The following is a 56,884-nucleotide window of genomic DNA, read 5'->3' on the forward strand; positions in this document are numbered from 1 at the left end:
GCGATGATGCTGTTGCGACGGTGTCTGATACCGGTTTAGTGACCTTTAAAGGGAAGGGGGCGGTGAAAATCACTGCGCGTCATAATGAACAGAGTGTCTCTATGACCCTTAATCCTCAGTTGTTCTTTGTCATGGGTTCGACAAATAAGACGTGGGATGACGCAAAAACGGAGTGCGAAGGTATGGGCGGACGTTTGCCTACGATCAGCGAGCTGAGCGACGGAACAAACATTCGTAACGTTCCGGGTAATGGATTATGGGAAGAGTGGGGGCAAAGTATTCAGGATGTTCGACATACTGGCGTTGTGTTCTGGTCTACATCGTCTAACGGTGCCAACAGTTATTTATACGCTTATCTTTCGGATGGGCACCTCAGCTCAAACAGATCTACTGTTACGGAGGGCTTTGCCTGCATCCTGAACTGAAAACGGTTCTGGCTACCGTCAATATGAAAGAAAATGAAAGAAAAATACGCGGCTATAATAAGAGGCAGGTTGATTTTCACTGTTTAAGAGTAAAGCTATGACACGCCCAAAATCTGAAAACCTTATTGTAGCCGCGCCGGTGAAGCCCGCAGAGTCCATCAGTAAACTGATAAATTCTCTCTCGGGCCTGTCCCGGCCTCTGGCGGCAACCCGTGGACGCGAGGGGATAAAGCTCATTGATGAGCATTCAGAATTCATCGTAATTCTGATTTTAGAAGGCAGCATTGAGATCTGGCGTAATCGTGATGAACTTCTGGTCGCCACCTCTTATGCCCCGGCGATCATCGGGCTGCAAGGCTCTGAATTCCGCTATCAGACACACACCTTCACGCCGCAACCGGAAAGTAAGATTGCCTGGTTATCACACCAGACGGCGCTGGATGCCATCAAAGCGCATGATCTGATGGAAGACATGATCACTTATCAGTCGTATATGAACGACCAGCAGACGTATCGTGACTTTCTGATGATCAACAGCTCCAGTTATGAAATTATCTGCCGGCTATTGACCGAGATTTCTGAACGTCCTGATTTTAGCGAGATTCGTGTTGAACAATACATTCTGACGCGCACGCGGCTGGCGCGAAGCGGTGTGATGAAAATGCTTGCTGACCTGCGTTTCGGCGGATTCATCGAAATGGAAAAAGGAAAACTGTTGCGTATCAATCTCCCATTCCCTAAAAATTACTAAAATCCGCGTTGAGGAAGCGGAATCGCCTGCACGCTCGTTTATGGAGAATGACAATGAACCCGTCCCAACACCGTTTTGCACTCACCACCGTCCCGCCACCGAAAACCTTTCCCCACGTGAGCACGCCCGTTATCAGCGATAAGGTCATGGCGCTGCGTCTGAAGAACATTGTGACGGCTTTGCATCAGCACAAGCTCGATGTTCTGGTGATTTACGCCGATAAAGAGCATGGCGGAAATTTTGAATACCTTGCGGGCTTTATTCCCCGTTTTGAAGAAGCGCTGCTGGTTGTGACCGCTGACGGTGAGCTCAGCTATGTGATGGGCAATGAGAACCTCAAACTGGTGCCCCATGCGCGAAACAAAGGTAAATGCCTGCATGCTCCGGCCTTCTCACTGCCGAATCAACCGATGGATAACGATGCACCGCTGACAGAGGTTTTGGCCGATGCGGGGCTGACGCGCGGAAGCCGGATTGGCGTTGTCGGCTGGAAGTTGTTCACCAGTACGCTTCACGACACGCAGTATCAGTTTGATGTACCGGCTTTCATTCTTGACGCAATTATTGATACGGCAGGCGAGCGGGAAAACGTGGTCAATGCGACCGCGCTGTTCATCTCGCCCGCGCACGGCGTGCGTCGTTTAAATACGGCCAGTGAAATCGCTTTTTATGAGTTCGGTGCCAATCTGGCATCCACCAATATATTGGCCGCGTTGGATAACATTGCACCGGGTAAAACAGAAAGACAGATCGGTCAGTTACTGGCTGCTGACGGGCAACCGGGCAACGTGGTGATGATTGCCGCCACCGGCGATCGTTTCGCTAATGCCTGTTTATATCCCACCGACAAAGTGATCCAACGCGGCGACAAATTCTCGCTGACCGTTGGGTTCAAGGGCGGGCTGACCAGCCGTTCAGCGTATGTTGTGGCGGCAGAAAATGAACTGGCGCCTGGCGTGGCCGACTATCTGCTGGCGCTGGCGATCCCTTATTATCGTGCGGTCACCACCTGGCTGGAAACGCTCCGGCCCGGCCTGACGGGCGGTGAACTTTATCAGACCATTGAAAACGTCATGCCGAAGGCGCAGTGGCACTGGCATCTTAATCCGGGGCATCTGGTGGCCGATGAAGAGTGGCTCTGCTCGCCAGTCTATGCCAACTCGCCGATAGCACTTGAGAGCGGCATGATATTTCAGATCGACATCATTCCTTCGCTGCCCGGCTACGGCGGATGCAGCATTGAAGACACGGTCGCACTGGCGGATGCGGCATTGAGACATGAACTGCAAAGCCTCTTCCCGGAGGTCTGGCAACGCATGGAAACCCGCAAAGCCTATCTGCGGGATGTGCTGAACATCAGCGTGTCAGAGGATGTCATTCTTCTCTCTAACACGGTGGGATATCTGCGTCCGTTCCTGCTGGATAAAGGCAGGGCGTTGGTGCGTCAGCCCTGAACATATCGCCAGCGCCTCGTGTGGCTGGCGAATAATACCGCTGTTATTTTCGTTATCCTCCCCGATATTCCAGAAAACGCCTCTCCCGAATGATTATTACAAAATTGTCATCAATTTGACATTAAGCTGTTAGTCACTGGCAGGTAAACTCCGTGTTATTCAAACAATATGATCCGATGTCCTCACGTCATCTGTTTAAATAAACTCAGACGCCGGGTGTGTTAATAACACAACCTCGCGGATAAATAAGTCATTGTCAGAGATAACCTCAAAATCAAAAAGGATGAACGCATGTATAAAAGTAAATTGTTATTGGCCGGTATTATTCTGAATGCTCTTTATATGACATCAGCCGTTGCAGCGAACCCTCTCAGCGTTCATGTTTTAAACTTACAAAGCGGGCTGCCATCAGCCGGCGTAAGCGTCTCTCTCGACAAGCAGGAAGGGGATAAGTGGGTGCATCTGAGTAATGGTGTGACCAATGAGCAGGGGCGTATTCCTTCTCTTTACCCGGATGAAAAAGTGATCGAAAAAGGGAATTATCGCGTGACGTTCAAAACCGGAGAATGGTTTGAAAAACATCACACGCCGACCTTCTTCCCGGAGATCCCAATTATTTTTAAAGCGGATGGTTCAGTGCCGCATTATCATATTCCTTTACTGATTAGCCCTTATGGTTTCTCAAGCTATCGAGGAAATTAATAACGGTTTTTAAACCATCAGTTATCCCATTAAAAATACAGTTTGTATTTTCTATTCATCAACCGTCCTCTGAGGACGGTTTTTTATTGCGGGGTATTTGACGGGCGCGGAAGCAGAAGCACCGCCTGTCGGGCGACGCGTTTCAGTTCCTCCTGCGTGATCCCGTCTTGCGCGGGAATAGACATCCCTTCCAGAAGCGTATTCAGCGTCAGGGCAATGCTCTCAATGTCGGTATCCGGCGGCAACTGGCCCGCCTCTTTACCTGCCTGCAGGCGCTGCCTGAAATACACCCGGCCTTCTTCTCTCAGGGCTTTGACCGTATCGTAAACATCCTTCGAATCTGGCGAGACATTGATAGCAGCAAGGACCACCAGACAGCCGCAGGGAGCATCCTGAGACGTCAAAATGACGGCAGATTCCTCGAAAAAGTCACGAATAGCGTCATGCACATTCGGTTGCTGAAGCATTCTTTCCCATGGGGCATCCCAGTAGGTCGTTTCGTAATAGTTGACCGCCTCGAGAAACAGCCCAGCTTTACTGCCAAAGGCTGCGTAAAGGCTCGGCGGATTGATCTCCATCACCCGGCAAAGCTCACCGACCGAAGCGGGCTCGTACCCACATCGCCAGAACAAACCCAATGCGCTCACCAGGGCTTTTTCCCGGTCAAAATTACGGGGTCTTCCGCGTCGTGCGGGGGTGCTGTGCGTTGAATCTGTCATATGTCCAGCCTGAGGAATTAAGAAAAACTGATGGCTCACTATACAAGATTTCCGCGCGGCTGTAGCGGGGAAAGGGGGCCGATGGTGCTATTACTTATCGATTGATACATAAATGCGGGCAAGGGCTTGCTTTTTTATTTAGTGATCGTTATAAATATGCGCATGTTTAGCGATCACTACAGAATGGAAAGCACGATGATGAACCCGAAATACGCGCCTTTGTTTGAACCCTTTACCCTGAACAACGGCGTCACGATCAAAAACCGTTTTACCGTTGCGCCAATGACGCATTATGCCTCGCACGAAGATGGCAGCATCAGTGACGAAGAACGCCACTTTTTGACCGATCGCTTTGACGGTTTTGGCCTGTTTATCGCCGCCGCCACGCTGGTTTCCCCGGAAGGTAAAGCCTTTGTCGGCCAGCCTGAAGCCATCGGTGAAAAAGATTTACCCAGCCTGCGTGAAGTGGTCCGCATTGCTAAAAAACAGGGTGCCACAGCGGTTTTACAGATCCACCACGGCGGGCATCTCTCCCTCCCTGATCTGCTCAATGGCCGCGAGATGGTCGCGCCTTCTGCTGATGAGGCATCAGGTGCCCGTGCCCTGACCGGTGAAGAGATACGCGACCTGATTTCTGCCTTCGCCAATGCCGCACATTTAGCCATTCAGGCCGGATTTAACGGCGTCGAAATTCATGGCGCGAATAATTATCTGATTCAGCAGTTTGTCTCCGGTGAAAGCAATCGCCGAACAGATGAGTGGGGCGGCAGCATTGAAAACCGTCTGCGTTTCCCGCTGGCAATCGTTGATGCAGTAGTGGCCGTGAAACAGAAATACGCCTCCGACCAGTTTATCGTGGGCTACCGTTTCTCCCCGGAAGAGCCGGGCGAGCATGGCCTGACCATGCAGGATACCTTTGCCCTGATTGACGCGCTGGTCGAAAAACCCCTGCAGTACCTGCACGTTTCTCTGTGGGATTTCTTTAAAAAAGCGCGCCGTGGCGCCGATACATCCGTTGCCCGTATGCAGCTGATGCACGAACGCATTGACGGCAAACTTCCGCTGATCGGCGTCGGTAACCTGTTCACCGCCGACCAGATCCTCGACGCTTACCAGACTGGCTGGGCGGAGTTCATCGCCACCGGTAAAACCGTAATGATGAATCCGGATCTCATCCGTCTTATTGCGTCAGGTGAAGAAGACAAGATAGTGACAGCCGTCGATCCGCATAAAGAAGACCGTTACCGCATCCCGGATAATCTGTGGAATCAGAATATGCAGCGTCTGTCCTATCTGCCGCCGGTAAAAGATGACGTTAAATGGCAGTCTCCGGACATTTAAAACCCGCCTGAACACATTCTGCGTTTTATCCGTTATGGCCAGTGAATGAGAGGGCTTTCTCACTGGTCATGCCGTCTGCTCCAGCCCTGCGGCATGCAGGGTGTTATCCGTAAGACCAGACAACACAGCAAGTATCAGCCAATCACCGTCAATCATTTCGTTTTTTCAAAATAGCGCCTGGCGTCACCCGAGATGTGCCTGCGGATTACGCTTTGCTCAGATTTGAGTCAAATCAATAAACGCGCAGGTATTGTTGCGAAGGCGGGATCGGAACGATAACTTCCCTGTTAGCGAGGTTTGATGAGATATTTATTATTTTAATGACTTCCAGTTATTCCGTTCATTTTCGGGTCGGCGGTTACCCGGTTTTGTAGGATAATGATGTACGGTTTACGGGAAACAACGCTTTAATAACAGGGTGATGGGATGCTTGAACTGTTTGACGTGAGCTATGAAGAGCTCAGAATGACCAGAGTAGATGAACTTTACCGGCTAAGAAAAACAACTTTCAGTGATCGTCTGGGATGGGAAGTTGTTTGCCAACAGGATATGGAATTTGATGAGTTCGATAATGACTCAACACGCTATATTCTCGGGCTGTATAAGGGGAAACTCATTTGCAGCGTGCGATTTACCCCTCTCGACCAGCCAAACATGATAACTCACACGTTTCGTGCGTGTTTTGATTCGATTCCACTCCCTTCTGCGGGCGTTGAGTCGAGCCGTTTTTTTGTCGACAAATTGCGGGCCCGGGAGCTTCTCGGCGAACGTTATCCTGTGAGTCAGGTACTTTTTCTTGCCATGATAAACTGGGCTCAGGACAACGGACATACCGGTATTTACACCATCGTAAGCCGTGCCATGTTGACGATATTGAAGCGCTCAGGCTGGCAAATACAGACACTTAAAGAGGCATTTCTTAGCGAGCGGGAACGCATCTATCTGATCTATCTTCCTGCCGGAGAGGACGATCAGCGGATCATGGCCAGAGGACTTAACGGCCAAACAGCCTCTGTGTTTACCTGGCCGCTGACGCTGCCGGTATAATCAGTTCCAGTTCAACGCCCAGCCTGATTGCCTGGCGGGCGTTACTGACACCCAGCTTAGTAACGACATTTCCCATATGAAACTTTATCGTACTGACTGAAACGCCGATAATCGTCGCAATCTCTGCATAGGTCTTCCCCATACTGGCCCAGTAAAGCACCTCATTTTCACGGATGGTGAAAATGTTATTTTCCTTTCTTGCCGTAATTTGACGCCCGCGGGCTGATAAACCGCCAACAAGCCGATACATCTGTTCATTTATATCGATGAGAAGCATCTGCAGGTTCCCACGCTCAGAAGTGAGTCGCTCTTCCAACTCTTGCTGGCTGTGGTCGGCAATGATGATAGACAGCAATGCCAGGTTTCCCATCTGGTCATGCAGCACAAAGGTATAGCCATTGAGAATGTTGTACTGCCTTGAAAGGGTGAAGATTTTTGTAAATTTCAGGTCAGACATGAGCGTGATGTTTTCATCCCACGCAAAGGGAGAGGTTCTTTTGAATGCGGTGAGTATTACCGGGTCGGTAAGCTGAAAGTTGTTGGCCCGATAGAGATTGACCCACTCATCAGGATAACTTGAGATGATAAGGACTTCCGCAGGGTTTTTTTTCCTCACGACTGTATAAGCGTAGTCGGGGCTGCCAAGCGGAGACAGTTTCCGCTCGATATAATCTTTCAATGTTTCAGTGATCGTGTGATTTTGTTCAAAAGCACTAAACATACTGACTCCCTGAGGGGCTGCTTATCCCTTAATGCCGACATCTATACTTAAGTACAGGTTTTTTCAGGACTTAAGTATAACTTACGGCCCATTACTATGAATGATACTTTCATCAACGAAAAAGAAACCTCACACACTGCTCCGAACAATGTGTGAGGAGGCCAATGGACGGCCAACACCAGGGAAACACTCGTTGTAAAAAAACATAATAAATTAAATTTTAAGAATATAAAATTTTTTTGATACAAAAGCGCCCATTGGGTGCTTTTTTTTTGCCAAAGTAACCCGACGAAAAGACGAGTAAATTTGTCTCTCTGCGGGCATATCCGTAAGCATATTGGTTCAAGGAAGAAGAGAGGGACGGGTATCAACAGGTGAATATTTGAGCGAGTTTTTTTATACCGTCAACGATTTCCGCAGGTGAGTGCGCCGCAAAACCCAGCAGGATGGCCTGGCTTGTTTGGGGTGTTTGGCAATATCGCGAAAGAGGTTGTGCCCCCAAACCCACTTTACGGCACTGATCAATCACATAAGATTCATCAATTTCCTCCGATAACCAACAGACAACGTGAATGCCTGAATCTGAAGGTTTGGCGGAAATAATTTCGGGTAAATGTAACTGTATGGCTTCAATCATAACCCGTTGGCGTTCGTAGCATGCTTTTCTCACCCGCCTGACGTGACGTGCATAGTGTCCTTCAGAAATGAAGGTGGAAAGTATGATTTGCTCTAAATAAGACGTCCGAGTATCTGCATAATATTTAGCAATCTTGAAAGACTCGACTAAATTCTCCGGCACGACCAGAAATCCTAAATTAAAACCCGGGAACATCATTTTAGAGAATGAACCCGCATATATTACCCTCTGTTGTTTATCCAGTCCCTGGAGAGCTTGTATGGGCTGACCGGTATATCTGAATTCACTGTTATAATCATCTTCAAAAATCCACATTTTATTTTCAGATGCCCAGTCAAGCAGGGCCATTCTTCTGGATAAACTCAGTGTGCCGCCAAGAGGAAATTGGTGGGAGGGCGAAGTGAAAATCATTTTTGCAGATGGCCAGTGTTTTATGCCGTAGGAAATATCCATGCCATCCTGATCACTGACGACAGGGCGAACTGTTGCACCCACGGAGGTAAATGCGCCTAATGCACCATCATATCCTGGTTCATCTAACCAAACTTCGTCACCTTTTTGCAAAAGAACCTGCGCTGCAAGATTGATCGCTTGTTGGGTCCCATTTAAAATTATGATTTGTTTATCAGAACAATTTACGCCACGCGTGGTGCGAACATATTCACAAATCGCCGACCGCAATGGTTTATACCCCAAAGCTTCATTGAGATCCCAATCCTGATGGCGAAACTGACGCCAGATCCTTCCCAATAACCTTCCCCAAAGTTCATACGGAAACAAATCTACACATCCCACGCCGATATTAAATAGCATATTATTTCCGGCGTGTGGGCGGGTCATATCCCATACTCTTTTCATTACGTTCATATGGGGGTTGAGATCATTTCCATTGTTTTCACTATTTGGCTTTTTATGCACTGAGATGGATTTAATTTTAATCACTTCATCAGGAATAGTGTTTGTGACATAAGTCCCTGACCCACTTTTGGTCATGAGATAACCTTCATCAATGAGGCGTTCTACACCAGATAAAACCGAGTTTCTTGAAATTGACATCATCTCAGAAAGTGTTCTGCTGGAGGGGATTTTCCTTCCCGATTTAAGCTGACCATTCAATATCATTTCTTTTAAAGCCAAATAAAACTGCTCTTTAATTTTTCCTTTTTTGAGCAATAAACTCGGGAAGCTGGCAGCATTTTTTTTCGTGACCAAAGTGGACCCATAAACTATCAATAAAGTGTACCTTTTATGATACCACTATGCGGGTTACTCTTTCATCCACAAATTCGTGAGGTTCTGATAAGGCATTAATATGAAAGATGAAAGTTTAAAAATCGTAGTGGCACCCGTGGAAGAAATGGATTACTCCCGGTGGCTGCCATACTGGTTGAGCTATCAGGCGTTTTATGAGGTTCAGTTGTCTGAAGACATTACAAATGAAACATGGAAGCGTTTTTTAAATCCTGATGAAGAGATATATTGCGCAGTGGCAAAGAAAGGGCAGGAAATTCTCGGCTTCGTTCACTATGTTTTTCATGGTTCAACATGGTCTGTAAATGAATTCTGTTATTTGGAAGATCTTTTTGTTGCCGAAAACACCCGGGGCAAAAACATAGGAAAACATCTTATCGAATACGTTAAACAAAAGGCCAGCGAGAAACAATGTGCAAGACTCTACTGGCATACACAGGAAAAAAACGTCACAGCGCAGCGACTTTATGACCGGGTAGCAGAGAAGCCAGGTGTCATAGAGTACAGATTACCTCTCTAAACAAGAAAAGGGGGAGAAGTTCTCAGCGTTCTTTATTTCAAGCTGATGTTATTATTTTTCGCCCATTTCCTTAATCTGCCATTAGCATTGGCATAGGGTGAAGATGTGTTGAATGATATCATTCTCCCCATAGTCCATTTTGTGTACCAGGGTTTACCATATAAATCGTCATCAGTGCGTTCATCAATAAGTTTCACTATGTGATCTTTTACTGACTCGAGCTCAGTCATTAACGCCTTATAATTCAATTCGCGATAATCAGAGTAAAATTTTTGCGCCAGAAGCCCAAGTTGATTCCACTTAAAACCGGTTTCAGGAAAATCAACGGGCAATCCTTTCTCATCGTAAGTGATCCACTTTACAACCAGAGTATTCCAGCCGATCAGGTAGGAAACCAGATCATGAATACTCATTTCAGTGCCCTTGCTGTGTCCTTCCATTAATTTATCGGAGGTGAGTTCAGGGGGAATGACATTGAGATAGCTGATTAATTTATTAAAATTTTTATCAATGGCTAAAAGCAATTCGGATTTTGTCTGCGGCACATTCATACTGAGTTACCCCCGCTTCAGAAGAAAACGATAAAAACGCTATGTGATGTTTCACTATCAATAAATTATGCACTTCCTGCCTGAAATAATCCCCCTTTGTCTTCTTTCCCCATAGCGAAAAATGACTACTGACGTCCAGAGATTTCCCCGCCGTTACTCAACGGTAGAAAGGACGAAGGCGCGGGCCGAAGGTGACAAATGGCGATAGCCGATGACGAGGTCGAATTCAATTCCAGGGCCTGATAAGGGATGATAGCTAATCTGGTCACCCCGAAAGCCGCTCATACTTTGAGGAACGACAGATACGCCTCCTCCAACAGACACCAGTGACAGCACGGCATGCATCCCGTGAGCTTCCTGATTAATGATCGGCACAAAGCCTGCTTCAGCACACAGGCGGATAACCTGCAAATGAAAGCTTCGCCCCTCAGGCATTGGCCACAAAATGAAGGGTTCGCCTGCAAGCGCGGCAAGCGTAAGGTCTGAGCGCTTACTCAAAGGATGATCTTTTGGGATAGCCATACACAGACGATCAGTGTCGAAATTTACCTGTTCGATGTCATCAGCCTTTTCAGCAGGGGGGATCAGTACACCGATGTCTAACGTCCCGTCTCGCAGCGCAGCAATCTGTGCGGCGGTTGTGGCTTCTCGCAACTCAAGCCGTACCTTCGGATGGCTTGCCCTGAATTCACGAATAATATCGGGCAACCGGCCGTAAAGTGCGCTTCCTACATAGCCCACGCGTAAAAAACCCGTTCGACCTTCAGCCACATCCAGCGTAGAAACAATGGCTTTTTCAGCCTGTCGGAGGGTTTTGCGTGCCTCACTGACAAACTTTTCTCCCGCAGGCGTCAGGCCAAGTACGCGGTTACCACGCTCGATAAGAGTGACGCCGAGATCTTCCTCCAGCTTCTGTATGGCACTGGTCAACGGAGGCTGCGACATGTTCAGACGTTCCGCGGCCCGATGAAAATGTAACTCCTCCGCGACAGCAATGAATTGCTCCATTCTGCGTAAAGTGATCTGTGCCCGGCTTACTGCCGCCATCTCCGCCATCCTTCTTGTGATTGAGCCAATCTTCTCACGATACAATTAAAGTATTAAGAAGCCACCTAAAGAGTATTTTATATATCAAAGGTATCACTCTATGTTGTTTTCACAATAACTGAATGGAAACGACGAGGGGTGCATGGTGGATTTTAAAGGTCGGGTAGTGCTTATCACCGGTGCGGGGCGCGGATTGGGATTCGCGTATGCCCGCTGTATTGGTCAGCTTGGTGCAATGGTTTTGATTCAGGATATCGGTGCCAATTCTGACGGGGAGGGGGCCAATCCTGATATTTCAAAAAGGGCGGCAGAGACACTTCGGCTGGAAGGGCTGAATGTACACGCGCTCCCAGGGGATCTGGCCTCACGCGAGAGCTGCCATAAATTGTGCACAGACGCCCTTAACGTCGCAGGCCGGCTGGATGCTGTGATCCACAATGCGGGTTGGGTGGCGTACGAGAATATCGAGTCAATAGAGGAACGTTCTTTTGACCATATGATGGCCATTGCCGCTAAGGCACCTCTCTGGCTTGCACAGGCGGCATGGCCTGCGATGAAAGCTGCGGGTTATGGCCGTATCATCATGACGACATCTTGCCGGGCGCTTTATCCGCAGTATGTTCAGCAGGGTCTTGCCTCCTATGCGGCAGCCAGGATGGCCGTGATAGGACTTACCCATGTCCTTGCCAGTGAAGGCAAAAATGATGGCATTATCGTCAATGCCGTATCACCCGTCGCCAAGACACGGATGTGGGGAATTGAGGGAGAACCTGACGAACTCCACCCTTCGGAAGTAGCACCGGGAGTGGCCTATCTTGCCTCAGCAGAATGCACCGAAGGAGGATGGATCCTGCGTGCCGCGAACGGGCAATTCCATGCAACCAAAATGATGGAGGCCGCCGGTGTGGACTATCCGAGAAATCTTCGCGCTGTTAAAGCATCCACCGCTCAGGAAGTTGCGCAGAACTGGCACTCGATCGCGATACCTCATGTGGAAACGCGACAGTGAATGGCGTATCGGTGGTATTTCCAGGCAAGGCCGTACTGGGCGAGTCACCCCTCTGGAGCCGCTCAAGAGCCCGGCTTTTATGGGTTGATACTCTTCGGGGCTCTCTCAATTTTTTTGATCCCGCAACGGGCCGGAATGTTGCACATGCCATGCCCGTGCCGCTGGGCTTTGTCGTGGAGAAAAATACGGGAGAGTTGATTATTGGCCTGGGTTGCCATGTTGAGCTACTAGACAGAGCAGGGAAGAGGCGAAGGATCGCCACTGCGCCACACGCACAGGAGGGCTTTCGTTTCAACGATGCGAGCCTGGACTCCGCGGGCCGCCTGTGGGTTGGGCTGATAGATGAAGAACTGAAAGACGGTTCAGGGTATTTGTATCGTCTCGATCCAGACGGTAAGTGGCACACCGTCGATTCTGGTTTCACGCTTATCAATGGAATCACCTGGAGCCCCGACGGCAAAACACTCTACGTAACAGATTCCCGGCGTGGCGTCATTTACGGATATGATAACGACCCCGGCTCAGGCGAGGTCAGTAACAGAAGGGAAGTTATCAGCATTCATCCCAAAAAGGGTAAGCCAGACGGACTTATCGTTGATCAGCATGGATTTCTCCTGAGTGTCCTCTTTGACGGGGCTGCCATCGCGCGGATATCTCCGGAAGGAGAAATCGAGCGATGGATTCATCTTCCGGTTCAGCGCCCGACAAGTTGTTCCTTTGCAGATGATGATCGTTATCTGTATGTCACCTCAGCACGACTTGGTCTGTCGGAAACGCTTTTAGAAACGATGCCTTATTCAGGGGCTTTGCTGAGAATCGACTACAGGCGTGCACTGGAACGGTGAGTGTGTTTTGCAGACTGCTTTGTGCCAGTTATGATGAATACAAATAAAACAGAGAGGTATTTATGGCATTGCAGCATATGAGGATAGCCAGACCTGTCAGCACACTAAGCAAAAGTTGTGCAATGTACTGTAACGGGCTTGGATTAGAAAAAATCGGTGAGTTTACAGATCACGATGGATTCAGCGGATACATGTTAGGGATGGATGGTTTACCCTGGCACCTTGAATTCACTCAGTGTCATGCACATCCAGTGTTACCTTCGCCTTCTGATGAAGATCTCCTGGTTCTATATTTTCCTGAGAAAGACAGTTGGCTAACCACCTGCGCAAATATGGATGATGCTGGCTTCGCCAGAGTTAAATCATTTAATCCTTACTGGGACCGCAAGGGGGTGACCTTCCAGGATATGGATGGATATAGGGTTGTTATTCAGAACATGCACTGGGGCAAGGTCTGAGTTCAGTTTGTGGACGGGGGTTATATTTAATTTTTCCCAAACGGACATTCAATGCATCGAAGGAGGGAATGCGAAATTCCACACCTGAAATGATTAAACACGCCAGTTATTTAACATAATATACATTATACGTACTTATTTACGGCGAACTACAGCTTCTTCTTTTTCGATAGTGTCTTTCATTTTATACCGCTACTGCGACCGGCATGATGCATTGCCGGCCGCAGACTACCTTTCAGACTTCCTCCGAACTCTGCCAGTCCGTAATCAGCTCGCCATACATCATTTCCGCTTCCTCCAGACGGCTCAGCAGACAATATTCATCCGTCTGATGCGCCATGCCCGGTTCACCTGGCCCGAGAATAATGCACGGTGGATGCTCGAGCGCCGGTAACAGCAGCGACGCATCGGTGAAGTACGGCATGATTTTCGCCTCCAGCGTGGCGGAGTGCAGCTTCTGACAACGCCGGTAAACGCCGCTTATCCAGCCGTTTTCCTGCGGGCTGAGCACTGCGGGTAAATCCACCAGCGTTGAAATTGTGACGTTGTCACCGAGCGCTGTCGTGAGATTCTGCCGGATGGTCGCATGTTGCAGATTTGGCGCGGTACGGATATCCACATCGAATTCGGTGTGATCAGGCACCGAATTGATATTCAGCCCGCCACGAATGCGCCCGACGTTCAGCGTCGGCTTTTTCATCAGCGGGTGAGCCGCGCCCGGTTCGAAATGCTGGATTTTCCCCAGCGCTTCGGTGGCGAGATAAATGGCGTTGATCCCCAGCTCAGGCATCGCGCCGTGCGCCGTTTTTCCGCGCGTTTCACAGCGCAACCACAGCGCACCTTTATGGCCGATGACCGGATAGTTGGCCGTCGGTTCCCCGACGATCAGCGCGCCGACCGGCGGCAGTTCGCCCGCGTCGATCAGCGCTTTTGCGCCGTCACAGCCGGTTTCTTCTCCGCCGGTAATGATCATCACCACGCCCTTTCCTGCCCGGATGGCGGCCTGATGTGTCACGCAGGCCACAGCAAACGCGGCTACGGCGGCCTTCATATCGCTCGAACCGCGACCGTACAACCGGTCAGACGTCAGGTCAGAACCGAACGGATCGTACTGCCAGGTCTGATTACCTAACGGCACGGTGTCCAGATGCCCGGTAAAAGCCAGCGGTTTGCCCGGTTTGCTGCCGTGAAGACGGGCGATCAGATTGAAACGTTTTTCGCCAAAGCCGCTGAGCGTAACGTCAAAACCCTGCACCTGTAGCCAGTCGGCAAAAAACGCCATGCAGGCCGCCTCATCGCCGGGTGGATTGATGGTGTTGAAACCGAGAAGTTGTTGTGCCAGTGACAAGGTAGCGCCGGTCATCACACTTTCTCCGTCAGCCAGTCCAGACAATTCACCCACAACTGGCGGTAGCCCGGCCAGGCAGCAAATTCAGCCGGCAGCCAGTGCGCGGACATATCACTGGTCCACACCAGTGATCTTCCCTGCTGATACTCCCGTATCGCGACCAGCGGATGCGGCGTCCCGGCCACGGTCGCCAGCAGTTTGCCTTCCGGGTGCATTTCTACTTCGTTGTAGCCCAGCAACCACGGCCAGTCACCGGCGATATCACTGAATACCGCGTGTGGTTCTTTGATCTCAGGATAGATGCCTTCCGGTGTTTCGATTCGGTCATCCCAGGCCAGACAGCGCACCGGTAAAACCTTTTCCACCGCCGTATTGTGATAACGCGCCCCGCCATTGATCCCCTGGAAACTGTAATAGCCGCCGATCATCATCAGGCTGCCACCTGCGGCCACGTAATCGTGGATCAGCGTCAGGCGGTTGGCGGAGCGTTGGCTTTTAAGCCAGGTGTCCGGGTGCAGCAGCAACGTATTGGCACCGATATCCGAAAGAATGATCGCATCCCACTGCTGTAATTCCGCCAGCGTGAGCGGAAAACTGACCGGCGCTTCGTGGGCAGTCATGTGCGTGATGTCGTAGTGGCTGTCCGCCAGCGCGGCGAGAAAATCGGTCGCGCCGTTGTGCCAGGTTGCTGTAGCAAACTGGTCGAAACCTTTGATATGCGTGGATGTGCTGGTCCAGGATTCACCGACCAGCAGGATTTTCTTGTTCATCACTTTCTCCTTATTCTCCGCCAAAGACACGCTGCGGGTTATTAATCATTATGTTTTCAAGCTGCTCACCGCTGACGCCATGCCGGCGCAAACGGGGAACAAAATGCTTCAGGATGTAGCCGTAGCCGTGGCCGCCGTAGCGAGTCAGCATGGTTTTTAAAAACACGTCCTGCGACAGCAGAATTTGTCCGATGAAACCATCATCAATCAGCTCGCGGATCGCCCGCGCGTTCTCTTCATCCGACGGCGACTGCGCAGATTCATCGGCGTAGTAGTAGCTCATGCCGATCATGTCGTACTCGAGGAACGCGCCGCGCTGCGCCAGCTCGCGCTGATAACGTTTGTCGGCAAAGCTCGGGTTCATATGGCACAGCACGGTGTGGCGCAGATCCGCCCCTTCGTGCTCGAGGATATCCAGCACTTTGTGGCCGAGGCGTTCCCAGCCCGGCAGATGCACTTCGATCGGCACGCCGGTAGCCGCGCTCGCCCTGCCTGCGGCGCGCAGCGATTTCTCCTCATCCGGCGTAAAGCGGCTGGAAACCCCGATTTCGCCAATAAGCCCGGCAATGACTTCCGGCTTATTCTCTGCGCCGCCGACGTCATAAATCAGCTTTTCGGTTAGCTGTTCCAGCGAGATGCTTTTCACCCATTCCGGGTGTGACGGCTCAAGATACAGGCCGGTGCCCATCACAATATTGAGGCCGGTGAGGCGCGAAATCCGTTGCAACGCTTTGGGGTCACGCCCGATGCCGATATTGGTGGGATCGACCACCGTTTGCCCGCCCAGCGCGCGGTACTTCATCAGTTCCTCAATCGCCACATCCACATCAAACAGCTGGCAGTTATCGCGGCTCATCAGCGGATTGAGCGACAGTTCACCCAGATTCTCGATAGACACCGGCATTTCGGCGACGTGGCGATCGCTGCAACAGCACGGCGCGACCCACTTGCCCGAGGCATCCAGCAGAATATGTTCGTGCATCAGCGTGACGCCCATTTCGGCTAACGGGAGCGGCCCGAGTACGGTCATCACATGACCGCTGCCAATGCCGACCGGCAAGGGATCCGCGTGGCGAAAAATAGACCCTTTCATTGGCTATCCTTTCGACGGCGTTCGCGCCGGGTTGAGAATGCGGGTGTTCAGCCAGATGGCCAGCAGGATGATCGTCCCGGTGGCGATTTGGGTGTAGAACGGGGAAATGTGCGACAAAATCAGGCCGTTCTGGATAATCGCAATCGACATCGCGCCCAGCAGCGTGCCGATGATGGTGCCGAAACCACCGAACAGACTGGTGCTGCCGAGAACAACGGCGGCGATCACTTGCAATTCAAACCCTTCGCCCTGATTCGACGATCCGCTGCCAAGACGTGCAGTAATAATCATCCCGGCCAGTGCTGCCGCCATGCCGCTGATGATATACACGCGCATCGTGACCGCTTTAGTGTTGATTCCGCTGCGGCGTGCGCCTTCGGCGTTAGCACCAATCGCCGTGACGTAGCGGCCAAAGCGCATGTGATTCAGCACGATATGTCCGATACCCAGAGCAAAAATGGCAATCAGCGCGGGCATCGGAATGCCGACCACCCACGCGCGTCCCATAAAGGCGAACAGGCTGTCTTGCGGGATCGGTATGGAATAACCCTGGGTAATCAGCAGCGCAACACCGCGCACCACCGCCAGCATGGCGAGGGTCACGATAAACGCCGGAATCCCCTCGTAGGCGATGAAAAATCCGTTTATCGCCCCTACCAGCCCGCCGAGCACCAGCCCGCCGATTAACACAACCGGCCACGGCAACCCCCAGTAGTTCAGCGCAATCGCGGAGAGCGCGCCGACCAGCGCCAGCGTCGAGCCAACCGACAGATCGATACCGCCGGTCGTGATCACCAGCGTCATGGCCGTCGCGACGATCAGCAGCGGTGCGCTCTGACGAACGATATTCAGCCAGTTAGCGCTGCTGAGAAAGTTGTTGGTGATAAGCGAAAACACCACGCAGCAGAAGATAAAAAACAGCGCAATGCTCACCACGCCTGAGTGGTTGTGCAGTATGCGGCGCGGCAGCGAATGCCGGATAACACGTGAACCGCTTAAATTGATCATACTCATCCTGTTTACCTCAATGCGCGGCGGCAGATTGCGCGGTGAATTTCTCACCGACAATAAGATTGACGATGTCTCCCAGACTGGTGTCGGCCACCCTGCGGTCCGCGACGTTGGTGCCTTCGTACATCACCATGATGCGGTCGCAGACCAGGAACAGATCCTGCAACCGGTGAGTGATTAAAATCACGCTAACGCCTCTGGCACTGACGCGGCGGATCAACTCCAGCACCGCTTCCACTTCGGCTACCGCAAGCGCAGCGGTCGGTTCATCCATGATCAGCACTTTCGGGTCGAACGCGGCAGCGCGGGCAATCGCAATCGCCTGTCGCTGTCCGCCGGAGAGATTGCGCACCAGCAGATGCGTATCAGGGATCGAAATTCCCAGCCCTTTCAGCATCTCGCGTGCATCAGCGTGCATTTTGGTCTGATCAAGAAAGGGAATGCCGAGCACGTGTTTCAGCGGCTCGCGCCCCATGAATAAATTGCCGGCCACATCCACGGTGTCGCACAGCGACAGATCCTGATACACCATCTCGATATGGCAGCGGCGGGCATCCGCCGGATTGGTGAAGTGCATCACTTCGCCATCCACGCGGATAGCACCACTGGTCGGTACAACCGCACCGGACAACACTTTGGTCAGCGTCGATTTCCCCGCGCCGTTATCCCCCACCAGCCCCAGCACTTCGCCCGGTTCCAGCTTGAGATTCACGCCGCGCAGTGAACGAATTGACCCGTAAGTCTTGGTGATATTGACCATTTCTACCCGCGGTATGCCGGGTTTAGCCTGTTGCATCTGGAACTCCTGTCACCCGATATCGGTTATTAGGGGTTGGATGGCGCGGAGAAAAAGGTTCTGTTATTCACGGCTTACACCCTTGTAAACCGGTTTACCTGAATAACAGAACTGTCTCCAGTGCCCGTGGGACAAAACGCTTCACTACTTGTTAGCCACAGTGAACTAAGCAGCTTCCATGCCAGAGAGGAGGTAAAGGGGAATCGAAGATTTTTAACTGTCTGTAATTGCGATGAATAAATTTTAATCGCGAGGTAAACCGGTTTACCCGATCAGGCTATGCGAACACTTCATGCGCTAAAATCGTGCGCAATTTGCGCTATTTTGGATCGGGTGAGCGTTGCTGGATGGAATCACGCCCTACCCAGCTAACGGGCAGACGGGTTTCAGCGGGGACATTTTCTTCGCCGTTGAGCAGCCGCAACATCAGGCTGACCGCCGTCCGCCCCAGTTCCCGTGCGGGCTGGCGGATGGTGGAGATCCGTGGCTGGGTGAAGTCGGCATAGCTGGCATCATCGAAACCCACCAGCGACAGCGCCTCCGGGGCGCGCAGACCCAAATCGCGCAAACCATCGAGCAGGCCGAGTACCAGAAAATCGCTGGCGGCGAACGCGGCGGTCGGGCGTTTTGTGTGGCTGAACAGCTTGTGCAAGGCGCGCTGACCGAATTCTCGCCGGTAGTCGCCATACATCACCCACTCCGGCGGACAGCTCAGACCGGCCTGCGCCAGCGCGGTGCAGAAGCCCTGATAACGTTCGCGCACGCTCATCAGTGCGTCCGGCCCGCCGATAAAGGCGATGTCGCGGTGCCCGGCGGCAATCAGTTCCTGTGTAGCCAGCATGCCACCCTGCACATTGTCGGCAAAGACCTTCGGCGCAAAACTGCCGGGAATATCTTCATCGAGCAGGACAATGCGCTGATGGCGCTGAATTTCTTTGCATAGCGATCCGTTATCCGGTCGGTTAGTGGCAAACAGCAAACCATCGACCTGGCAGGTATCAAGCCAGCGAATAAACTGACTTTCTTTCTCGGGATTGTTGCGGGTGATACATAAAACCAGGCTGTAGCCGTGTTCGAACGCCGCCTCTTCGGCCGCATCCGCCAGTTCGGCGAAGAAGGGGTTGGTGATGTCCGACAGCACCAGACCGAGGGTTTCGCTTCCGCCCTTGCTCAGGCGACGGGCAAGGCTGTTCCCCCGGTAATCGAGCTGTGCGATTGCGGATTCAATCCGGCTGACCGTGTTCTGAGGCAATACGATGCTGTTGTTCATGTAGCGCGACACGGTGGCCTTGGAAAGACCGGCAAGGTTTGCCACATCGGATAACAGCACGCGTTTTTTCATCATCAGGCCACGTTGGATAAAAGGTATCAGTAACATAATTGAGCGTGATTGTTATAGCATTTTCCGCCCTCAACGCGACGCAAAAAAATAGCACTTGACAAAAAATCCGAGTCAGAGAATTGTAATAGCCAGTTTACCTGCACCACCCGGGAAGCAATTCCCAACCGGTAAAGCGCATTTTATCCACGCACCGAAACGGACCGGTTGCTTAAATGCTTTTTTACCGGCCTCAGCAATCAGCCTGTTTTTTTAACAGGTTTACGACGATCACTTTGCTATTTGTCCTGCCAACACATTCTGTGCTCAGCGATTATTCGCCCGGGCAATGCTGGTTATATCTCAATCCCAATGAGGACAAAAACAATGATATTCAACACCGGAAAATTTCGTGTTTTAGCGCTCGTCACAGCATTATTTTCTTCAGGTACTTACATGTCTGGTGCAATAGCCGCAGAACCCACTTATGCCCTGGTGCAAATTAACCAACAGGCGTTATTCTTTAATCTCATGAATAAAGGCGCGACGGACGCAGCCAAAGCCAGCGGCAAAAATCTGGTAATTTTTAATGCCACGGATAATCCGGTGGCACAGAATGACGCTATCGAAAACTATATTCAGCAAGGTGTGAAAGGCATTCTGGTCGATGCCATCGACGTCAACGGTATTATGCCGGCCATTAAGGAAGCGGCGGCGGCGCACATTCCGCTGATCGCCATTGATGCCGTGCTGCCGGACGGGCCGCAGGCGGCGCAGGTCGGCGTGGATAATATCGAAGGCGGTAAGATCCTCGGTAAATACTTCCTTGAATACGTGAAAAAAAATATGAATGACAAAGCGCACGTCGGCATTGTGGGTGCGCTGAACTCTGCCATTCAAAACGATCGCCAGAAAGGTTTCACAGACACCCTCAAAGCTAACAAGAAGATCACCGTGGCTGATGTGGTGGATGGCCGCAACGTGCAGGACAGTGCGATGACCGCTGCGGAAAACCTCATCACGGCCAACCCTGACCTCACCGCCATCTACGCCACGGGTGAACCGGCATTGCTGGGCGCGATTGCCGCGGTGGAAAACCAGGGGCGTCAGAAAGATATCAAGGTATTTGGCTGGGATTTGACGGCGAAAGCCATCAGTGGCATTGATGGCGGTTACGTCGCGGCAGTGCTGCAACAGGATCCTGAGCAGATGGGCGCTCAGGCACTGAAGGCGCTAAACGACATCACCGCCGGGAAAACCGTACCGAAGAAAATTCTGGTACCGGCCACCGTGGTCACCAAAACCAACGTTGATACCTATCGCTCACTGTTTAAATAACACCGGATACCGGCCCGCATTATGCGGGTCGGTGCTGGCGTTTCAGGGGGCAGGGTTCAGTAATGTGTGCAGTTCGGCACAGCTGGGGAACGCGCTGTAGGTACCCCAACGGCTGACGGTAATGGCGGCGGCCTGACTGGCGTGTGTCAGGGCCAGTTCATCAATGCCGCTGTTGCGCAACAGCGATGAGGCCAGCATCACGGCCAGAAAGGTATCCCCCGCACCCGTGGTATCCACCGCCTGAGTCACCGCGGCCGGACAAAACGTTTGCTGAGTATCCGTGAGCAGTGTGGCACCCTGCGCGCCCTGGGTTATCACCAGATTTGCGACGCCGGTGGGGTGCAATTCCTCCGCCTCCAGCTGGTTGAGCACGGCGATATCTACCCACGGCCAGAGGTGGCAGAAGTCAGGTTTCACCGGGGATGGGTTAAACACAGTGGTCATGCCGCGTGCTCTCGCCAGCCGGAACAAATGGAGGGTTTTCTCAAACGAGAAGTTACCCTGCATCAGCATCATGTCGCCGGGCACGGCATCTGCCAGCGCCAGAGTGATCGTTTCTGCGGTGAGGGAATCCGCTGCAGTGGTGGTAGTAATAATGGCATTGTCGCCATCGGCACAATTAAATATCAGCGACATATCGCTGTTACAGGGAGAAAAAGAGACGGGTAAATGACGCAGGGTTTCGTGACGAATTTTTTCCGCCATCCAGCGGCCATTGACGTCATTTCCCATAGCGGCAATTAATGTGGTGTTTATTCCACAGCGGGAAAGCAGGATGGCCTGATTAGCCCCCTTTCCGCCAATGTCTTGCGAGGCTTTATTTCCATGAATGGATGAGCCTTTTGTGGGAATATCGGCAATCGCCCAGTTTTCATCGACAGTAATATTACCGATAACATAAACACGCATAGTGTTTCCTTGAACAGGATGAATAAGATGGTTTCTATATCAGCAGAAAAAGTTAACGCAATACAAGCTATTTTTTCACGTAAGAAAGCCGTGATTGGTGTTATTCATTGCGACCCTTTCCCTGGTGCGCCAAAATACAGCGGTAAATCAATCAGTGATATTATTGAGCGCGCGCTGCGCGATGCTGATAATTATATTTCCGGCGGTGTGCATGGTCTGATTATTGAAAACCACGGCGACATTCCTTTTTCCAAACCCGAAGATATCGGCCCTGAAACTTCCGCGCTGATGGCGGTAATCACCGACCGCATCCGCACCCGCTTTGATGTGCCGCTGGGCATCAACGTGCTGGCGAATGCCGCGATCCCCGCGCTGGCAACCGCGCTCTCCGGTGGAGCCGATTTTGTGCGCGTCAACCAGTGGGCAAACGCGTATATCGCCAACGAAGGTTTCATCGAAGGCGCAGCGGCAAAAGCGTTACGCTATCGCAGCCTGCTGCGTGCCGAGCATATCCGCGTTTTTGCTGACAGCCACGTCAAACACGGCAGCCACGCGATTGTCGCAGACCGCTCCATCAAAGAGCTGACGCGGGACGTCGATTTCTTCGAAGCGGATGCAGTGATCGCCACCGGCCAGCGCACCGGAGATACCGCCACCCTGAGCGAGATCGACGAAATCCGCAGCGCGACCGAGTTGCCTCTGCTGGTGGGTTCGGGCGTTACGCCGGACAACGTCGGGGAAATTCTCACCCGTACTCAGGGTGTGATCGTCGCCAGCGCATTAAAAGTGGACGGCGTGTGGTGGAATGACGTCGAACTGGCACGGGTGAAACATTTCATGGAAGCCGCACGCGCCGTACTGGAGGATGAGTGATGGAAACCTTCACCGACCGGCTTTTGCACGACCATCACAATGTGTGGCAAAGGATGCAGCAACATCCGTTTGTCTGCGACATTGAGCGCGATACGCTGCCCGCCGCTGTGTTTAACCGTTATCTGGTTTTCGAAGGTCAGTTTGTCGCCACGGCGATCGCTATCTTTGCGCTGGGCATCAGTAAAGCACCGGATATCCGCCCGCAACGCTGGCTGATTGGAGTACTGAACGCGCTGGTGGATACGCAGATCGCCTGGTTTGAGACCGTACTGGCAAAGCGGCAGGTGAACCCGGCAGAGTATCCCGACGATCTTCCCGGCGTGAGAAACTTCAGCGACAACATGCTCAGTGTGGCGCAGCGTGGCAGCTATGAAGAAATCATCACGCTGATGTTTGGCGCGGAATGGATGTACTACGCCTGGTGCAAACGCGTGAGTGAGAAAACGCAGATTGATGAGGATCTCCGCCGCTGGGTGGAACTGCATGCCGAAGAGTCGTTTTATCAGCAGGCATGCTGGCTGAAAACGGAGCTGGACCGCTGTGCCGAAACGCTGAGTACCGCACAGCAGCAAGCGCTTTCCGCGTTATACGGCCAGGTGCTGACGTGGGAGATTGATTTTCACAGTGTGGTGTATTGGGATAAACCCGCTGGTTAAGCTGAAAGGAAAGCTTCTGTCGCAAAAAAGCCGCATGGATGCGGCCACATCATCGCCTTTAAGACTGATACTTCTTTTCAAAGACATCCGCGAACCAGTCGATAAACACCCGGACTTTCGGTGAAAGGTAGCGCCGGCCAGGGAACAAAATGGACACGGGAGTGGTCTTTAAGGATTTTGGCGCTGTATTCTCCGTCTCCGGCACAGTGCTCCAGCCCCTTCGTGAAGTGACTCATCTCCTCGTCTTCTCGCCCATTTTGGACAAAATTCCATCCTGTCTTAAAATAATAAGTGTGCGATCTATTACACCCGTGGACGTTACCGCACGTAAAACATTACGCCTTAGTAATCAAAGAGATTATTCAACATGCTAAAAAACATTAGCCAGGTTTTCTGTTTGTTCTTACTGGTCGTTACCGTCGGGATCCACGCGGGCGAAATCAATTTATACTCTTTCAACACCGGTTCGTTCGTCTACCATCTGACCGGCAACTACGGGCAATACAATGAGTTTTTCGATAATAAATTCATGTCTGTTGAAAGAAAATTCTCAGAAGACTCCAAATACAGCGCCCTGCTGGGCACGATGGATAACAGTTTTGGCGATCGCTGTATCGCGATGGGGCTGAGAAGGGACTGGGCATCCGGGGAGTCGGGGTGGGTGTTCAAAGGCGTTTATGGTTATACCGGCGAATTCTTTTTTAATGCCTTCAAGGATTGCGGTGACCATGGCTCTTACAACGATTTTAAGAAAGTCACCGGCATTGGCTTCTCCCCTTACATCTATCACGCCATTCAATACAACTTCACCGACTATTTCGGGGTGGAAAGCGGGATCATTATTCCGTCTGTTTTTGTCATCAGCGTGCAGTGGAGTTTCAGGTAGGGGCTGGCCGTAAATGACTGAGGCAAATCTTTCGATCTGCCTCAGTGAAGGATTACCTTATTGAGCGGCTATTTGCGCGCAACAGCGTTAACGCATCAGGCATGGCTGACAGGTTTTTGCTCGGTCTTAACGTCGGCATTTTCCAGCATCCGTCGCACAGGAATGATCAGCAGGAACAGCACCGCAGCGCAGATTAGCAATGCGATGGAACAACGCGCGAAGAGATTCGGCAGCATGTCCAGCTGATCGGCTTTGACGTGGCCACCAATCAAACCGGCAGCGAGGTTACCCAGCGCGCTGGCGCAGAACCACAGCCCCATCATCTGACCACGCATTCTTTCCGGCGCCAGCAGCGTCATGGTCGCCAGCCCAATCGGGCTGAGACAGAGTTCACCCAGCGTCAGCATCAGAATACTGCCCACCAGCCACAACGGTGACACCCCTGCTCCGCCGTTGTTCAGCACGTTTTGCGCCGCCAGCATCATGATCCCAAAGCCCGCCGCCGCACACAGAATGCCGATGATGAACTTAGTGATGCTGCTTGGACGCACTTTTTTCCGTGCCAACATCGGCCATGCCCAGCTAAATACCGGTGCCAGCAGAATGATAAACAGCGCATTGATGGACTGGAACCAGACGGCAGGGATCTCAAAATCACCGATCATGCGGTTGGTGTAGTCGTTCGCAAACAGGTTAAACGAAGTCGGTTTCTGCTCAAACGCAGACCAGAAGAAAGCGGCGGAAACCAGCAGAATAAAGCACACCAGCAGGCGCGCCCGTTCTTTGCGGTTAAGACCGGCAAACAGGAAAAGATAAACAAAATAGAGGATGACCGAAGCGGCGATCACGTACACCAGCGTACTGGCGACGGCGACCGGGTTGATCACAATCACGCCCTGCGCGATCAGCGTCACCACGACAACCACACCCGCCGCCAGCGCCAGCAGCCAGCCGCCAACACCTTTTTTCTTCGCCACCGGATTGTTCCAGGTGGAATCCAGCCCGACTTCGCTGTCATAACGTTTCATTGCCGGAACGGCGTAAAAGCGGAAGATAATCAGGGCCACCAGCATACCGATACCGCCGATACCAAAGCCCCAGTGCCAGCCGTGGGTTTTAATCAGCCAGCCGGAAATCAGCGGCGCGATAAAGGAACCCATGTTGATGCCCATGTAGAACAGCGAAAAACCGCCGTCGCGACGCGCATCCCCTTTTTTATACAGCGTGCCGACCATGACCGAGATACAGGTCTTGAACAGACCGGAGCCGAGCACGATAAACATCAGGCCGATAAAGAACAGGTTGTCGCCCAGCACAGCGGATAACGCGATGGACAAGTGCCCGAGCGCGATAAGAATCGAACCGTACCAGACCGCTCTTTGCTGCCCGAGCCAGTTATCCGCCAGCCAGCCACCCGGTAACGCGGCGAGATACATACAGCCTGCAAAAATACCGACGATGGCCGACGCGCTTTCCCGCGCCAGCCCCATGCCGCCGTCGTAAACCGTGGCGGCCATAAACAGAATCAGTAAGGGGCGAATCCCGTAAAACGAGAACCGCTCCCACATCTCAGTGAAAAACAGTGAACCCAGCGGATATGGATGGCCGAAAAAGGTTCGGCTCTCGTTTTTGTTAACAGAGGAATGCATAAATTCTCCAGAGAAAGTCGGTCGGAATGTGTGTGCAAAGCGCCCTGTCCGGCGGCTGTCATGCAGCCGCTCTTGAAGACTCAGCAGGTTAAGATCATTGCTGAATACGGGTATTGTTTGGCGCTGAGGGCAGGACTTTAAGATGAAAAGTCGACGATTGTCCACTTTTAAAGACGTTACGGCGGTTATTTTGCGTACGGAATAGGTATAAATGCGATGAATAGTCTAATTATCACGTATTCATGTGGGTGATTTTCTTTCAGCGACTGACTTTTCCTGAAAAACTGACACGCAAAAAGCAGCCACTCCGGTGGCTGCTCTCAATCTCACCACCCTCCGCTCAGGTTCAGCATCAGCGCAAACACCACCAGCGTGACGAGAATTGCCACGACGCTTTCCCCGAAAAGCTGTGTTCTGCCGTAGCCGCGTAACAGTGTTGTTTTAGAGGGAGCTGCCCGCTGCGGGTCGCCGGGTCTGGCGCTCTTTAACCATTCCCGCGTATGCCGGTAAAGCCGTATCCACAACGTGGCGACAATCAGCAGCAACACCGTGAATACCACTATGCTATTCAGTTGAAACTGCGTTCCCCAATGCCAGTTTGTATTGTTCATGACGGTTGATCCTGTGTATTGACCGGCGCTTCGTCTTTTATGTCGTCAGCAAATCTGCGCATCAGTCGCGCCAGTCCGACAATATCCTCGTTTTCCCAGCGGGAGAAAATACCCTGAGCAATTCTGTTGCGCGCCTCATCGATGCGTGCGGTCATGGCTTTGCCTTGCGCAGTCACAACGGCTTCGCGCACGCGGCGGTCGCTGGCATTGGCCTGCCGGGTGATAAGCCCGAGCGTTTCCATTTTAGCCACCTGCCTGCTGACGGTGGTGTAGTCGCGCCCCACTCTGTCGGCCAGCTCGACAACGCCGATCGGGCCGAGCCGTTCCACCAGCACTAACAGCGGAAACAGCGCACGATCCAGCGCGATACCGGCTTCCCGGATCATCGCTTCGTCACGCTGCGGGCGGTTCATGACGCCGACGATTTCCAGTAACGCCCCGTGCAGTTCACGGAGTGTTTCTTCAATATGTGTATTTTGCACGTTTTTAATTGACAATGGACTTCCCCTCTGACTAATGTGTGCATATTACACATAAGAGGTGAGCGATGGAAAAAATATTAAAGACAGATGTGCTGATTTGCGGCGCGGGCGCGGCAGGTTTAACACTGGCAATCGAACTGGCGCGCCGGGGTATTGCCTTTCATCTGATAGAAAAGAGCCCGGCGCCGTTCGGTGGTTCCAGGGGCAAAGGCATTCAGCCACGTACCCTGGAGATATTCGAGGATCTGGGTATTCTCGAGCAGATCGCGGCCGCGGGAGGCGTTTATCCGCCTATGCGCCATTACGCAGAAGGGGGCGGCTATCGCGATGAGGAGGTGATTGAGCACGCACCGCCGACGCCTGCCGAGCCTTATCCGCACCCGCTGATGGTGCCGCAGTTTATGACCGAACGGATCATGCGCGAACGGTTACTCGGGCTGGGGCATCAGCCTGAATTTGGCTGCGAACTGCTCAGTGTTGAACAAAATGCACAGGGCGTAATTGCAAAAGTCATCAGCGATACGCAGGAAAGAACGCTGTCTGCACGCTGGCTGGTCGCGGCTGACGGTGGCCGCAGCAGGATACGGCAGGCGCTGGACATTCCCTTCCCCGGTAAAACGCTCGGGGTGCGGGCGATCGTCGCCGATGTCACGCTCAGCGGATTAACGCGCGATGCCTGGCACTGTTTTCATCAGGGCGATATGGCGCGACAAATAATGCTCTGCCCGCTCGCCGGCACCGACCTGTTTCAGGTGCAGGGGCCGGTACCTGCTCAGGGCGAGATTGATTTAACCGCCGAAGGGTTAGATGCCCTCGTCGCAGAACGCACCGGGCGCAGTGATATTCGTATCCGTTCAGTTTCCTGGGCATCGGCCTACAACATGAATGCGCGGCTGGCAGAGCAGTATCGCGTTGGCCGTATTTTACTGGTCGGCGATGCGGCTCACGTTCACCCGCCAACCGGCGGACAGGGGCTTAATACCAGCGTGCAGGATGCTTATAATCTTGGCTGGAAACTGGCAGCCGTTGCCGGTGGCGCGCCGGATGCCCTGCTCGAAACCTATGAGGAAGAACGCAGACCTGTCGCGGCGGCGATGCTCGGGCTGGCGACCCACCTTCTGGAAGCGCAGAAACGCGGTGATATGCGTCGCGGTCGCGAAGTGCATCAGCTGGATATCGGTTACGCCGGTTCTTCCCTTGCGCAGGAAGACACGGGGCGTCAGCGTACCCTCCTCGCCGGTGACCGTGCGCCGGATGCGCGGGTTCGCCGTGCAGGCGGCGAAAGCGTACGGCTGTTTGATCTGCTAAAAGGTACCCACTGGACGTTACTCGGCGTGGAAATCCCGGCCGGGCAGATCGCCCCTCTCCCCGGCGTACACCTGCATATACTGGGCGCGGGCGGTGATCTGACGGATGAATGGGGGGAATTTAATCAGGCGTATGATCTTGTTGCGGGTGAAGTTTTGCTGGTGCGCCCTGACGGGTATATTGCCGCCATCGTGACGGCGAAAAATAGCGCGTTTCCCGAAGAGTATTTCGCTAAGTTTTTGACCCATCAGGGAAAGCATTAACAGACGGACGGGCAGACATTTGCAAAATAAAAGTTAAGAAAATCTGATTGATCAAGAATTTTCCATAACAAAAATTTATCTGATATTGTGTCGCTTCTGAGAAGATTCACACTGGAAGATCGAATGCTGTTAACCCTCGTTTATCGCAGTCATGTCAGCGAGCATGTTCAGTCCGCCTCCCTTGCGGGGTTGGTGACACAAGCGAGTTTTAAGAATGAACTGTCAGGTATCACCGGTATCCTGCTTTTTGACGGAACGCATTTCTTCCAGTTGCTGGAAGGCCCCGAAGACGCGGTCGATGCGCTTTACTGCACCATCAGTCAGGACCGCCGGCACCATAACGTCGTCGAACTGATGCGAGATTATGCGCATTCCCGGCGGTTCGGTAATGTCGGTATGGAACTTTTTGATCTGCGATCTCATCATGAAGATGTGGTGCTTCAGGCGGTACTGGATAAGGGAACGTCGAAATATCAGCTGACCTATGATGACCGCGCATTGCAGTTCTTATGCACTTTTGTGCAGGCGCGTGAAAAGGAGAATTATCTCGAAATTCTTCCTGCGGGCACCTGGTCGTTTCTGCCTGAAGAACAGCCGGAAGCTGAAGTAGAATTTATCTTTCCGGAAATGCAGGACTACAGCTTTGCGTTCCAGCCGATTATTGATCCGCTAAGCCGTGAGATCATTTCGTACGAGGCGACCTTGCGCGGGCCGGACGGCGGTTCGCCGATGGGCTATTTCTCTAAGCTTTCGCGCATGACCATTTATGAAGCAGATCTTAAATCTAAAAAGCTGGCCTTCGCGCTGGCCAATCAGATGGGGCTGAACAGTAAAACGCTGACGGTCAAACTCCTGCCCATGACGCTGGTGATGGTGCCCGGTGCCGTTGAGTTTCTGATTCAGGAAATCACGGCAAACGGTCTGGTGCCGGAGCAGATTGTCGTTGCGATCACCGAGAACGGTGTCATTACCCGCGAAGATAAATTCACCGCAGCAATGAAACAGCTGAAAGCCTCGGGAATGCGTCTGGCGATTGATGATTTTGGTGCGGGATCGGCGGGGTTATTGCTGCTGACGCAGTGCCAGCCTGACAGCATCATGATTGACCGTAATATCATCTGCGACGTTCACACCAGCGGGCCGAAGCAAGCGGTTGTGCAGGCGATCATCAGGTTCTGTTCTTCACTCGAAATATCGGTGATTGCGACCGGTGTGGAAAAACCGGAAGAATGGATGTGGCTGGATGCCGCAGGGATATGTAATTTTCAGGGTGAGTTGTTTACCACGCCACGGGTTAATGCCCTGCCGGTGGTCGCCTGGCCTGAAATTTTGCAGGAAGATCAGTTACTCAATCAGAATTTTTAAGGCATGCAGGGTCGTGGAAACACGTCCCTGCATCAGGACTGACAAAATATGTCCGGGAACGCTTATTCAATATCATCGTCCGAGGTGCGGTAAACCACATATTCCAGCGCTTCTAAATAAACATCCTGCTTATCCGCGTCACTTTCCTGTTCAATCTTCTGAATCAGACAAAGAATAATATCTTTGTGGGTGACATGCCCTGTCTGGCTTTTTAACGTGTTGTAGATACGGATGACTGTTTCATTACCCACCAGAAGTTCAGGATCTTCCGTCAGAATATAATCAGCCAATTTCACATGAGTATAAGACACGTCTTGCATTTTAATACTCTCCGTCACTGAGTTTAATTAAAAGCCGGAATCATCAGGGGTGTATCCCACCACTAATTCCAGGGTTTTACGCAGAACATCCAGTTGCACGATATCGGATGTACTTTCGAGCTGATTAATCAGGTGTAAAATGATGGCTTTATTCGTCACCACACCGTTGCTTGCCAGAATAAGGCGAATTGCCGCACCCAGCACTTCGGTTTCGCTGGAATAAAGTTCACCGGCTTTCTCGAAATGCTTATACATCACCGTATGACTGGCTGAATCAATCATCGAATGAGAGTGGTTTGAGGGCATCGTTTCGTTGTAATGAGTCATAACAGAATCAGATGGCTCAATGTTTTTTCTTGTCATCGGACGGCCCTTCAGCGTTGAAAAAGTGTCGAACATTGTCGACGTCACGAACCTCATAACTGATTTGCCCGCGCTTTTGTGCAATGTTATGGCGAATCTCGTTAATAACCTGTTCGCACGCGCTTTTTCGGTTAATGGAATCCGCACTTACAGCCATATACTGTAATTGCGCAATGAGTTTATCGGTCGATATTTGTTTTTTGCTTTTGAGCAAAGAAACAACGGCCTCACCTATCAGTTTGTCCGTCAATTTTTCTTCGTTACTTCTGTACATATTATCAGCCTCTGAATTTACGCCGGCCATAAGGCCTCGGCAGATTAGCTTCAGGTTCAGAGTTATTACCTTGCGCCGTAAGCGGTAAAGGGTTTTAAGGCGATGAATAAATCAGGCCCGCATAATATGTCGAACTGAATAGCTAATATAACCAATCTTTACTTAATAAAATAACTGCCCGGCATTAAGAATCACGTTCAAGTACCAGGTGGATAAGCTTCATATAATGCTTCTCCTCCGCTTCGCTTCCGGCCATTTCAACGCGGCTTAAAAGCTTGGAACATAAGGCTTTGCGATTCAGGTTTTTGCCTGCTTCCAGAATTTCAACAACAACGCGGCCCATCGTTTCTTCCTCAGAAAAAACCTGAGTGTACAGTGAAGAAAATGTGTCAGAAGACGATGGATTGAGTTTATTCTGTCGCATGATTAACCCTTATGTTAATACGTGTGTGAATAATAATTGCTGGTGTGACCATAAAGTTATACAAGATATGCAAAGTTGTACAGGTATTTTAGGAAAAAAAAGCTAGCAATGAAACTATCTGGCAACAGTATTGTCATAACTGGCTGAAATTTATGTGTTTCTCGGATTTTCCTGCAAAGCCGTTTCCGCGTAAAAAAGCGTCACCTGTCTTTGCTACGATCCTTGTATCGATTTAACCGCCTGATTGCCCTTTCGGCAGTGCGGCGAAAAAGTCAGCATGCGCGGGCGCGCGGGTTTGTTGCAGGATTTCCGCCAGCATCTCCAGCGGCGAATCCGACCAGTCGGCGCGCAAATCGACGCTGGCATACTGCCGGTCGCACCAGACTTTCAGCGCAGCGGATTTCAGCCCGCGACGATCACCTCCAGCGGCCGCTCCGGCGTTCATCGCCGCCAGCAGGCGATCGGCGAGAGGCAAGCCGTCACGGTCCTGATAAGTGGCCAGCATCGCCTCCAGCGTTTTCGCCCCCGTCAGTAAATTGCCACCGACCACGCACCCTGCTCCTTCAAGGCTTCCCGCCCAGCCACCGCACTGGGCGCCGCTCCAGCGGGCACACCGGCCCTGACTGTCGACAATCAGCACCTGCCTTTTGGCCGCGTCGGCATCGTTTTCAAGGATCATGTTCAGCGCACTGGCCGCGTCTTCACCTTGCTGCAACAGCGCCAGCCCCTGCCCGCCATAAAGCGGATTGGTCATTGCCTGGGTGGCGATCGCGCCGCACTGCGCCCGCCCGTGAACCACCAGCGCCCCCACTGCCGGACCGGCGGTGGCGGTAGCGACGCCCAGCGCCCCTGAGAGCGGATCGCGCGCGACGATCGAAAAGGTCATAAATACTCCGTGACGGTCTGGTTAAATTTATGCGTATAAATTATTGCAATTCAGTTTATTTATACGCATAAATAATAAACAGGACAACGCCTGATTTCCCAAAAAGGTGTTCATCACAGGCTTTACAACGCGACGAGGTCGATATGCTGCCAGCTTTGCGAACGTTAGTTATCCCGCTCTGTCTTTGTCTTGGCACACTGTCGTGGCAGGCTTCGGTGCAGGCGAAAACCCCGGCGGATGCGCTGTTAATCGGTCAGGTGGCGGAGCCGCAGTCTCTGGATCCGCAGGTCGCCACGGCGGCCAACGATTCCCGCATTCTGGTGAATATCTTCGACGGGCTGGTGCGTAACGGCGAAGGCAAGCTGGATATCGAACCGGCGCTCGCCACCCGCTGGGAAATCAGCCCCGATGGCCTGACGTACCGTTTTCATCTGCGTGAAGGGGTTTCGTTTCAGGATGGCACGCCGTTTAATGCCGCCGCGGTGAAATTCACTTTCGACCGGATGCTGGATGATAAAAATCCGTGGCACAACACCGGCCCGTTCCCGCTGTCGTTCTTCTTCTCGTCGATTAAATCCATCGACACACCCGACGAAAACACGGTGGTGTTCACGCTGAAAGAGCCCTTCTCGCCTTTTCTTTCCAACCTCGCCACGCCGACCGGCCTGATTGTTTCGCCGGAGGCAGTGAAAAAGTACGGTAAAGACGCAGGCCGCCATCCGGTGGGGACCGGTGCATTTCGTTTTGCCGAGTGGAAAGCCAATCAGCGGGTGGTGCTGACGGCCAATGACGCGTACTGGGATGGCAAACCGGCGGTCAAAAACGTGGTGTTCAGGCCGATTACCGACGGCAATACGCGGGTGGCGGAAATGCTTTCCGGCGGCATTGACGCCATGGTGGAAGTGCCGCCCGATACGGTCAAACTGTTTGCGCAAAAAAGCAATCGCTTCCGTCTCTATCAGACCACCGGCCCGCACGTCTGGTACGTGATGCTCAATACGCAGGTACCGCCGTTTAACGATGTGCGCGTGCGTCAGGCGGTGAATTATGCGGTTAACAAACAGTCGCTGGCTGACAACATTTTGCAGGGTTCAGCCGACGTCGCCGACGGGCCGATACCCCGCGCCTTTAACTGGGCCGCCAACAAAGACGTTTCCCCTTATCCCTATGATCCCGCCAAAGCCCGCGCCCTGCTCAAAGCGGCCGGTGCCGAAGGCGCCTCGCTGACGTTTTATGTGACCGAGGGCGGTTCGGGCATGCTGGATCCCATTCCGATGGCGACCGCCATTCAGGCGGATCTCAAAGCGGTCGGGCTGAAGGTGACCATCCAAACCTATGAGTGGAATACCTATCTGTCGAAGGTCAATGCCGGTCTGGATAACCATACCCAGATGGCAGAAATGGCGTGGATGACCAACGATCCGGACACCCTGCCATTTCTGACCTTACGCACCGACGCCTGGCCGAAAAAAGGCGGATTTAACTCCGGGTATTACAGCAATCCGCAGGTCGACATCCTGTTGCAGAAAGCCCGTCTGACCACGGACACCGCCGCCCGCGCCGCCCTTTACCGCGAAGTACAGCAGCGCGTACACGACGATGCCCCCTGGATTTTTGTCGCTAACTGGAAGCAGAACGCCGTGACCTCCACGCGTATTCAGCATTTCGCGCTGCAACCTAATTTCAACCTGTTGCTCAACCGGGTAACCAAACAGTAATCGGAGATGTTTATGGGGAGTTACGTGCTTAAAAGGCTGTTCTCGACCATTCCGGTGTTTATCGGGTTGTCGTTAATTGTTTTTCTGATCATGGCGATGATTCCGGGGAACCCGGCGCAGGCGCTGTTGGGTGCCTGGGCAACCCCGGAAAACGTGGCGCGCATTAACCGCGAGCTGGGGCTGAACAAGCCGCTGTATCAGCAATATCTGATCTGGGCGGGCAATATTCTGCACGGCGATTTTGGCCGCTCCTACGTGCTGAATCGGCCAGTGATTGATGAAGTGATGGAGCGATTCAGTGCAACGCTGCTGCTCGGCGGCTGCGCGCTGTTACTCAGCACCGTACTGGGACTGCTGGCAGGGATTTTCTCGGCGGTCAGGCAGTTCGGCTGGGGCGACCGCATCATCACGCTGCTGGTGCTGCTGGGCATTTCTATGCCGTCGTTCTGGATAGGCTTGCTGATGATCATGCTGTTCGCCGTGCAGCTGCAATGGTTCCCGGCGTCCGGGATGTATGCGGTCTGGGGCGGCGGTGACGTGGCGGATCTGCTGCACCACCTGGCGCTGCCCGCCGTGACGCTGGCGATAGTCGCCACCGGCGTGATCGCCCGTCTTACCCGCACCGCGATGCTGGAAGTGCTGCGTCAGGACTTTATCCGCACCGCCCGCGCCAAAGGGCTGTCTGAACGCAAAGTGATTTACAAGCATGCGTTCCGGATGGCGCTGGTGTCGGTTATCCCGGTGATCGGCATTCAGGCGGGCTTCGTGCTCGGCGGCGCAGTGTATATCGAGACGGTGTTCCAGTGGCCGGGGCTGGGCGCGATGATGGTGAAAGCCGTTGCCACCCGTGATCTGCTGCTGGTTCAGGGCGGCGTGCTGGTCGCCGCCGCAGCCTATGTGTTGATCAACCTGTGCGCAGACATTTTGCAGGCGCTTCTCGACCCGAGGTTAAAATCATGAGCCAGACCATCACTTCCCCTGCGCCGCGCTACCGCCAGTCTTTGTGGGCGCTGCTGCTGGCTAACCGCCTGGCAACGCTCGGCCTGACGCTGCTGGTTCTTGCCGTGGCCGCTGCCCTCGCCGCCCCGCTGTTGCCGATCCCGGATCCGGACGCGACGGATTTACTTAACCGGCTGTTGCCCCCGTTTTCGCCTGGCCACTGGCTGGGAACCGATCCGCTGGGGCGCGATATGCTTTCACGTCTGCTGTGGGGAACGCGGGTGTCGCTGGCGGTCGGGATATGCGCCACGCTGCTGGCCGCGCTGCTGGGGACGCTGATCGGGCTGGTTGCCGGGTACGCCGGTGGCAAAACGGACAGCCTGCTGATGCGGCTGATCGACATGCTGATGGCCTTTCCCTACATCCTGCTGGCGCTGGTGATCGTCGCGGTGCTCGGCCCCGGCCTGCTGAATGCGCTGTACGCTATCGCCGTGGTCAATATTCCCTTCTTCGCCCGTAACATTCGCGGTCTGACCGTCGGCCTGCGGCAGCGTGACTTTATCCAGGCGGCGCGGCTGTCCGGTAAAAATCATCTGCAAATTTTGCTCACCGAAGTGCTGCCCAACGTGATGCCCGTGGTGGTGGTCACCATGTCGACCACCGTCGGCTGGATGATTTTAGAAACCGCCGGGTTGTCATTCCTCGGGCTGGGTACGCAACCGCCAAATGCGGATCTCGGCTCGATGCTCGGTCAGGGTCGCGCGCAAATGTTCAGTGCGCCGCACGTCTCCGTGGTGCCGGGGTTGATGATTTTCCTGCTGGTGATGAGTTTTAACCTGCTCGGCGACGGCATCCGCGATCTGCTGGATCCGCGTCTTAAATCCGGTATTTTGCTGCGCGCCCGCGCGGTGACCACCGTAACGCGTTCCGCCGTGCCGCCCGCCGTAAAGGGAAGCGACGCCCTGCTGGAAGTGGTGGATTTGCAGGTCAGCTTCCGCTCAGGCCGGCAGTCAGTGGCGGCGGTAAAAGGGGTCAGCTTCCACGTGGCAAAAGGCGAATGTCTGGGGCTGATTGGCGAAAGCGGCTCAGGTAAAAGCGTCACCGCGCTGTCGGTGATGGGGCTGGTCTCGTCACCGCCGGGTGAAATCACCGGGGGCGCCATCTATGTCGGCGCAGAAGAGATGCTCGGGTTGTCGCAAGGCCAGCTGCAACAGCGGCGTGGCGCGCGCGTGGCCTACATTTTCCAGGATCCGCTGACCACGCTGCACCCGCAGTTCAGCATTGGTGCGCAGATCATCGAATCCATTCAGGCGCATCAGGCGATGCCAAAACGTGCAGCGAAAGACAAAGCGCTGTCGCTGCTGGTCAGCGTAGGCATTGAGGATGCCGCTGCGCGCTTTGATGCGTTTCCACACCAGTTGTCTGGCGGTCAGCGGCAACGCGTGGGTATCGCGATGGCGCTGGCGAATGACCCGGAAATCATCATTGCCGATGAACCGACCACCGCGCTGGATGTCACCGTGCAGGCCCGTATTCTCGATTTGCTGCAACAGTTACGGCGCGAACGCGGCCTGACGCTGCTGTTCATTACTCACGATTTCGGCGTTATTGCGCAGATTTGTGACCGCGTGGCGGTGATGCGTCACGGCGAAATCGTGGAAAGCGGCGATACCCGTTCGGTGCTGCGCGATCCGCAACATGATTACACCCGCAGACTGATCGCAAGCGTACCCAAACTCGGCCAGGGGCGCGGTTTCCTCAAACAGGTCGGCGAACTGTATGCCACACAAAAACCGCAGCCGGAGGCACTATGAACAATGTCATTGAAGTCAGCGGATTGGTGAAAACTTTCGGCAGCCGTTCAGGCTGGTTCTCCGGTAAAAAACATCAGGTGGAAGCGGTTAAAGGTGTCTCTTTCCATCTTGCCGAAGGCGAGACGCTGGCGGTGGTGGGCGAAAGTGGCTCCGGGAAAAGCACGCTGGCGCGGATGCTGGTCGGGCTGGAGCGGCCAACCTCCGGCTCGGTGACACTGATGGGCGAAGAGATGTCGGCGCACAGTAAACGCGGCGATAAAGCCTTTGGCCGGATGATCCAGTATGTGTTTCAGGATCCGGTGGCCTCACTGAATCCGCGCAAAACCATCGCGGATACGCTGGACGTACCGCTGCGTTATCTGTGCGGCTACCCTGCCGCGCGGCGACAGGCGCGGATGCGCGAGCTTATGGACGCGGTACAGATGCCTGCGGACGCCCTCACCGGTTATCCGCATGAGTTTTCCGGCGGACAGGCGCAGCGGCTGGCTATCGCCCGCGCACTGGCGGCGGAGGCGCGCATACTGGTGCTTGACGAGCCGGTCAGCGCGCTGGATGTCTCGGTGCAGGCGCAGGTGTTATTGCTGCTCGATCAGCTTAAACGTGATTTCGGCCTCTCCTATCTGTTTATCAGCCATGATTTAGCGGTGGTAGAGTCGATAGCCGATCGCGTGGCGGTGATGTATCACGGAGATTTGGTAGAATGCGCGGATAATGACATGCTGTTCAACGCGCCTCAGCACGACTATACCCAACGTCTGCTGGCCAGCGCGCCCAGGGTTTGAGCCAATGAAGGGATGTATGAGCACTGAAACGTCACACCAGCCCGAACCGGTACGCCGCAAGCGCACCGACGAAATCGTCGATGCCATTAAAGAGAGCATCATCAGCGAAAACCTGCTGCCGGGCGACCGTCTGCCGCAGGAAAAAGACCTGATCACCCGCTACGCGGCGGGCAAAGGCACGGTGCGCGAGGCGCTGAAATCCCTTGAAGTTCAGGGGCTGATCCGCACCAAAACCGGCCCCGGTGGCGGTGCGTTTATCGATTCGATGACCGAATCGCGCGCCATGAGTTTGCTGTCCAATTATCTGTTTACGCGCCAGCTTTCCATCAGCAATATCTACGCCCTGCGTAAAGCGCTGGAGCCGCTGGTGGCGGTGAGCGCCATCGGCAACATCGACGCCAAAGGCTTTGAGCAGTTGCATCAGCTGATCGCGGTCTACGATCATGAACCCGCCGACGAAAACGAACGCTGGGAACAGCGTATGGCCGAACTCGATTTCCACGGTGTGGTCGCCAGCTACTCCGATAACGTCCTGCTGGCGTTTATCTGCCACTTCCTGCAACGCCTGCTCAAAGATCTGGCGGTCTGCAAAGACATCTACCAGCGCCCCGAACCGGTAGAGCGCCGTGCCGGTATCGATTATCAGTACCGTCTGATCGACGCCATGCGCCGTCAGGACGCCGAGGCAGTACAACAGATCATGACCGAACACATGCAACACGCCGAAGACGCCATGCTCGGTTTAGAAGCCACGCTGGAGGATCGCTTTTTGAGTGAGCGATGAGGCCGTCATCAGACGATTTCAGCCTGACATTGAGACAAAAAAAAGCCGGCAGCATTTTCATGCTACCGGCTTTTTAATACGCTTTTACCGCAGAACTAAAACTTATTTACCGCAGAACTAAAAATTACGCGTTCAGCAGTTGCTGCGCCGTTTTCTCTACCAGCGCCAGCAGAACTTTGACGTCGTCCAGCGTGACGGTCGGGTTCAGCAGGGTCAGCTTCAGGCAGGTCACGCCGTTATGCTCGGTGACACCCACGTTGGCGCGGCCTGAATCCAGCAACGCATCGCCGATCTTTTGGTTCAGCAGGGCGACAGCGGCATCGCTGCTGTTTGCCAGTTGCTCAGGACGGTAACGGAACAGCACGCTTGCCAGCTGTGGCTGCATCACCAGTTCCAGAGAGGCTTCAGACGTCACATACTGCGCGACGTCCTGTGCCAGCGTTACACCGTGATCGATGATCGCGGCGTACTGTTTCTGCCCTAACGCTTCCAGCCCCATCCACAGTTTCAGTGCATCGAAACGGCGGGTGGTTTGAAGTGATTTAGACACCAGGTTTGGCACCCCTGCCTCTTCGTCAAACTCAGAGTTCAGGTAAGCTGCCTGATAACGCATCAGCTCATAGTGACGCGCTTCTTTCAGCAGGAACGCGCCGCAGCTGATGGTCTGGAAGAACTGTTTGTGGAAGTCCAGCGTGATGGAATCCACTAACTCGATGCCATCCAGATAGTCGCGGTATTTTTCGGACAGCAACAGAGCACCGCCCCACGCCGCATCCACGTGAACCCAAATCTGATGCTCAGCCGCCAGTTCAGCGATAGCGCGCAACGGGTCGATCGCACCGGCGTCGGTGGTACCGGCAGTCGCCACGATGGCCAGGATCTGATCGCCATTGGCTTGCGCCTGTGCCACTTTCTCGCGCAAATCGTTGAGATCCATACGGGCAAACTCATCGGTTTTCACCAGCGTCACGCACTGATAGCCGAGGCCGAGCAATGCCATGTTCTTCTGCACGGAGAAGTGTGCATTTTCAGAACATAACACCTTAATTTTACGCAGGTTGCCGACCAGACCGTCCTGCTGCACGGAGTGTCCCTGACGGGCGAAGAAGGCGTCACGCGCCAGCATCAGTCCCATCAGATTGCTCTGGGTGCCGCCGCTGGTGAACACGCCCGCGTCGCCAGCCTGATAACCTACCTGAGTGCGCAGCCATTCGATCAGCTTCATCTCAATGATGGTGGCTGACGGGCTTTGGTCCCAGGAGTCCATGCTCTGGTTAGTGGCGTTGATCAGCACTTCCGCGGCCTGGCTTACCACCAGGCTCGGGCAATGCAAATGCGCAACACATTGCGGATGGTGCACAGACAAGCTGTCTTTTAAAAAGTATTCAATGGCGCGTTCAATCGCGGCCTGGTTACCCAGGCCGTTTGGATTGAAGTCCAGTTTGATACGTTCACGCAGCTCAGCAACGGTTTTGCCCTGATACATCTCAGGTTGTTGCAGCCACTGCACGACAGCTTCACTGCTCTGTGCAATGGCCTGCTGGTAGGCTTCAGTGCTTTGCGCTGAACCTGCCAGAATCGGGTTTAACTCGGACATCAGAATCTCTTACTCCGCTCAGACAGGTTTGACGCCAGCCGCTAACAGCGCCTGCTCAAACTTATCGAGGAAAATACCCAGCTCATCATTGGTGATCAGCAGAGAAGGCAACAGGCGCAGAACGCAACCATTACGGCCACCGCGCTCGAGGATCAGGCCCGCTTCGAAGCATTTTTTCTGCAACAGGGCGGACAGATCGCCATCGGCCGGGTAACAACCCATGTGATCCTGCGCTTCGTCAGGTTTAACAATCTCGATACCGATCATTAAGCCCAGGCCGCGCACATTACCGATGACCGGGTAACGTTTTTGCATCTCGGCCAGTTTGCCTTTCAGCCATTCGCCCTGTTCAGCGACTTTGCCTGCGATGTTGTTGTCTTTCAGGTGCTTCAGCGTGGTCAGGCCGGTCGCCATTGCCAGCTGGTTGCCACGGAACGTGCCGGTATGGTGACCCGGTGCCCATGCATCGAACTGTTTTTTGATACCCAGAACAGCCAGTGGCAAGCCACCGCCGACCGCTTTAGACATCACGATGATGTCCGGCTCAATGCCCGCGTGTTCGAAGGCAAAGGGTTTGCCGGTACGGCAGAAACCCGCCTGCACTTCGTCGAGGATCAGCAGAATGCCGTGTTCCTGAGTGACTTTACGGATGCGCTGTAACCATTCGGCAGGAGCCGGGTTAACGCCGCCTTCACCCTGAACGGCTTCCAGAATGACGGCCGCAGGCTTACGTACGCCACTTTCGACGTCATTGATCAGGTTATCGAAGTAATAGGTTAATGCTTTAACGCCAGCGTCACCGCCAATGCCCAGCGGGCAACGGTACTGGTGCGGATAAGGCATAAACTGCACTTCTGGCATCATGCCGTTGACGGCTTCTTTCGGAGACAGGTTACCTGTTACCGCCAGCGCGCCATGGGTCATGCCGTGATAGCCGCCGGAGAAGCTGATCACGCCGGAACGTCCGGTGTATTTTTTTGCCAGTTTCAGTGCGGCTTCCACCGCATCGGCGCCAGACGGGCCGGTGAACTGTAAGCAATACTCTTTGCCCTGTTGCGGCAATAAAGAAAGCAGATATTCAGAGAACTGATCTTTCAACGGGGTTGTCAGATCCAGTGTATGTAACGGCAAGCCGCTGGTAATGACATTTTGGATGCTTTGCAGCACGTCAGGGTGGTTGTGTCCAAGCGCTAACGTTCCTGCGCCTGCCAGACAGTCAAGATATTGATTATTCTCAACATCGGTGATCCACACGCCGTTGGCTTTGGCAATCGCTAACGGTAACTTACGTGGATAACTCCTGACATTCGATTCAAATTCAGCTTGTCTTGCCAAATAGGTTTCATTGTTTCCATTTAATGAATTCGCACCTAAATTATCAATACGGACTTTATCCGTCATCATATCTCTCCTACAACCGGGGGTTATCGCTAACGCCTAAGTTGAATAATTGAATAAAAGAAGTCACTACCGTGAAAAAACGCGGCCAATATATGGCTTTTTTGCCCCCGGCTCAATAACTTATTTTGTATAGAATTGTTTATTCTTTTTCATATGAATCAATAACATGCTGATTTTATGACCGATAATGCTGCCATAACTCTGTTACGCGGGCATTAATAAGGCACTAAATTGCTGTTAAATGGGCAGGCAGACACCGCCGGAGGGCGGTATTCAGAAGGCCTGACGACGATAAAAGGGGGGAAACCCCCCTGTCTGTCAGGCGCGGAAAAAAACAAAAAATACGCTGTTTAAGAGCGCGTACAGCAGCAATATAAGCAGTATAACCCGTGTATCGATATTCATCCTGCGCTCTGTCCGGGGGGTTAAAAGGTGTAGAGCAGCGCCGCGGAGGCGGTGGCCTGATTGCGGCGAAACACAATCGGGCTGTCGGCAGCATGATCGTCAAGCCAGGTATATCCGCCGATTAACACCGTCGCCCAGTGCGGTGAAAACTGATGGCTCCAGGTTAAATTCGTATTGATGCCGTAAAACCCGCCGCCCGGCTGATAGCGTGCATACCCGCTGCGTTCACTCTGGGCGGTGTTCACCCCGTAAAACGTCTGCATGTAACGGCTGTCACCAAACAGCGCCGCCGATTGCAGCGCCACGGTATCCGTCTCGTCCTGCCATGGCAGCACCGTCAGCGATGCCTGATATTGTCCGCCCTGCCCGTCGGTCAGCGGCAAGGTGGCTTTCCCCTCCAGCGAAAACCAGCTGGTGGCCTGCCAGCCAACCGCCACGGAGGTGTTCATCACCGCTTTGATCGAGCCCATGCCCTTCAGCTCTTTTGAACCGTCTCGCCAGGTGGAGTCCTTTTCGGTTCGTCCGAGGCTGTAACCCAGAGTGTGCTCCAGATATAACCCGTTATCGCTTTGCAGGTCGTAGCCGATGCCTTTCAGGCCGTCGAAGAAAAACGCGCCGTCGCGCGCCTGAATCACCGGGGCTATGAGCGTGTGGCGCTTGTCTGAACCGCTGTATTTCGGCGCATTCTGCACGCCGACGCCGAGCGTGAAACTTGACGCCGGTGTACTGCTGTCTTCTGCCCAGGCGACCGTTGCGGTGGTGGCGAATGCAACACATGTCATGTGCATGATCAGTTTTCTGGTTATCATGAATTCCTCGTTACCCGATGTTTGACGGCCAGGAAGGGGTTCAGGGCACGTCCGAAGCGGGAAGTATGGAGAGGCAGTGTCAATAAACTGCTTGGGAATTATGAAGAAACTGTCAAGGTCACCTCAATGCAGACTAAACGAGTGCTGGTTATAGAAGATGATGCCGATGCGGCGGGCGTTCTTGAGGCCTACCTGAAACGTGAAAATTATGAGGTGAAGGTGGCGGGCGACGGGTTGCTGGGGCTGGAGATGGTGAACAGCTGGAAGCCTGATCTGATCCTGCTCGACGTGATGTTGCCCGGCATGAACGGGACTGAAGTGCTCTCGACCCTGCGCCGTACGCGTGATACGCCGGTGATTATGGTCACCGCCATGGGCGATGCGCCTGACCGTATTGGCGCGCTGCGTTACGGCGCGGATGATTATGTGGTGAAGCCTTATAATCCCGGCGAAGTGGTGGCGCGCGTTCAGGCCGTTCTGCGCCGTGCCGCACCTAAAACCCGGCAGGCCGAACTCCTGCGCTGGCAGGGGCTTGAGGTGGATACCGAATCGCTCACCACCACGGTGACTGACGCTGACGGGATGCCGAAAAGCCTTGAGCTGACGCCCACTGAATTCGCGCTGTTAGTGATACTGATGGGCGCACCCACGCGCCCCTTTACCCGTCAGCAACTGCTGGAACGCTGCCTGCCGGAAAGCGAAGCGCTGGAGCGCGTGGTGGATACCCACATCTATAACTTGCGTAAAAAACTTGAGCTGGCAGGCATTCTGAATGTCCTGATCAACGTGCGCGGTATCGGTTACAGGTTCAGACAGCCATGAAAAAGCCACAACATCAGTCTCTGTGGCGCTGGATCTGCCTGCGTGTTCTGACGCTGGCGATCGGATCCGTGGTGCTTATCGCCTTGTGCATGTGGCTGAGGTTTGTCATCCAGAATTTATGGATCCTCCACCATATGCCTGTCTCGATGAGAGAGGAGTTTGCCCTGCTGCGCGAACAGCCCGCGCTGAATCTGGCGCGTTTTCACCAGATTGTCGATGAGCGCTGGGGGATCCGCTACTCCGATCCCAGCATTGCGTCTTCGGACTGGATCACCGTCGGCGTGCTGGTGCTGACCGTCATTCCTTTTATCGTTGTGCTGGGGTTGCGCGCTGCGCGTCCGCTTTCGGCGCAGGTGAGCAGGCTGGCGGCGGCGGCGGGATCGGTGGCGCGCGGGGAATTCAGCACGCGCGCTGAAAAGGTGGAAAAGGCACCGGCGGAGCTTATCCAGCTGACGGAAAACTTTAACGCCATGACCGGGCAGCTTGAACGTTACGATCGTGAACTGCGGGCCTCCCACGTGGCGATGGCGCATGAATTACGCTCGCCGCTGACCGCCGCCATTGGCCGGTTGCAGGGCATGATCGACGGTGTGTTTGAGCCGGAACCTCAGCAGCTGAATATGGTGATGAAGCAGCTTCGCCACCTCAGCCGTCTGACGGACGAACTTCATCTGCTTTCGCTGGCCGACGCCGGACAACTCCAGCTGACGCCTGTCACGCTTAATCTCACCGATCTGCTGCTCGAACGCGCCGCCTGGCTTAAACCGCAGGCCGAAGCGGCGGGCATGGCGATTGAGATAAACCCGTCACAGCCTTATACCTGCGTCGGCGATCCGTTCCGCCTTGCCCAGGTGTTCACCATATTAATGGAGAACGCCCTGCGCTACGCCGCGGAAGGGGCGCGTCTGGAGGTGAACGTCCGCAAGCTGGCGGGCGGGATAGAGATTGCGTTTCGTGACTTCGGGCCAGGCGTCGCTGCGGGCTTTTTGCCTGATATGTTCGAGCGCTTTACCCGCGCAGAATCTTCGCGCGCCCGCGATTCCGGCGGCAGCGGGCTGGGGCTGTCAATCGCCAGGGCGATCTGCGTGGCGCATGGCGGCACCATCCGCGCTACCCTGCCGGACAGCGGCGGCCTGCAAATCTCTGTATTCCTTCCTGACGCCTGACGCGTTTTTTTTACAGGACGGGCAAATAAATTGCCCGTCTTGAATTTTCCTTGATGAAACATACAGGGAATCTGGACATAACCCGGTTTGAATAGCGCCATCTCAATTCAGGAACCGGGTCATGACAGACACATTCACCGATTACGCCAGCCGGGCCATTTGCCACCTCACCGGCTCACAACGCCTGCGCGCCCTGTGGCCTTTTTTACTGCTGATCCCGCTCGGGTTAGCGCTCACCGCCTGCCATGATCAGAAGAAAAAATCTGAAGCCCCTGCGCGGCCTGTGCGGTTTATCATCGCGCCTGCCCCCTCGGGAGCCAGCACCCTGCTGCAAACCGGTGAAATCCGGGCTCATGACGACGTCACGCTGAGTTTCCGGCAAGACGGACGTCTGATCAGCCGCGCCGTTGACGTGGGTGACCACGTGCGCGCCGGGCAGTTACTGGCCACGCAGGAAAGCGATACCAGCCAGAATCAGCTCAGCAGCGCCAGGGCCGATCTGAACAGCGCGCGCGCCGCCGAACGGGTGGCGGCGCTGAATCTGCATCGGATGACACTGCTGATGCCGCAAGGGGCGATATCCCGCGCACAGTTTGATACTGCGCAGTCAGACTGGCAGGCCGCGTTGTCGCGCCGTCAGAGCAGCGAATCCAGCCTGAAAACGGCGCAGGATAATCTGGCGTGGACGCAGCTTACCGCCCCGGACGACGGCGTGATCACCGCCGTCAGCGCCTCTGCGGGCCAGGTGGTCAGCAGCGGTCAGGCGGTGGTCACAGTGGCAGGCAGCAACGCACGCGATGCGGTGTTTAACGTCGCCACACCGCAAGCCCTGACGCAACAGAGCGCGGTGTCCGTTTCCCTGCTCTCCGATCCCGCCGTTCGCACGACCGGGCATCTGCGCGACATCAGCCCGCAGGCCGATCCACAAACCCGCACCTGGCGGGTGCGCGTGACACTGGATAATCCGCCACCGGCCATGGCGCTGGGTGCCAGCGTTCAGGGCGCGTGGCAGCAATCCGGCCAGACGATGATTTCCCTGCCCGCCTCGGCCCTCACCCGCATTGGCAATAAACCGGCAGTGTTTGTGGTTGACCGCGCGAGCCAGCGTTTGCAACTGCGCGAAGTGACTCTTGGCCGCTACACCACCGATGACATCTCTGTCTGCGCCGGGATCGTCGCCGGAGACGCGGTAGTCACCGCGGGCGTCAGCAAACTGCGTCAGGGTGAAAAAGTCATCGCTCAGGAGAGTAATCCATGAGCCCGCGTTCCCTTAAAGAGACGTTTAACCTTTCCGGCTGGGCGCTGGGGCATCAGCAACTGATGATCTTTTTCATGCTGATGATCATGGTGGCGGGCGTGCTCAGTTATGAGAATCTGCCGCGCAACGAAGATCCGGCGTTTACCATAAAAACGGCGGTGGTCTCGGCGCAGTGGCCGGGTGCCAGCGTCCATGACACGGTCAGCCTGCTCACCGATCCGCTGGAGAAAAAACTTCAGGAAACGCCGCATCTGGATTACGTGCAAAGCGAAACCCGCGCCGGGCAGACGATCATTATGGTCAATCTTCGCGACGACACGCCGCCCGCCGCGGTGGCAGATATCTGGTATCAGGTCCGTAAAAAAATGCAGGATATCAGCCCGTCACTGCCGCAGGGCGTGCAGACCGTTGCGGTCAACGATGAGTTCGCCGACACCTTTGGCACCCTCTACGGGTTTACCGCAGAAGGTTACAGCATGCGGGAGCTGCGCGATCAGGTGGAAGGGATCCGCCGCAGCCTGATGCCCGTGCCGGACATCGGTAAAGTCAGTCTGCTCGGTGAACAGGAAGAGCAAATCGTCATCGCCTTTTCGCCGTGTAAGCTGGCCGGAATGGGAATTGATTTACAGCAGGTCACCAGTGCGCTGAAAGCACAGAATGCGGTGGTGCCCGCCGGAACAATACGCAGTGACAAAGAGAATATTTCGCTGCGGGTCAGCGGCGCGCTGAATTCGGAAGAAAATCTGCGCGATGTGACGCTGCATATCAACGACCGCTATATTCCGCTGACCGATATCGCCACCCTCAGCCGCCAGAGTCAGTCGCCGCCTGCCCTCGCCTTTCGGGTGAACGGCCAGCCCGCCATTGGTCTGGCGATATCGATGGCCGCCAGCGGCAACATGACAGACTTCGGCCAGGCGGTTAACCAGCAGATGACCGATATCGGCAAACGCCTGCCGCACGGGATCGAAATGACCAAAGTCGCCGATCAGTCCGCCGTGGTGGCGCAGGCGGTCAGTGGATTTGTGCGGGTGCTGCTGGAGGCGATTGCCATCGTGCTGGCGGTGTCTTTTGTATCGCTGGGCACCCGCGCCGGTCTGGTGGTGGCGGCGGCGATCCCGCTGGTGCTGGCGATGACCTTCACCGGCATGCTGCTGGCCAATATCGGCCTGCAACGCATCTCCCTCGGCGCGCTGATCATTGCGCTCGGCCTGCTGGTGGATGACGCGATGATCACCGTGGAGGCGATGGTGTCACGGCTTGAAGCGGGCGACAGCCGCTGGCGCGCGGCCACCTATGCTTTCGAAACCACCGCATTCCCGATGCTGACCGGCACGCTGGTGATGATCGCCGGCTTTATTCCGGTGGGGTTTGCTGCCTCCAGCGCCGGAGAATATTGTTTATCGCTGTTTGCCGTGGTGCTGATTTCCCTGCTCAGCTCGTGGGTGGTGGCGATTCTGTTTTCGCCGCTGATGGGCACCTGGCTGCTTTCCTCGCAGGTAAAACATCCTCACGCCGGACCGGGCAGGCTGATGCGTTTTTATCAGCGGTTACTGCTTACTGCGCTGCGTCACCGCCTGCTGACCGTGGCGTGCGCGGTGGCGGCGCTGCTGATTGCCCTTTACGGCACGACCTTTATGCAGGGTGAATTCTTTCCGGCCTCCGATCGCCCTGAATTGCTGGTCAGCCTGACGTTACCGGCAAATGCGTCGCAGACAGAAACCGCGCGGCAGACCGAAAAACTGGAGCGCACCCTGCGCGGAAACCCCAATGTCGATCACTACTCCAGCTATGTGGGCGGCGGTGCGATTCGTTTCTATCTGCCGATGGACGTGCTGAGCGACAATGAAAATACGGCGCAGCTGGTGGTGGTTGCCAAAGATCTTGAGGCGCGTGACCGCCTGCGGCAACAACTGGAAACCGAGCTGGCGCGCCATTTCAGCGATCTGACCACCCGCGTTTCACCGCTGGAGCTGGGCCCGCCGGTTGGCTGGCCGCTGAGATATCGGGTCAGCGGCGCGGATTATGCCAAAGTCCAGAGCATCGCCCGCCAGCTGGCGACCCTGGCCGGAAATAACCCCGGCGCGCGCGAGGTGAACCTCACCGCGGGCGAGCCGGAGCGCGCCATTACCCTGCGCGTCAATCAGACTGCCGCACGGGCTGCGGGCGTCTCTTCCGAATCGCTGGCAGAAACGCTCAACACCCTCTATTCCGGCAGCACCATTACCACGGTGCGGGATCGTAACCGGCTGGTGGACGTGATCATGCGCGGCAACGACGCAGAACGTCAGGACATCGACACGATTTCAGGGATGATGCTGACCACTTCCGGCGGAGCAAAAATCCCGCTGGCGCAGGTCGCTACGCCGGAATGGGGCATTGATGAACCGGTCATCTGGCGGCATCAGCTGCTGCCGTTCATCACGGTGCAAACCGATCTCGCGCCGGGCATGAGTGCCGAAACGCTCTCCCGGCAATTGTCTGCGCAGGTGTCGCGCCTGCAGGCCTCACTGCCTGCCGGTTATCACATTGAGGAAGGCGGTACGGTGGCTGAATCGGACAAGGGCAACCGTTCGGTGTACGCCATGCTGCCGGTGACGTTGTGCGCAATGCTTATCCTGCTGATGATCCAGCTTCAGCGTTTTTCCCGCATGCTGCTGGCGTTAATGATGGCGCCATTTGGGCTGATCGGCATTGTGCTGGCGATGCTGCCGACCGGCACGCCGATGGGATTTGTCGCGCTGCTGGGGGTGATTGCTCTGGCGGGGATGATTATCCGCAATGCGGTGATCCTCATTAACGAAGTCGATCACAACAGCCGCAACGGCATGGAGAACAACGCCGCGATTATCGCCGCCGCCGCACACCGCGCCCGCCCTATCCTGCTGACCGCCTGTGCGGCGATCCTCGGGATGATCCCGATTTCCCACCAGGTATTCTGGGGGCCGATGGCCTTCGCGATCATTGGCGGACTGATGGTCGCCACGCTGGTAACGCTGACGGTGCTGCCTGCGGCAATGAGCCTGGTGATGGAAATGGCAGGAAAGAATAAGCCGTCGTAAAAGAAGCCAGCCCCGCCGAAGGGGCTGCTGTGTCTACTCGCTTTCAGCCACGCAGGCGGTCACCATTTTCACAAAGTTATCGCGGATGACATCCGTGGTCTGCGGGTCCCACGCGATACCCACTTCCCAGCAGGTTGCGCTGCCGGTCAGCGGCAGAATGTTCAGCCCCGGCGGTGCGATGTGCGTGACGCTGTGTGGTAGCAGCGCCACGCCAATGCCGGCAATCACCAGCGCCACCAGCGTCTGGATATCTTCCGCCTGCTGCGAGGCACCTACCTCAAGCCGGTTTTCTTCAAGAAAGCGGTCGGTCTGTGCATTCAGACCGCGCCCGCGTTCATTGTAGAGCCGCAGTAAAGGCAATTTTTTCAGCCACTCTGCGGCGCTCAGATCGTTTTTATTCGGTGTGATTAACACCAGCCGGTCTTCAAACAAGGTGTGATAGCTGAGTTGTGCGGGCGCCGGGGTGCGGACAAAGCCTGCCTGCAACTCGCCGGTTTGCAGCATGTCATATTGCTTAGCGGAAGGCAGATCTTCCAGGGTGAACGCCACCCCCGGATATTCCGACCTGAATTTTGCAATGCACTGAGGCGCAAAGAGAAAACTCGACAGCCCGAATCCGGCGGCAATCACCCCTTCGCGGCCTCTGGCGACCTGATCGGCGTGGTGTAAAAACACGGCGGTTTGCCTGAGGGCTTTCTGCGCTTGCGGGAGGAGTAATTTTCCTCCGGCGGTCAGGCATGTGCCGTGCCTTCCGCGCGCAAACAGCGTCACACTGAGCATCGATTCCAGCAGGTTTATTTGCTTGGTCAGCGCCGGTTGAGAGATGGAAAGTGCGTCGGCGGCGCTGGCGTAATTCTGTTTTTCAGCCAGAACCACAAAAGCGTGGAGTAAACGAAGGTTCATTTGTCATTCCGGTTGGTTATCAGGGATGGAAAATCATTCATTATAAAGTTATCAACGTCATTGCTGTAATACCAGCGTCAACAGATAAACCTGAAACGAGCGGAGAACAGCGATGCATGAAAATCAGTTAATTAAGGCGGCAGTGATTCAGTTCCAGCATCAGGCGGGTGACAAGAAATATAACCTGATGATGATGGAGAAATTTATCGGCCAGGCGGCCATTGACGGGGTGAAAATCCTCGCGTTTCCCGAGATGTGTATCACGGGCTACTGGCATGTGCCAAAACTCAGCGTGGCAGGCGTAGAAGCGCTGGCGGAACCGGTGGAAACCGGCCCGTCTGTCGGCCTTATCCGCGCCCTTGCCATGAAACATCAGATGCTGATTGGCGCGGGATTGATCGAGCGCGCCCCGGACGGGCGTCTCTATAACGCCTACGTGGCCTGCATGCCGGACGGTTCGCTGCATACCCACCGCAAGCTGCACGCCTTTGAGCATCCGGCAATCAGCAGCGGCGAGGGCTTTACGGTATTTGATACGCCGTGGGGCGTGAAGGTGGGCATCCTGATCTGCTGGGATAATAATCTGGTGGAAAACGTGCGTGCCACCGCGCTGCTCGGTGCGGATATTCTGCTGGCCCCGCATCAGACCGGCGGAACGCTTTCCCGCAGCCCGCATGGCATGAAGCCGATCCCTCTGGAACTTTGGGCGCAACGCGCTGAACGTAAGGCCGAAATCACCGCAGCGTTTAAAGGCCCCAGCGGTCGTGAATGGCTGATGCGCTGGCTCCCTGCCCGCGCGCATGATAACGGGCTGTTTATTCTGTTCAGCAATGGCGTCGGGGCTGATGATGACGAAGTGCGCACTGGCAATGCGATGATCCTCGACCCGTATGGCCGCATTGTGCGGGAAACCTGGGCAGCGGCTGATGCGATGGTGTGTGCGGAGCTCGATCTCTCATTAATTCCCATGTGTACCGGTCGCCGCTGGATGTCGGGACGCCGTCCCGAGCTGTATAAGATCCTGACTGAGCGTCAGGGCTATGAGCGGGATGCGATAACAGTGCGGTTCTCAGAGGCACTGCCGGGAATAAAACAGCAGGACTGATAGTACGTTGATAATGATATTAATAAATTCTAATTTTTAAATTTATATCATTTTTAGGGCGCCCCTGAATTTTTTACGTCGAATGATTAGTTTTTTTATCTGACGGCTGAGAATATTTATGTGTTCACGAAGGAGTTTCGTGAAGGGGGTTCGCTAAACGTGTTCATCTCAATGTAATGGAAAATTTAAAAAGGAAATATTATGTCACGTTCAACATGGTCTAAAGTCGAAAAATTTGCTGTAAGACTGCCGTCAGGTGAGAGTTCAGTTTCTGTTACCGCGAACGGTAATCAACAGGTGGAAGTGATTGTTGATATTAAGGTCGTCGATAAAAAGGGTTACCCTGTTCTGCTCACGCAGTTTGATATCAATCATCTTAATTTAATTGATTACAATAGTGGTGCGCGTTTTGTTGATGACTGGTCTTTCAGAAAATCATTACCTCCTGAAGTTTCCCAGGTCTGTCCGGTCGTTCCGGGCCCGCTTTCACAGGGTCAATCCTTCAGTTTTTGGGTGAGCACCGTCGCTGAAGCACCTGTCTCCATTGGCGCATCGATTCTTATGCCTGATGAAACCTTGATCACGACACAGTTTGCTGACTTTGCAAGCCGTGTTGAGTGTGTGGGCACCGCGCCAATATCCTATACCGTTGACGACGTTGTTTTCATGTACGAAAACACGTCTAACTCTGCGGCATTTGCTGATGGCGTGAGAATGGATCAGGATAATTACTATTTCACATTGAAAAATGGTAATCCTGTTGTTTCGGTCGAGTGGCGTTATGGGGTGTTAAATACGTTTGCACTTTATAATCAGTCAAATCGCTCCATTCAGCAACTTGCCTGGCCGCTGGACAGTGCGCAAAAACAAACAATTAAGCATCAGTCTGCCACAACGACAGACGCTTATGATATTAAAGTAAATGATCGCCCTGGCACCCTTTGCTTCACCCGTATGTCGATTAATGACGCGGCTAATCCGTCTGTTGAAACGGTTGATTACTCGGTCACCTTCCGTATTATCGATGATAAAGGAAACTATGGTGACTTTACTGTGTCAGCAACCAATGGATTCAATTCCATTGGGTTGTCTGATTATCCGCAGAGTTAAGTTTCGTTTTAAGTCATATTTCTTTTTATGTGAATTCACTCCCGGAATACTCTTTTCCGGGAGTGAAACGGTATTTATATTGTGCTTATCCTGCCAGTCCTCCTTTGCTGCGGCGCTTACTCGTCATTCTCGCCATACAAACCCATCCGTCGCCGAACCACGCCATTCGTCCAGCCGAAGCCGCCTTGTAGCGGATATACGCCGCCGGCGCGAGCCTGTGTGGGTTTCTGATGATTGACAGGGAATTGCAATGCCCTCTCTTTTTACCCTGTCCGTCACATTATGACTCTATTTTATGTATAAATGATGCGTAAATCAGATCGTTGCTATTTTTTTTCATCGTGATTAATTCGGGATTTATTATTTTTAGTTTGATGATTATTTTTGTGTTGCGTAATCATTAGTTCTTAAACTTCTCCGGTAGTAATTTGCACCCATCAAATGTTGTGCCTGTTTCATTTCAATCTACTATTAACGCTAACAAAGGAAACACTATGTCCCGATCAACATGGTCTAAAGTTGAAGAATTTGCAGTAAGACTGCCTTCTGGTGAAAGTTCAACGACTGTCACGGCGAATGGAAATCAACAGATTGAAGTCATTGTCGATATTAAAGTTGTCGATGCTAAAGGCTATCCGGTTCAGCTGACAGAATTTGATATTAACCATCTGAATTTAATCGACTCTAATAACGGCGATCGCTTTGTTTACGACTGGTCTTTTAGAAAATCAGCAAAACCGAATAATAATCCTGTCGCCCCTGCGACAGCCGGTCCATTGTCTGGCGTTCAGTCTTTCAGTTTTTGGGTGAGTACCGTGGTGCCGGAGCCTGTCTCTATCGGCGCCTCTGTTCTCATGCCTGATGAGTCGCTTGTCACCACTGTTAAAGCCCCTTTTAGTAGTCACGTCAGTTGTCGTGGCACAGCGCCAATCTCCTATACCGTAGCGGATGTTAATTTCTTATATGAGAACACCTCTAACTCGAAGCCTTTCGCTGATGGCGTGACGATGGATCAGGATAATTACTATCTTACATTGAAAAATGGTAATCCGATTGTTTCTGTTGAGTGGAATTATGGTGTTCTGAATATGTTTGCACTTTACAATGAGCCAGTCCGTTGCGTTCAGCAATTTGCCTGGCCGCTGGACAGTGCAGAAAAACAGACAATTACCTATCAGTCTGCAACGGCAACAGACAGTTATGAAATCAAGGTAAATAACCGCGCGGGCACGGTCTGTTTCACCCGGATGTCTATTAAAGACACGGCTAATCCTTCAGTGGAAAAATTTGAAGATCCGGTGACGTTCCGTATTATTGATGATCAAGGTAACTATGGTGATTTCACCGCGTCAGCATCAGATGACTTTAATAACATCAAGCTTTCTGATTATCCGAAGATTTAAATTCTGTTCTGATTAATATTAAAATGTAATATTAATTTGTTGCGTCAACTCACTCCCGGAATCATTATTTCCCGGGAGTGAACGTTTTTTAAATGTCAGTTGATTTTTGAGGCGGTTACTCGTAATTCTCGCCATACAAACCAATCAACCGCCGAACTACGCCATTCGTCCAGCCAAAGCCGTCCTGTAGCGGATATTCGCCGCCGCCGCCCGCCCGTGAGGCGTCGCCGGAGATATGGTATTTCTCGATCAGTTTATGATGCTGCTGATAATACTGGTTCACTGTTTTCAGCCAGCTGCGGGCAATCTGGTCGCCGAGCGCGTCATTGCCGTAAAGTTTAAAGCCCTGAATGGCCATCCATTGCAGCGGTGCCCAGCCATTGGGTTTATCCCATTGTTCGCCGGTGTCATATTCCGTCGCCAGAATACCGCCCGGCGTGAGCAGACGCTCCTGCACCGCGGTCGCCAGCCGTTCCGCCTGCGCGTGCGTGGCAAGCCCGACGTAAAGCGGCACCACGCTGGCTGCAGAGAACAGCGCCATGTGCTGCTGGTGCCAGTCGTAATCGCGGAAGCACCCGCCCTCTTCGTCCCACAGATAGCGGTTGATGGCCTCGCGGCGCACCTCGGCTTTTTCGCGAAAACGGACCTGCGTGGTTTTATCGCCCTTCAGCCCGGAAATATTGGCGATCGCGCTTTCCAGTTTGTACAGGAACGCATTGAGATCGACCGGAATAAACTGCGTGGTGCGGATACTGGCGAGGCGGTCGGCGTCGCGCAGCCAGCGCGAGGAGTAATCCCAGCCGGATTCTGCCCCTGCGCGCAGGTCGCGGTAGACTTCGTTTGCCGGGCGGCTCGACAGCCTGGCGGTTTCCACATCTTCCCGCCAGGATTCATCTCGCGGAGTATCACGGTCATCCCAGTAACGGTTGAGCAGCGTGCCATCCGGCAGGCAAACCACGTGACGATAGGCCTGATTCGGCGTCAGCGACTCGGCGCCGTCCATCCAGAATTCGTACTCCATCAGCAGATGATCGAGATAACGTTTTGCGCCGCGCACGCCGTCTTCTTCAAACAGTTCCACCATCAGCGCAAAGATCGGCGGCTGCGAGCGGCTGAGGTAATAGGTGCGGTTACCGTTAGGGATGTGGCCATAAATCTCGATCATCCAGGCGAAGTTATCCGCCATGGTGCGCAGCAGATCGTTACGTCCGCTTTCCGCCAGACCGAGCATGGTGAAGTAGGAATCCCAGTAATAGGTTTCACTGAAACGCCCGCCCGGCACGACATACGCCTGCGGCAGTGGCAGCAGCGAGGACCAGGGCACATGATCTTCCGGCTGACGGGTGAGGACAGGCCAGAGTTTGTCGATGTGTTCTTTCAGGGAATCGCCCGGATCGCTGACATACTCGTCGCTGTGGTTGGCGGGCAGAGAAAAGTGGGCATCCACGAAACGCTGCAAATTGAATCCGGGATGGTTTTTGATCCGGCGGTAGCGCAGTAAAATGTCCAGCGGATCCATTTTCGGCGGGCAGTCGGGGAAGGTTTTGCTGTCTTCAAACAGGTGCGAGGACTGTACCGCCACAAACAGTTCGAGATAACGGTCAGCGGGCGTCAGCGCATCCGAGTGCGGCAAGCCTTCGATCATTTCCGGTTCCGGCTCGGCGTCCATCATCCTTTCGAGGATCAGTTCAATGGGTTCAAGCTCAGTCAGGCGATCGTCTGCCACCTCAGTTTCATTCGCTTCCTTCATCGGAAATTGTGTATTTTCCATATGCTACAAGCCTCTGCATTGCTGAAAAGAATACAGCCCGGACTCAGGGCTGTATCAAAAGGGTGAATGCGACGAAAACCTTACGCCACAGCGTCATGACCGATGCTGTGAGCGGAAATGGCGTTCAAATCTTTCAGATAGGTGTCGCCCCAGTTCGCGATGTCGTTTTTGCGCAAAACGTCCATCATGTCGTTGTAACGTTCAATACGTTCTTCCAGCGGCATGGTCAGCGCTTTATCCAGCGCCGCCGCCACATCGTCACGGTCGTAGGGGTTGACGATGAGTGCTGCGGTCAGTTCAGTCGCCGCACCGGCAAACTGTGAAAGTACCAGCACACCAGGGTCTTTCGGATCCTGTGCGGCCACATACTCTTTCGCCACCAGATTCATGCCATCGCGCAGCGGCGTCACCAGCCCGACGTCGGTCAGGCGGAACAGTTTCATCAGCAAACTGCGCTGGAAATGCTGGTTGAGATAGAACAGCGGCGTCTGGTTCAGGCTGCCGTACTTGCCGTTGATGCGCCCCACTTCTGTCTCCAGCTGATGACGCAGATCCTGATAGGCCTGCACATCACCGCGCGACGTCGGGGCGATTTGCGAATAACGCACTTTGCCGCGGTGCTGCGGGAATTTCTCCAGCAACGCTTCGAACGCCAGAAAACGCTCCGGCAACCCTTTGGTGTAATCAAGGCGTTCACAGGAAATGATGTTCTGGGCTTCGCGCAGCTCCTGCTCCATCGCTGCCAGTTTTGAAGGCAACGGCCCTTCGGCCATCTCTTTGATGCTGTCCGGCGCGATGCTGATCGGGTACACGCCGGTGCTGAACGTGTTGCCAAACGCCTGATGCATGTAAGTGCCGGTAGGCTGTAACGTGGTCAGTTCACCCAGGTTATCCAGAAATGCCAGGCGGTCGCCTTCGGTCTGGAAACCGAGCAGATCATACTGGGACATCATTTCCAGCAGTTCATTATGCGGCGGCACGGCGTTGAAAATTTCCGGCGTCGGGAACGGAATGTGCAGGAAAAACCCGATGCGGTTAGTCACGCCCAGTTTGCGAAGCGCGGCGGCAAACGGCAGTAAATGATAATCGTGGATCCACAGAATATCGTCCGGTTTCAGCAGCGGCAGTAATCTTCTTGCCAGCAGGTCATTGACCCGGCAATAGCCTTCCCAGGCTTCACGCTGGTAATCCACCAGATCGATACGGTAATGCAGCGCGGGCCACAGAACGGCATTGGAGAACTGGCAGTAATAGAGATCGTAATCGTTTTGATTGAGCGGAACGGAGGCATAAGTAATGCCGTCGTCTTCCACCACGCTCATGTCATCGTCTTCGTTCTCAGAAATTTCGCTGATCTCACCGTTCCAGCCAAACCACAGACCTGAGGTATTTTTCAACGCATCCACAATACCTACGGCCAGACCTCCCGCAGATTTTGACCCATCAGGGATAGCAATACGGTTAGAAACAACAACCAGGCGGCTCATAAACTGGACTCCTTTTCTTGTTCATTATTTTCATTATTGAGGGTGTGACGTTGTAACGTTGCCTGTTCAAGGATCTGTGCAATCCACGCGTGAACATCTGCAACCCGGCTGAGGCGAAAACGCGCAT

Annotated in this window: 55 protein-coding genes and 2 pseudogenes (1 of these 57 only partly in view); 28 read left to right on the forward strand and 29 right to left on the reverse strand. The window is 53.8% G+C overall.

The window, feature by feature from the left end; translation table 11 throughout:
• The 4 genes from ED901_RS17160 to uraH form a co-directional block, all read left to right on the forward strand.
• Positions 1-425: hypothetical protein (locus tag ED901_RS17160; protein ID WP_162997893.1), on the forward strand; the 425-nt coding region annotated here is incomplete at its 5' end.
• A gap of 97 nt (positions 426-522) precedes the next feature.
• Positions 523-1,176 (forward strand): helix-turn-helix domain-containing protein, encoded by a 654-nt coding sequence (locus ED901_RS17165; RefSeq protein ID WP_122096637.1) that lies wholly within the window; start codon positions 523-525, stop codon positions 1,174-1,176.
• 53 nt (positions 1,177-1,229) lie between these two features.
• Positions 1,230-2,630, forward strand: a complete 1,401-nt coding sequence (locus tag ED901_RS17170; RefSeq protein ID WP_122096638.1) for a Xaa-Pro peptidase family protein — start codon at positions 1,230-1,232, stop codon at positions 2,628-2,630.
• Positions 2,631-2,921: 291 nt separating this feature from the next.
• Positions 2,922-3,332: a hydroxyisourate hydrolase gene (uraH, locus tag ED901_RS17175; RefSeq protein WP_122096639.1), complete on the forward strand. Its 411-nt coding sequence runs from the start codon at positions 2,922-2,924 to the stop codon at positions 3,330-3,332.
• An 83-nt stretch (positions 3,333-3,415) separates the two neighbouring features.
• Here uraH and ED901_RS17180 read toward each other — a convergent pair whose 3' ends face one another.
• Complete coding sequence (locus tag ED901_RS17180) at positions 3,416-4,051, reverse strand: TetR/AcrR family transcriptional regulator (RefSeq protein ID WP_122096640.1); 636 nt, start codon at positions 4,049-4,051, stop codon at positions 3,416-3,418.
• Between the two features lie 195 nt (positions 4,052-4,246).
• Here ED901_RS17180 and ED901_RS17185 point away from each other — a divergent pair, with 195 nt between their 5' ends.
• Entirely contained in the window at positions 4,247-5,392 is a 1,146-nt protein-coding gene (locus tag ED901_RS17185) for an NADH-dependent flavin oxidoreductase (protein WP_205965118.1), read from the forward strand.
• 426 nt (positions 5,393-5,818) lie between these two features.
• A complete protein-coding gene (locus tag ED901_RS17190) occupies positions 5,819-6,439 on the forward strand; it encodes an acyl-homoserine-lactone synthase (RefSeq protein ID WP_122096641.1) in 621 nt (206 codons plus the stop codon).
• On the opposite strand, the gene ED901_RS17195 is transcribed toward ED901_RS17190, so the two are convergent.
• Both ED901_RS17195 and ED901_RS17200 read right to left on the reverse strand, forming a co-directional pair.
• Positions 6,411-7,160, reverse strand: coding sequence for a LuxR family transcriptional regulator (locus ED901_RS17195; protein WP_122096642.1), 750 nt, complete (start codon positions 7,158-7,160; stop codon positions 6,411-6,413). The two genes, ED901_RS17190 and ED901_RS17195, sit on opposite strands and share 29 nt — an antisense overlap.
• A gap of 367 nt (positions 7,161-7,527) precedes the next feature.
• Positions 7,528-9,009: a PLP-dependent aminotransferase family protein gene (locus tag ED901_RS17200; protein ID WP_122096940.1), complete on the reverse strand. Its 1,482-nt coding sequence runs from the start codon at positions 9,007-9,009 to the stop codon at positions 7,528-7,530.
• Positions 9,010-9,109: 100 nt separating this feature from the next.
• On the opposite strand from ED901_RS17200, the gene ED901_RS17205 reads away from it, so the two are divergent.
• The gene (locus ED901_RS17205; RefSeq protein WP_122096643.1) at positions 9,110-9,568 is read left to right on the forward strand and encodes a GNAT family N-acetyltransferase; all 459 of its coding nucleotides are present in this window, start codon (positions 9,110-9,112) and stop codon (positions 9,566-9,568) included.
• A 32-nt stretch (positions 9,569-9,600) separates the two neighbouring features.
• Here ED901_RS17205 and ED901_RS17210 read toward each other — a convergent pair whose 3' ends face one another.
• Together ED901_RS17210 and ED901_RS17215 are read right to left on the reverse strand one after the other, a co-directional pair.
• On the reverse strand, positions 9,601-10,119 hold the full coding sequence (locus tag ED901_RS17210) for a ClbS/DfsB family four-helix bundle protein (protein WP_122096644.1): 519 nt from the start codon (positions 10,117-10,119) through the stop codon (positions 9,601-9,603).
• Between the two features lie 153 nt (positions 10,120-10,272).
• Positions 10,273-11,166: a LysR substrate-binding domain-containing protein gene (locus ED901_RS17215; RefSeq protein WP_122096645.1), complete on the reverse strand. Its 894-nt coding sequence runs from the start codon at positions 11,164-11,166 to the stop codon at positions 10,273-10,275.
• A gap of 142 nt (positions 11,167-11,308) precedes the next feature.
• Here ED901_RS17215 and ED901_RS17220 point away from each other — a divergent pair, with 142 nt between their 5' ends.
• From ED901_RS17220 to ED901_RS17230, 3 genes are all read left to right on the forward strand, one after another.
• Positions 11,309-12,175, forward strand: a complete 867-nt coding sequence (locus ED901_RS17220) for an SDR family NAD(P)-dependent oxidoreductase (protein WP_122096646.1) — start codon at positions 11,309-11,311, stop codon at positions 12,173-12,175.
• The gene (locus tag ED901_RS17225; protein WP_162997894.1) at positions 12,172-13,020 is read left to right on the forward strand and encodes an SMP-30/gluconolactonase/LRE family protein; all 849 of its coding nucleotides are present in this window, start codon (positions 12,172-12,174) and stop codon (positions 13,018-13,020) included. Before ED901_RS17220 ends, ED901_RS17225 begins: the two co-directional genes overlap by 4 nt.
• Before the next feature lie 62 nt (positions 13,021-13,082).
• Positions 13,083-13,478, forward strand: a complete 396-nt coding sequence (locus ED901_RS17230; RefSeq protein WP_122096647.1) for a VOC family protein — start codon at positions 13,083-13,085, stop codon at positions 13,476-13,478.
• Between the two features lie 235 nt (positions 13,479-13,713).
• Here the strand turns inward: ED901_RS17230 and ED901_RS17235 are convergent, their stop codons facing one another.
• The 6 genes from ED901_RS17235 to ED901_RS17260 all read right to left on the reverse strand — a co-directional run bounded on the left by ED901_RS17235 (position 13,714) and on the right by ED901_RS17260 (position 19,841).
• Positions 13,714-14,841, reverse strand: coding sequence for a M20 family metallopeptidase (locus ED901_RS17235; RefSeq protein ID WP_122096648.1), 1,128 nt, complete (start codon positions 14,839-14,841; stop codon positions 13,714-13,716).
• Positions 14,841-15,596, reverse strand: a complete 756-nt coding sequence (locus ED901_RS17240) for a glutamine amidotransferase (RefSeq protein WP_122096649.1) — start codon at positions 15,594-15,596, stop codon at positions 14,841-14,843. The genes ED901_RS17235 and ED901_RS17240 overlap by 1 nt, the downstream gene beginning before the upstream one ends.
• Positions 15,597-15,606: 10 nt before the next feature.
• Entirely contained in the window at positions 15,607-16,689 is a 1,083-nt protein-coding gene (locus ED901_RS17245; RefSeq protein ID WP_056772444.1) for a phosphotriesterase, read from the reverse strand.
• Between the two features lie 3 nt (positions 16,690-16,692).
• On the reverse strand, positions 16,693-17,694 hold the full coding sequence (locus ED901_RS17250) for an ABC transporter permease (protein ID WP_162997907.1): 1,002 nt from the start codon (positions 17,692-17,694) through the stop codon (positions 16,693-16,695).
• Positions 17,695-17,713: 19 nt separating this feature from the next.
• The gene (locus ED901_RS17255; protein WP_162237796.1) at positions 17,714-18,460 is read right to left on the reverse strand and encodes an ATP-binding cassette domain-containing protein; all 747 of its coding nucleotides are present in this window, start codon (positions 18,458-18,460) and stop codon (positions 17,714-17,716) included.
• A 355-nt stretch (positions 18,461-18,815) separates the two neighbouring features.
• Positions 18,816-19,841, reverse strand: a complete 1,026-nt coding sequence (locus ED901_RS17260) for a LacI family DNA-binding transcriptional regulator (protein ID WP_122096942.1) — start codon at positions 19,839-19,841, stop codon at positions 18,816-18,818.
• A 360-nt stretch (positions 19,842-20,201) separates the two neighbouring features.
• On the opposite strand from ED901_RS17260, the gene ED901_RS17265 reads away from it, so the two are divergent.
• Complete coding sequence (locus ED901_RS17265; RefSeq protein ID WP_122096651.1) at positions 20,202-21,152, forward strand: substrate-binding domain-containing protein; 951 nt, start codon at positions 20,202-20,204, stop codon at positions 21,150-21,152.
• Between the two features lie 42 nt (positions 21,153-21,194).
• Here the strand turns inward: ED901_RS17265 and ED901_RS17270 are convergent, their stop codons facing one another.
• A complete protein-coding gene (locus tag ED901_RS17270) occupies positions 21,195-22,061 on the reverse strand; it encodes a ribokinase (RefSeq protein WP_122096652.1) in 867 nt (288 codons plus the stop codon).
• 27 nt (positions 22,062-22,088) lie between these two features.
• Here ED901_RS17270 and ED901_RS17275 point away from each other — a divergent pair, with 27 nt between their 5' ends.
• Both ED901_RS17275 and ED901_RS17280 read left to right on the forward strand, forming a co-directional pair.
• The gene (locus ED901_RS17275) at positions 22,089-22,934 is read left to right on the forward strand and encodes a BtpA/SgcQ family protein (RefSeq protein WP_122096653.1); all 846 of its coding nucleotides are present in this window, start codon (positions 22,089-22,091) and stop codon (positions 22,932-22,934) included.
• A complete protein-coding gene (locus ED901_RS17280) occupies positions 22,934-23,590 on the forward strand; it encodes a TenA family protein (RefSeq protein WP_122096654.1) in 657 nt (218 codons plus the stop codon). The genes ED901_RS17275 and ED901_RS17280 overlap by 1 nt, the downstream gene beginning before the upstream one ends.
• Before the next feature lie 58 nt (positions 23,591-23,648).
• Here ED901_RS17280 and ED901_RS25450 read toward each other — a convergent pair.
• A pseudogene (locus ED901_RS25450) lies at positions 23,649-23,750 on the reverse strand (LysR family transcriptional regulator); the annotation flags it as partial.
• A gap of 207 nt (positions 23,751-23,957) precedes the next feature.
• Here ED901_RS25450 and ED901_RS17290 point away from each other — a divergent pair.
• The gene (locus ED901_RS17290) at positions 23,958-24,476 is read left to right on the forward strand and encodes a hypothetical protein (protein WP_240993957.1); all 519 of its coding nucleotides are present in this window, start codon (positions 23,958-23,960) and stop codon (positions 24,474-24,476) included.
• Positions 24,477-24,571: 95 nt separating this feature from the next.
• Here the strand turns inward: ED901_RS17290 and ED901_RS17295 are convergent, their stop codons facing one another.
• From ED901_RS17295 to ED901_RS17305, 3 genes are all read right to left on the reverse strand, one after another.
• Positions 24,572-26,125: a peptide MFS transporter gene (locus tag ED901_RS17295; RefSeq protein ID WP_122096655.1), complete on the reverse strand. Its 1,554-nt coding sequence runs from the start codon at positions 26,123-26,125 to the stop codon at positions 24,572-24,574.
• Positions 26,126-26,451: 326 nt separating this feature from the next.
• Positions 26,452-26,736 (reverse strand): hypothetical protein, encoded by a 285-nt coding sequence (locus ED901_RS17300; RefSeq protein ID WP_122096656.1) that lies wholly within the window; start codon positions 26,734-26,736, stop codon positions 26,452-26,454.
• Complete coding sequence (locus ED901_RS17305) at positions 26,733-27,227, reverse strand: MarR family winged helix-turn-helix transcriptional regulator (RefSeq protein ID WP_235533420.1); 495 nt, start codon at positions 27,225-27,227, stop codon at positions 26,733-26,735. The genes ED901_RS17300 and ED901_RS17305 overlap by 4 nt, the downstream gene beginning before the upstream one ends.
• Positions 27,228-27,283: 56 nt before the next feature.
• Between ED901_RS17305 and ED901_RS17310 the strand changes: the two genes are divergently transcribed.
• Positions 27,284-28,789 carry an FAD-dependent oxidoreductase gene (locus ED901_RS17310; protein ID WP_122096657.1) on the forward strand — a complete coding sequence of 502 codons (1,506 nt, stop codon included), beginning with the start codon at positions 27,284-27,286 and terminating at the stop codon, positions 28,787-28,789.
• A gap of 123 nt (positions 28,790-28,912) precedes the next feature.
• A complete protein-coding gene (locus tag ED901_RS17315) occupies positions 28,913-30,154 on the forward strand; it encodes a diguanylate phosphodiesterase (RefSeq protein ID WP_122096658.1) in 1,242 nt (413 codons plus the stop codon).
• 62 nt (positions 30,155-30,216) lie between these two features.
• On the opposite strand, the gene ED901_RS17320 is transcribed toward ED901_RS17315, so the two are convergent.
• From ED901_RS17320 to ED901_RS17340, 5 genes are all read right to left on the reverse strand, one after another.
• Positions 30,217-30,474 carry a biofilm development regulator YmgB/AriR family protein gene (locus ED901_RS17320; RefSeq protein WP_056773983.1) on the reverse strand — a complete coding sequence of 86 codons (258 nt, stop codon included), beginning with the start codon at positions 30,472-30,474 and terminating at the stop codon, positions 30,217-30,219.
• Positions 30,475-30,501: 27 nt separating this feature from the next.
• Entirely contained in the window at positions 30,502-30,801 is a 300-nt protein-coding gene (locus ED901_RS17325; RefSeq protein WP_371414322.1) for a biofilm/acid-resistance regulator YmgB/AriR, read from the reverse strand.
• A 16-nt stretch (positions 30,802-30,817) separates the two neighbouring features.
• A complete protein-coding gene (locus tag ED901_RS17330) occupies positions 30,818-31,141 on the reverse strand; it encodes a hypothetical protein (protein ID WP_235533417.1) in 324 nt (107 codons plus the stop codon).
• Positions 31,142-31,295: 154 nt separating this feature from the next.
• The gene (ycgZ, locus tag ED901_RS17335; RefSeq protein ID WP_056773978.1) at positions 31,296-31,535 is read right to left on the reverse strand and encodes a regulatory protein YcgZ; all 240 of its coding nucleotides are present in this window, start codon (positions 31,533-31,535) and stop codon (positions 31,296-31,298) included.
• A 232-nt stretch (positions 31,536-31,767) separates the two neighbouring features.
• The gene (locus ED901_RS17340; protein WP_122096659.1) at positions 31,768-32,421 is read right to left on the reverse strand and encodes a DUF1028 domain-containing protein; all 654 of its coding nucleotides are present in this window, start codon (positions 32,419-32,421) and stop codon (positions 31,768-31,770) included.
• Between the two features lie 143 nt (positions 32,422-32,564).
• Here ED901_RS17340 and ED901_RS17345 point away from each other — a divergent pair, with 143 nt between their 5' ends.
• From ED901_RS17345 to ED901_RS17365, 5 genes are read left to right on the forward strand one after another with little or no spacing between them, the layout of a single operon-like run.
• The gene (locus ED901_RS17345; protein WP_122096660.1) at positions 32,565-34,139 is read left to right on the forward strand and encodes an ABC transporter substrate-binding protein; all 1,575 of its coding nucleotides are present in this window, start codon (positions 32,565-32,567) and stop codon (positions 34,137-34,139) included.
• A 12-nt stretch (positions 34,140-34,151) separates the two neighbouring features.
• Entirely contained in the window at positions 34,152-35,099 is a 948-nt protein-coding gene (locus tag ED901_RS17350; RefSeq protein WP_122096661.1) for an ABC transporter permease, read from the forward strand.
• Positions 35,096-36,892, forward strand: coding sequence for a dipeptide/oligopeptide/nickel ABC transporter permease/ATP-binding protein (locus ED901_RS17355; RefSeq protein WP_122096662.1), 1,797 nt, complete (start codon positions 35,096-35,098; stop codon positions 36,890-36,892). Before ED901_RS17350 ends, ED901_RS17355 begins: the two co-directional genes overlap by 4 nt.
• Positions 36,889-37,674, forward strand: a complete 786-nt coding sequence (locus ED901_RS17360) for an ATP-binding cassette domain-containing protein (RefSeq protein WP_122096663.1) — start codon at positions 36,889-36,891, stop codon at positions 37,672-37,674. Before ED901_RS17355 ends, ED901_RS17360 begins: the two co-directional genes overlap by 4 nt.
• Before the next feature lie 16 nt (positions 37,675-37,690).
• Complete coding sequence (locus tag ED901_RS17365; RefSeq protein ID WP_122096664.1) at positions 37,691-38,458, forward strand: FadR/GntR family transcriptional regulator; 768 nt, start codon at positions 37,691-37,693, stop codon at positions 38,456-38,458.
• A 124-nt stretch (positions 38,459-38,582) separates the two neighbouring features.
• Here the strand turns inward: ED901_RS17365 and ED901_RS17370 are convergent, their stop codons facing one another.
• The 3 genes from ED901_RS17370 to ED901_RS17380 form a co-directional block, all read right to left on the reverse strand.
• Complete coding sequence (locus ED901_RS17370; RefSeq protein WP_122096665.1) at positions 38,583-40,055, reverse strand: aspartate aminotransferase family protein; 1,473 nt, start codon at positions 40,053-40,055, stop codon at positions 38,583-38,585.
• Positions 40,056-40,073: 18 nt separating this feature from the next.
• The gene (locus ED901_RS17375; RefSeq protein WP_056773953.1) at positions 40,074-41,459 is read right to left on the reverse strand and encodes a diaminobutyrate--2-oxoglutarate transaminase; all 1,386 of its coding nucleotides are present in this window, start codon (positions 41,457-41,459) and stop codon (positions 40,074-40,076) included.
• A 422-nt stretch (positions 41,460-41,881) separates the two neighbouring features.
• Complete coding sequence (locus ED901_RS17380) at positions 41,882-42,670, reverse strand: MipA/OmpV family protein (protein WP_122096666.1); 789 nt, start codon at positions 42,668-42,670, stop codon at positions 41,882-41,884.
• Positions 42,671-42,796: 126 nt separating this feature from the next.
• Here ED901_RS17380 and ED901_RS17385 point away from each other — a divergent pair, with 126 nt between their 5' ends.
• The 4 genes from ED901_RS17385 to ED901_RS17400 all read left to right on the forward strand — a co-directional run bounded on the left by ED901_RS17385 (position 42,797) and on the right by ED901_RS17400 (position 48,978).
• On the forward strand, positions 42,797-43,492 hold the full coding sequence (locus tag ED901_RS17385) for a response regulator (RefSeq protein ID WP_122096667.1): 696 nt from the start codon (positions 42,797-42,799) through the stop codon (positions 43,490-43,492).
• Positions 43,489-44,658, forward strand: coding sequence for a cell wall metabolism sensor histidine kinase WalK (locus ED901_RS17390; RefSeq protein WP_122096668.1), 1,170 nt, complete (start codon positions 43,489-43,491; stop codon positions 44,656-44,658). The genes ED901_RS17385 and ED901_RS17390 overlap by 4 nt, the downstream gene beginning before the upstream one ends.
• 121 nt (positions 44,659-44,779) lie before the next feature.
• Positions 44,780-45,916, forward strand: coding sequence for an efflux RND transporter periplasmic adaptor subunit (locus ED901_RS17395; protein ID WP_122096669.1), 1,137 nt, complete (start codon positions 44,780-44,782; stop codon positions 45,914-45,916).
• A complete protein-coding gene (locus ED901_RS17400; RefSeq protein WP_122096670.1) occupies positions 45,913-48,978 on the forward strand; it encodes an efflux RND transporter permease subunit in 3,066 nt (1,021 codons plus the stop codon). Before ED901_RS17395 ends, ED901_RS17400 begins: the two co-directional genes overlap by 4 nt.
• A gap of 33 nt (positions 48,979-49,011) precedes the next feature.
• On the opposite strand, the gene ED901_RS17405 is transcribed toward ED901_RS17400, so the two are convergent.
• Positions 49,012-49,881 (reverse strand): LysR family transcriptional regulator, encoded by an 870-nt coding sequence (locus ED901_RS17405; RefSeq protein ID WP_122096671.1) that lies wholly within the window; start codon positions 49,879-49,881, stop codon positions 49,012-49,014.
• A 112-nt stretch (positions 49,882-49,993) separates the two neighbouring features.
• Between ED901_RS17405 and ED901_RS17410 the strand changes: the two genes are divergently transcribed.
• Entirely contained in the window at positions 49,994-50,986 is a 993-nt protein-coding gene (locus ED901_RS17410; protein WP_122096672.1) for a nitrilase family protein, read from the forward strand.
• A 201-nt stretch (positions 50,987-51,187) separates the two neighbouring features.
• Positions 51,188-52,096, forward strand: a complete 909-nt coding sequence (locus ED901_RS17415; protein ID WP_122096673.1) for a hypothetical protein — start codon at positions 51,188-51,190, stop codon at positions 52,094-52,096.
• Positions 52,097-52,212: 116 nt separating this feature from the next.
• On the opposite strand, the pseudogene ED901_RS25635 reads toward ED901_RS17415, so the two are convergent.
• Positions 52,213-52,302: pseudogene (locus ED901_RS25635) on the reverse strand (trehalase family glycosidase); the annotation flags it as partial.
• A 288-nt stretch (positions 52,303-52,590) separates the two neighbouring features.
• Between ED901_RS25635 and ED901_RS17425 the strand changes: the two are divergent.
• On the forward strand, positions 52,591-53,499 hold the full coding sequence (locus ED901_RS17425; RefSeq protein WP_122096674.1) for a hypothetical protein: 909 nt from the start codon (positions 52,591-52,593) through the stop codon (positions 53,497-53,499).
• A gap of 115 nt (positions 53,500-53,614) precedes the next feature.
• Here ED901_RS17425 and ED901_RS17430 read toward each other — a convergent pair whose 3' ends face one another.
• The 3 genes from ED901_RS17430 to otsB form a co-directional block, all read right to left on the reverse strand.
• Entirely contained in the window at positions 53,615-55,249 is a 1,635-nt protein-coding gene (locus ED901_RS17430; RefSeq protein ID WP_238485137.1) for an alpha,alpha-trehalase, read from the reverse strand.
• Positions 55,250-55,350: 101 nt separating this feature from the next.
• The gene (gene otsA / locus ED901_RS17435) at positions 55,351-56,757 is read right to left on the reverse strand and encodes an alpha,alpha-trehalose-phosphate synthase (RefSeq protein ID WP_056773915.1); all 1,407 of its coding nucleotides are present in this window, start codon (positions 56,755-56,757) and stop codon (positions 55,351-55,353) included.
• Positions 56,754-56,884: the 3' portion of a trehalose-phosphatase gene (gene otsB / locus ED901_RS17440; protein WP_122096676.1), read on the reverse strand. It continues 697 nt past the right edge of the window; only the last 131 of its 828 coding nucleotides appear in the window; its start codon lies beyond the right edge, outside the window; the stop codon is at positions 56,754-56,756. The genes otsA and otsB overlap by 4 nt, the downstream gene beginning before the upstream one ends.

This window comes from Rahnella sp. Larv3_ips (genome assembly GCF_003697865.1).
In the GTDB taxonomy this organism is placed as follows: Bacteria; Pseudomonadota; Gammaproteobacteria; order Enterobacterales; family Enterobacteriaceae; genus Rahnella; species Rahnella rivi.

Excerpts from the sequence above, each read along its gene's own strand:
- ED901_RS17165 (WP_122096637.1), top strand. The coding sequence starts at position 523 with ATGACACGCCCAAAATCTGAAAACCTTATTGTAGCCGCGCCGGTGAAG.
- ED901_RS17170 (WP_122096638.1), top strand. The coding sequence starts at position 1,230 with ATGAACCCGTCCCAACACCGTTTTGCACTCACCACCGTCCCGCCACCG.
- uraH (WP_122096639.1), top strand. The coding sequence starts at position 2,922 with ATGTATAAAAGTAAATTGTTATTGGCCGGTATTATTCTGAATGCTCTT.
- ED901_RS17180 (WP_122096640.1), bottom strand. The coding sequence starts at position 4,051 with ATGACAGATTCAACGCACAGCACCCCCGCACGACGCGGAAGACCCCGT.
- ED901_RS17185 (WP_205965118.1), top strand. The coding sequence starts at position 4,247 with ATGATGAACCCGAAATACGCGCCTTTGTTTGAACCCTTTACCCTGAAC.
- ED901_RS17190 (WP_122096641.1), top strand. The coding sequence starts at position 5,819 with ATGCTTGAACTGTTTGACGTGAGCTATGAAGAGCTCAGAATGACCAGA.
- ED901_RS17195 (WP_122096642.1), bottom strand. The coding sequence starts at position 7,160 with ATGTTTAGTGCTTTTGAACAAAATCACACGATCACTGAAACATTGAAA.
- ED901_RS17205 (WP_122096643.1), top strand. The coding sequence starts at position 9,110 with ATGAAAGATGAAAGTTTAAAAATCGTAGTGGCACCCGTGGAAGAAATG.
- ED901_RS17210 (WP_122096644.1), bottom strand. The coding sequence starts at position 10,119 with ATGAATGTGCCGCAGACAAAATCCGAATTGCTTTTAGCCATTGATAAA.
- ED901_RS17215 (WP_122096645.1), bottom strand. The coding sequence starts at position 11,166 with ATGGCGGCAGTAAGCCGGGCACAGATCACTTTACGCAGAATGGAGCAA.
- ED901_RS17220 (WP_122096646.1), top strand. The coding sequence starts at position 11,309 with ATGGTGGATTTTAAAGGTCGGGTAGTGCTTATCACCGGTGCGGGGCGC.
- ED901_RS17230 (WP_122096647.1), top strand. The coding sequence starts at position 13,083 with ATGGCATTGCAGCATATGAGGATAGCCAGACCTGTCAGCACACTAAGC.
- ED901_RS17235 (WP_122096648.1), bottom strand. The coding sequence starts at position 14,841 with ATGACCGGCGCTACCTTGTCACTGGCACAACAACTTCTCGGTTTCAAC.
- ED901_RS17240 (WP_122096649.1), bottom strand. The coding sequence starts at position 15,596 with ATGAACAAGAAAATCCTGCTGGTCGGTGAATCCTGGACCAGCACATCC.
- ED901_RS17245 (WP_056772444.1), bottom strand. The coding sequence starts at position 16,689 with ATGAAAGGGTCTATTTTTCGCCACGCGGATCCCTTGCCGGTCGGCATT.
- ED901_RS17255 (WP_162237796.1), bottom strand. The coding sequence starts at position 18,460 with ATGGTCAATATCACCAAGACTTACGGGTCAATTCGTTCACTGCGCGGC.
- ED901_RS17260 (WP_122096942.1), bottom strand. The coding sequence starts at position 19,841 with ATGATGAAAAAACGCGTGCTGTTATCCGATGTGGCAAACCTTGCCGGT.
- ED901_RS17265 (WP_122096651.1), top strand. The coding sequence starts at position 20,202 with ATGATATTCAACACCGGAAAATTTCGTGTTTTAGCGCTCGTCACAGCA.
- ED901_RS17270 (WP_122096652.1), bottom strand. The coding sequence starts at position 22,061 with ATGCGTGTTTATGTTATCGGTAATATTACTGTCGATGAAAACTGGGCG.
- ED901_RS17275 (WP_122096653.1), top strand. The coding sequence starts at position 22,089 with ATGGTTTCTATATCAGCAGAAAAAGTTAACGCAATACAAGCTATTTTT.
- ED901_RS17280 (WP_122096654.1), top strand. The coding sequence starts at position 22,934 with ATGGAAACCTTCACCGACCGGCTTTTGCACGACCATCACAATGTGTGG.
- ED901_RS17290 (WP_240993957.1), top strand. The coding sequence starts at position 23,958 with ATGCTAAAAAACATTAGCCAGGTTTTCTGTTTGTTCTTACTGGTCGTT.
- ED901_RS17295 (WP_122096655.1), bottom strand. The coding sequence starts at position 26,125 with ATGCATTCCTCTGTTAACAAAAACGAGAGCCGAACCTTTTTCGGCCAT.
- ED901_RS17300 (WP_122096656.1), bottom strand. The coding sequence starts at position 26,736 with ATGAACAATACAAACTGGCATTGGGGAACGCAGTTTCAACTGAATAGC.
- ED901_RS17310 (WP_122096657.1), top strand. The coding sequence starts at position 27,284 with ATGGAAAAAATATTAAAGACAGATGTGCTGATTTGCGGCGCGGGCGCG.
- ED901_RS17315 (WP_122096658.1), top strand. The coding sequence starts at position 28,913 with ATGCTGTTAACCCTCGTTTATCGCAGTCATGTCAGCGAGCATGTTCAG.
- ED901_RS17320 (WP_056773983.1), bottom strand. The coding sequence starts at position 30,474 with ATGCAAGACGTGTCTTATACTCATGTGAAATTGGCTGATTATATTCTG.
- ED901_RS17325 (WP_371414322.1), bottom strand. The coding sequence starts at position 30,801 with ATGACTCATTACAACGAAACGATGCCCTCAAACCACTCTCATTCGATG.
- ED901_RS17330 (WP_235533417.1), bottom strand. The coding sequence starts at position 31,141 with ATGGCCGGCGTAAATTCAGAGGCTGATAATATGTACAGAAGTAACGAA.
- ycgZ (WP_056773978.1), bottom strand. The coding sequence starts at position 31,535 with ATGCGACAGAATAAACTCAATCCATCGTCTTCTGACACATTTTCTTCA.
- ED901_RS17340 (WP_122096659.1), bottom strand. The coding sequence starts at position 32,421 with ATGACCTTTTCGATCGTCGCGCGCGATCCGCTCTCAGGGGCGCTGGGC.
- ED901_RS17345 (WP_122096660.1), top strand. The coding sequence starts at position 32,565 with ATGCTGCCAGCTTTGCGAACGTTAGTTATCCCGCTCTGTCTTTGTCTT.
- ED901_RS17350 (WP_122096661.1), top strand. The coding sequence starts at position 34,152 with ATGGGGAGTTACGTGCTTAAAAGGCTGTTCTCGACCATTCCGGTGTTT.
- ED901_RS17355 (WP_122096662.1), top strand. The coding sequence starts at position 35,096 with ATGAGCCAGACCATCACTTCCCCTGCGCCGCGCTACCGCCAGTCTTTG.
- ED901_RS17360 (WP_122096663.1), top strand. The coding sequence starts at position 36,889 with ATGAACAATGTCATTGAAGTCAGCGGATTGGTGAAAACTTTCGGCAGC.
- ED901_RS17365 (WP_122096664.1), top strand. The coding sequence starts at position 37,691 with ATGAGCACTGAAACGTCACACCAGCCCGAACCGGTACGCCGCAAGCGC.
- ED901_RS17370 (WP_122096665.1), bottom strand. The coding sequence starts at position 40,055 with ATGTCCGAGTTAAACCCGATTCTGGCAGGTTCAGCGCAAAGCACTGAA.
- ED901_RS17375 (WP_056773953.1), bottom strand. The coding sequence starts at position 41,459 with ATGATGACGGATAAAGTCCGTATTGATAATTTAGGTGCGAATTCATTA.
- ED901_RS17380 (WP_122096666.1), bottom strand. The coding sequence starts at position 42,670 with ATGATAACCAGAAAACTGATCATGCACATGACATGTGTTGCATTCGCC.
- ED901_RS17385 (WP_122096667.1), top strand. The coding sequence starts at position 42,797 with ATGCAGACTAAACGAGTGCTGGTTATAGAAGATGATGCCGATGCGGCG.
- ED901_RS17390 (WP_122096668.1), top strand. The coding sequence starts at position 43,489 with ATGAAAAAGCCACAACATCAGTCTCTGTGGCGCTGGATCTGCCTGCGT.
- ED901_RS17395 (WP_122096669.1), top strand. The coding sequence starts at position 44,780 with ATGACAGACACATTCACCGATTACGCCAGCCGGGCCATTTGCCACCTC.
- ED901_RS17400 (WP_122096670.1), top strand. The coding sequence starts at position 45,913 with ATGAGCCCGCGTTCCCTTAAAGAGACGTTTAACCTTTCCGGCTGGGCG.
- ED901_RS17405 (WP_122096671.1), bottom strand. The coding sequence starts at position 49,881 with ATGAACCTTCGTTTACTCCACGCTTTTGTGGTTCTGGCTGAAAAACAG.
- ED901_RS17410 (WP_122096672.1), top strand. The coding sequence starts at position 49,994 with ATGCATGAAAATCAGTTAATTAAGGCGGCAGTGATTCAGTTCCAGCAT.
- ED901_RS17415 (WP_122096673.1), top strand. The coding sequence starts at position 51,188 with ATGTCACGTTCAACATGGTCTAAAGTCGAAAAATTTGCTGTAAGACTG.
- ED901_RS17425 (WP_122096674.1), top strand. The coding sequence starts at position 52,591 with ATGTCCCGATCAACATGGTCTAAAGTTGAAGAATTTGCAGTAAGACTG.
- ED901_RS17430 (WP_238485137.1), bottom strand. The coding sequence starts at position 55,249 with ATGAAGGAAGCGAATGAAACTGAGGTGGCAGACGATCGCCTGACTGAG.
- otsA (WP_056773915.1), bottom strand. The coding sequence starts at position 56,757 with ATGAGCCGCCTGGTTGTTGTTTCTAACCGTATTGCTATCCCTGATGGG.